The sequence below is a fragment of the Micromonospora sp. URMC 103 genome (assembly GCF_051386435.1).
Lineage (GTDB): Bacteria > Actinomycetota > Actinomycetes > Mycobacteriales > Micromonosporaceae > Micromonospora.
Map to the genome: position 1 here is coordinate 1,247,608 of NZ_JBPQTR010000004.1, position 55,986 is coordinate 1,303,593.

A 55,986-nucleotide genomic window follows, 5' to 3' on the forward strand; every position below is an offset into this window, starting at 1 on the left:
GTACCGCTCGAGCTGCGGCGGGCTGGCCGGCGAGCCGGACTTGCCGAGCGTGCCGTCGTAGATCTTCTGCCAGGTGCCGTCGGTGAACGCCGCCTCAATCTGGTCGTTCACGTAGTCACGCAGCGCCTTGTCGTCCTTCGGCAGGCCGATGCCGTACTTCTCGGTGCTGAACGGCTGGCCGACGACCTTGAGCTCGTCGGGGTTCTGCGCCGCGTAGCCCTTGAGGATGGCGTCGTCGGTGGTCACCGCGTCGACCTTCTTGTCGAGCAGCTGCGAGACGCACTCCGAGTAGGTCTTGAACTCGACGATGTTCTCCGGCTCGGTGAGCCCCTCGTCGCGGACCTTCTGGATCGGGGTCGAACCGGTGGCCGAGCAGACCTTCTTGCCCTTGATGGTGTCCTTGCCGGTGATCGACGAGTCGTCCTTGCGGACCATGAGGTCCTGACCGGCCACGAAGTACGGGCCGGCGAAGGAGATGTCGTTCTTGCGCTTGTCGGTGATCGAGTAGGTGCCGACGTAGTAGTCGACCTCACCACCCTTGATCGCGGTCTCGCGGTTCGCGGACGCGATCTCCTTGTACTCGATCTTCGCCGGGTCGACGCCGAGCTTGCTCGCCACGTACTGGGCGATTTCGATGTCGAAGCCGCACCGGGTGCCCTGGGCGTCCTTGTAGCCGAGGTTGGGCTGGTCGAACTTGACGCCCACGACCACCTTGCCGGCGGACTTGATCTTGTCGAAGGTCGGGCTGCCCGTGACGGCCGCGTCCGTCTTCGGGGTGAAGGTCACGCCCGAGGTCTTGCAGGTGTCGGACTGGGCCCCGCCGGAGGCGTTGCCCCCGCTGCTGGGGGTGGGGTTCCCCTCCTTGCCGCAGGCCGCGGCCGAGAGGGCGAGCGAGGCCATCATGGCGACCGCCGCCACGTGCTTCAAACGCATACCTTTCTCCTTCTTCGACGAAGCCCGCCGGGGGATGGCGCGCTCCAGGTGGACGTCAGTGCGTGAGGATCTTGGAGAGGAAGTCCTTGGCCCGTTCGCTGCGGGGGTTGGCGAAGAACTCGTTCGGCGGCGCGTCCTCGACCAGCTGACCGTCGGCCATGAAGATGACCCGGTTGGCGGCGTGCCGGGCGAAGCCCATCTCGTGCGTGACCACGACCATGGTCATGCCGTCGCGCGCCAGCGAGGTCATGACCTCGAGCACCTCGCCGACCATCTCCGGGTCGAGCGCGCTCGTGGGCTCGTCGAAGAGCATGGCCTTGGGCTGCATGGCCAGCGCGCGGGCGATCGCGGCCCGCTGCTGCTGGCCGCCGGAGAGCTGCGCCGGGAACTTGTCGGCCTGGTTGGCGATGCCCACCCGGTCGAGCAGGCCCATGGCCCGCTCGCGGGCGACCGCCGGCTTCTCCTTGCGGACCTTCACCGGGCCGAGGGTCACGTTCTCGAGGATGGTCTTGTGCGCGAAGAGGTTGAACGACTGGAAGACCATGCCGACCTCGCTGCGCAGCTTCGCGAGCGCCTTGCCCTCGGCCGGCAGCGCCTGCCCGTCGAAGGTGATGGTGCCGGAGTTGATCGGCTCCAGCCGGTTGATCGCACGGCACAGCGTCGACTTGCCGGAGCCCGACGGGCCGATCACGACGACCACCTCGCCGCGGCCGACCGACAGCGAGACGTCGTCCAGCACGTGCAGCGGCCCGAACCACTTGTTGACCGAGTCCAGCACGATGAGCGGTTCGCCCGTCGTCACGTCGTCCACCGTCCCTGTCGTCTCCCACATCCGGGTCCGATGACCCCTGGTTGGGCAACTGTAGGCGGCCACTTGTGGCGGAACGCAACTCAGTTGGTCACGGAGCGGTAACACCCTCGAAGATCCGCGCGGGGAGTCCGATTTCGACCGGGAATCGGCCGCCGCGGTGGCGGCGCGCACGCGCCGGGGAGATCATGTGGGGATGACCGAACCGGTACGGCTGACCCGGTACGCGCGGGGCGGTGGGTGCGCCTGCAAGATTCCGCCCGGAGAGCTGGAGGCCATGGTGGCCGGTCTCGGCCCCGCGACCGGCAGCGCCGACCTGCTGGTCGGGCTGGACCACGGTGACGACGCCGCGGTCGTCCGGCTGGACGAGCGGACCGGCCTGGTGAGCACCGCCGACTTCTTCACCCCGGTCGTCGACGACGCCTACGACTGGGGCCGCATCGCCGCGGCCAACGCGCTCTCCGACGTGTACGCCATGGGCGGCACCCCGCTGGTCGCGCTCAACCTGCTCTGCTGGCCGCGCGACGTCCTGCCGTTGGAGCTGGCCCGGGAGGTGCTGCGCGGTGGGCAGGACGTGGCCCGCGACGCCGCTTGTCACCTGGCCGGCGGGCACAGCGTCGACGACGACGGCCCCAAGTACGGGCTGGCCGTCACGGGGGTGGTCCGGCCCGAGGAGCTCATCACCCTCGACACGGGCCGGCCGGGGTTGCCGCTGTCGCTCACCAAGCCGCTCGGCGTGGGCGTGCTGAACACCCGTCACAAGGCCACCGGCGAGACCTTTCCCGAGGCGGTGGCCTCGATGAGCGCGCTGAACCGGGACGCCGCCCGGGCGGCCGTCGCCGCGGGGATCCGCTGCGGCACCGACGTGACCGGATTCGGTCTGCTCGGTCACGCCTCGAAGCTGGCCCGGGCGAGCGGCCTGACCGTCGCCGTCGACGCGGCGCGGGTGCCGTACCTCGCCGGCGCCCGCGAGGCCGTGCGGGACGGGTACGTGAGCGGCGGCAGCCGCCGCAACCTGGACTGGGTCACGCCGTGGACCGACTTCGGCGGCGCCGGGGAGGAGGAGCGGCTGCTGCTGGCCGACGCGCAGACGTCGGGCGGGCTGCTGCTGGCCGGGGAGATCCCGGGCGCGCCGGTGGTCGGCGAGCTGTTGCCCCGGGGCGAGCACATGGTGCTCGTCCGGTGACGACACGTCCCGCGTCGATCCGCGGAACGGGCCACCATACCCGATAAACTGTCATCTTTCGGCTGGTCGCCGCAGCACCACTCCAGGAAATTTTGCCCGGAATGGTCACAGAGCGGTAACTTGCCCACGGCTGAGGTCAAATGCACCGCACCATCGTCAGTAAGGCCCGATCCGGAGGCCGGTGGGACGAACGCAGCGAGGAGGCGGCATGACCGAGCTGTGGAACTGGAGAATCGACCGGGTACGACCCGAGGAGGTCTACCCGGCGCTGGCCGAGGCGCTCGGTCGGGTGGTGATGCCACTGGCGATCGCCGACCCGGCGCGGCTGCCGTCGTACGCGGTGATCTGCGACGTCTGGCAGGCGCCCGGCGAGTTCGCCACGATCGTGGACTGCTACGGAGTGCCGGACCGGCTCCCCGAGCACGCCTCCATCGCCGCGCTGGCCCGGCTGCTCGACCGCAACTGCCTGCTGCGCGACGACACCCTCGACGCCGGCCGGCACCTGCTCGTCGCCCCCGACGGCACGATCCGCCCGGTGCACTTCGACGTCCGCGAGACCGACGACGGCGAGGTGCTCAGCAACCAGCGCCTCTGCACCGAGGCCGACCCCGGCTGCCGCGGCTGGTCGCAGTGTCACCGCTCCCGCTGGGCTCCCGACACGGTCGCGCCGGCGCTCGCGGCGGCCTGACCGGCCCGCGGCCCACCCGCGCCGCCCCGCACCACGAGCTGGTCGAGCAGGGTGCGGGTGGCCTCGGCCACGGTGGCCACCGCGGCCTCGAACGCGGCCGCGTTGTGGGCGGCGGGCGCGCGGAAGCCGGAGATCTTCCGGACGTACTGCAACGCCGCCGCGTGGACGTCGTCGTCGGTCACCTCCGGGGTGTACGGCTCACGCAGGGTCTTGATGCTCCGGCACACGGCTCCTCCTCGGTTCCGGTCGATCCGGTCGGCCCGGATACGCTGTCCTCGTCATGACTACCGCAGCGGCGGGCAGCCCGCGTACCTACCAGGTGCGGACGTACGGCTGCCAGATGAACGTGCACGACTCGGAGCGCATCTCCGGGCTGCTGGAGCAGGCCGGCTACGTCCGCGCCCCCGAGGCCGACGAGCACCCGGACGTGGTGGTGTTCAACACCTGCGCGGTCCGGGAGAACGCCGACAACCGGCTCTACGGCAACCTGGGTCATCTGCGCCCGGTCAAGGACAAACACCCCGGGATGCAGATCGCGGTGGGCGGCTGCCTGGCCCAGAAGGACCGCGGCGAGATCGTCCGCCGGGCGCCCTGGGTGGACGTGGTCTTCGGCACGCACAACATCGGCTCGCTGCCGGTGCTGCTGGAACGGTCCCGGCACAACACCGCCGCCGAGGTCGAGATCCTCGAGTCCCTCGACGTCTTCCCCTCGACGCTGCCCACCCGCCGCGAGTCGACGTACGCCGGGTGGGTGTCGATCTCGGTGGGCTGCAACAACACCTGCACGTTCTGCATCGTGCCCTCTCTGCGCGGCAAGGAGAAGGACCGCCGCCCAGGCGACATCCTCTCCGAGGTGCGCGCGCTGGTCGACGAGGGCGTGCTCGAGGTGACCCTGCTCGGGCAGAACGTCAACTCCTACGGCGTCGAGTTCGGCGACCGGCTGGCCTTCGGCAAGCTCCTGCGGGCCTGCGGCGACATCGACGGCCTGGAGCGGGTCCGGTTCACGAGCCCGCACCCGAAGGACTTCACCGACGACGTGATCGCCGCGATGGCCGAGACGCCGAACGTCTGCCACTCGCTGCACATGCCGCTGCAGTCCGGCTCCGACACCGTGCTGCGGGCCATGCGCCGGTCGTACCGGGCCGAGCGCTACCTCGGCATCATCGAGAAGGTCCGCGCAGCGATGCCGGACGCGGCCATCACCACCGACATCATCGTCGGGTTCCCCGGTGAGACCGAGGCCGACTTCGCGCGCACCCTCGACGTGGTCCGCGAGGCCCGCTTCTCCTCGGCGTTCACCTTCCAGTACTCGAAGCGCCCCGGCACGCCCGCCGCCACCATGGACGGCCAACTGCCGAAGCAGGTGGTCCAGGAGCGCTACGAGCGGCTCATCGCGACCGTCGAGGAGATCACCTGGGCGGAGAACCGGAAGCTCGTGGGGGAGACCGTCGAGGTGCTGGTCGCCGTCGGCGAGGGCCGCAAGGACGAACGCACCGGGCGGATGTCCGGCCGGGCCCGGGACGGCCGCCTCGTGCACTTCGAGGCCGGCTCCCTCGCGGGACAGATCCGCCCCGGCGACATCGTCCACACCACCGTCACGTACGCGGCCCCGCACCACCTCAACGCCGACGGCGAGCCGCTGTCGCACCGCCGTACGCGGGCCGGCGACGCCGCCGAGGCGGGCCGCACGCGGCGTACGCCCGCGGTGCTGCTCGGGCTGCCCACGATCGGCGCCCCGGCCGTAACCCCCGCGCCCACGTCGGGCTGCGCCGCGCACTGACGGGTCCCGGCACGCCCAAGATCCGCACTTTCCCGGAAACTGCTGTCTCGGCGGCGTCCGAGGCAGCAGCTTCCCCGTAGTTGCGCGGATCTTGGGGCCGCGCGCCGGTGGTCCCCGGACGCGCGGGAGCCCCGGTCCCGCGTGGGGGACCGGGGCTCCCGGCGTCGTTCAGGTCAGCTGGACTGCTCCGCGAGCTGCAGGAACTGCCGCTTCGAGGCGAGCGCCTGCTCGGCCTCGCGGATGCGGCGGGCGTCGCCGGCGGCCTGCGCCCGGGCCAGTCGCTCCTCCGCCTCGGCGACCTGCGCCCGCATCTGGGCCAGCAGCGGGCTGTCCTCCTTGGAGGTACGCCGCCACGCCGAGTCCATCACCTCGCGGACCTTCTCGTCGACGGCCCGCAGGCGACGCTCCAGCCCGGCGGCCGCCTCGCGGGGCACCCGACCGGCCTCGTGCCACTGCGCCTGGATGTCCCGCAGCTTCGCCTGGGCGCCCTTGGGGTCACCCTCGACGTCCAGCGCCTCCGCCTCGGCGAGCAGCGCCTGCTTGCGCTCCAGGTTGGCGCGCTGCTCGTTGTCCCGTGCCGAGAAGACCTCGCTGCGGCGGGTGAAGAACTCGTCCTGCGCAGCCCGGAACCGTTCCCAGAGCCGCTGCTCGGCCTCCTTGGACGCCCGGGGCGCGGCCTTCCACCGCGTCATGAGGTCCTTGAGCTGGTTGGCGGTGACCGCCCAGTCGCTCGAGTCCTTGAGCTTCTCGGCCTCGGTGACCAGCTCCTCCTTCACGGCCTGCGCCTGCTTGCGCTGGGCGTCGAGGGAGGCGAAGTGGGCCCCACGACGGCGGGTGAAGCCGTCCCGGGCGGCCGCGAACCGCTTCCACAGCTCGCCGTCGGTCTTCTTGTCGACGCCCCGGATCGTCTTCCACTCGTCGAGGATCTCCTTGAGCCGGTCACCGGCGGTCTTCCAGCCCGTCGACTCGGCGGCCAGCTTCTCGGCCTCCTCGACCAGCGCCGTCTTGCGGGCCAGGGCCTCGCCGCGGGCCGCGTCCCGTGCCGCGCGGGCCTCGCCGGCCTTCTCCTCGGCCGTCGTGGCGAGCCGGTCCAGCCGTGCGGCCAGCGCGTCGATGTCGCCGACGACGTGCGCCTCCGCGAGCGAGGCCCGGATCCGGCGGATCGTGCTCAGCGAGTGCCCGGCGTCGGCCGCACCCGAGTTGAGCCGGGCCTCGGTCAGGTCCACTTCGGTGACCAGGTCCGCGAAGCGCCGCGCGAAGTGGGCCAGCCCCTCCTCCGGCGCTCCTGCCTGCCAGGATCCGACCACCCGCTCGCCCTCGGCGGTCTTGACGTACACGGTGCCGTCCGCGTCCACCCGTCCGAAGGCAGTCCAGTCGCTCATGTGCCCATCCTCGTTCTCCCGGCGTCGGGAGAGCAGTATCCCGATCGCCGCCACGGCGCAGCCAAGTTTCTCCCCGGCATTGTCACAGGTACGACCCCGTCCCCGTCGAGCGCCTATCGCCGACCGTGACCATACGGTGTCCTAGCGCCCGGATGACCGGATCGGCGGACAGAGGCGTCGGTGCGTCCCGCTACCGTGAACGGGTGCCACTGGTCGCCGCCGCCGTCTGCCCACACCCGCCCCTGCTCGTGCCCGAGGTGGCCGGCGCCGCCGCACCGGAGCTGGACGACCTCCGTACCGCCTGCGACACGGCCGTGGCCCGGCTGCTCGCCGCGGATCCGGAGGCCGTCGTGCTGGTCGGCGACGGGCCGGCGACGGGCTGGATCCGGCCGCCGGCGACCGGGTCGCTGCAACCGTGGGGCGTCGACCTCGCCGTGCCGCTCGAGCCGGGGCAGGCCGACCGGGGCGCCGTCCTGCCGCTGAGCCTCACCGTGGGCGCCTGGCTGCTGGCCCGGCACGACGTGCGCGTGCCGGTGGCCGCCGTGCAGGTGACGCCGGACGCGGGCGACGAGCGGCTGCGCGGGCTCGCGGCGCAGGTCGTGGAGCGGCGGGTCGGGCTGCTCGCGCTGGGGGACGGGTCGGCGTGCCGGGGGGAGAAGTCGCCCGGCTACCAGGACCCGCGCGCCGAGCCGTACGACGAGATGGTCGCCACGGCCCTGGCCGCCGCGGACGCCGAGGCCCTGCTCGGCCTCGACCCGGCGCTCTCGGCGGAGCTGAGGGTCGCCGGCCGGGCGCCGTGGCAGGTGCTCGCCGCCGCGGCCCTCGCGAGCGGCGGCGACTGGCGCGGCGAGCTGCACTACGACGACGCCCCGTACGGCGTCGCCTACCTCGTGGCCACCTGGGCGCCGGCGTGACCGGCACCGCCGACCCGGGCCGCGCCACCCCCGCCGAGGCCGGCGGCCGTCCACCGGTGGGGACGGTCGTGGCCGTGGTGGGGCCGACGGCGGCGGGCAAGTCCGCGCTGAGCATCGCGCTCGCCCACGCCCTCGACGGGGAGGTGGTCAACGCCGACTCCATGCAGCTGTACCGGGGGATGGACATCGGCACCGCCAAGCTCACCCCGGCCGAGCGCGCCGGCGTGCCGCACCACCTGCTGGACATCTGGGACGTCACCGAGCCCGCGAGCGTCGCCGAGTACCAGCGCCTCGCCCGCGCGGTCGTCGACGACATCCTGACCCGGGGGCGGGTGCCGCTGCTGGTCGGCGGGTCCGGGCTCTACGTGCGGGCGGTGCTGGAACGGTTCGAGTTCCCCGGCACCGACCCCGCCCTCCGCGACCGGCTGGAACGGGAGCTGGCGGAGGTCGGCCCCGCACCCCTGTACGCGCGTCTGCGCGCCGCCGACCCGTCCGCCGCCGCGGGGATCCTGCCCGGCAACGGCCGGCGGATCGTCCGGGCGCTCGAGGTGATCGAGCTGACCGGCGCCCCGTTCACCGCGTCGCTGCCGGCGCCCACGCCGTACTACCCGTCCGTGCAGGTCGGCGTCGACCTCGACACCGCGCTGCTGGACGAGCGGATCGCGCAACGGGTGGAGCGGATGTGGGCGGACGGCCTGGTCGCCGAGACCCGCGAGCTGGTCGGCCGCGGCCTGCCGGACGGGCGTACGGCGAGCCGGGCCCTCGGCTACCAGCAGGTGCTGCGCTTCCTCGCGGGCGAGCTCACCGAGACCGAGGCGTACGAGGAGACCATCCGCGCCACGCGGCGGTTCGTCCGCCGGCAGCGCTCCTGGTTCCGGCGTGACCCGCGGATCCACTGGCTGGACTCGGCCGATCCGGGCCGCCTGGTCGCGGACGCCCTGCGGCTGGTCGCGGCGCCTGCGGGATGATGGAGGCGTGGAGTTCACCAAGGGGCACGGCACCGGCAACGACTTCGTGATCCTGCCCGACCCGGACGGGGCGCTGGACCTCACGCCGGGCCTGGTCGCCGCGCTGTGCGACCGGCGGCGGGGGATCGGCGCGGACGGGGTGTTGCGGGTCGTACGGGCCGCGAAGCACCCGGACAGCGCGGCCCTCGCGGGCGAGGCCGAATGGTTCATGGACTACTGGAACGCCGACGGCTCCTACGCCGAGATGTGCGGCAACGGCGCCCGCGTCTTCGTCCGCTACCTCGTCGACACGGGGCTGGCCACGCCCACCGGCACGGCGCTGCCGCTGGCCACGCGGGCCGGCGTCGCGCGGGCACGCATCGACGGCGACATCATCGCCGTCGAGATGCGCCGTCCCCGGCTGTACGACGGCTCCACAGCGGCCCTGGGCGGGCTCACCCTGGCCGGCACCGCCGTCGACGTGGGCAACCCGCACCTCGTCTGCCCGATCCCGGCGGGCCTTGATCTGGCCGGGCTCGACCTCACCCGGGCGCCCGAGGTCGACCCGGCGGTCTTCCCGGCCGGCGTGAACGTGGAGTTCACCGCCCCGGGCGCACCGGTCGACGGCGTCGACGCCCCCGTGCGGATGCGGGTCTACGAGCGGGGGTCGGCCGAGACGCTCTCCTGCGGCACGGGCACCTGCGCGGTGGCCGCCGTGGCCCTGCGCGACGAGGGCCGGGACACCGGGGTGGTCGCGGTCGACGTGCCGGGCGGCCGCCTCACGGTGACGGTCACGGAGGACAGTTCCTGGCTGGCGGGCCCGGCGGTCCTCGTGGCCACCGGCACGGTAACCCCCACCGCCCTGCCCACAAGCTCCGCCTGACCCGCCGCGCCCGACCCGTTGCCCCGCGCCCCGCGCTGCCCGGGCTGCCCCCTGGCTCGCCGATCATGCACTTGTGGTGGTTGATAAAAGCGCTTTTGTCCCCCTTATCCGGCACCACAACTACATGATCGGCGGGGCGGGCCGGGGCCGGGGCGGGGCTGGGGCGGGCCGGGGCTGGGGCGGGTCGGGGCCGGGGCTGGGGGCGGGCCGGGACCAGGGCGGGTCGGGGCCGGGGCTGGGGTGTGCTGTCGCGATGGGCGGCGCCACCGCACCCGTCACGGGACCCGCGTCGATCAGCTCGGCCGCCGAGGGGTTGATCGACACCAGCTCGCCGATGAGGTGGTATCCGGACGCGCCGGATACCACCTCATCGCCGAAACGGAGTGGATCAACCTGACCGGCCTGGCCGTCGAGCCCCGCCGTCGAGCCTCGCTGCTGAACCTCGCCGCCGAGCAGCCTCGCTGCTGAGCCTGGTCGCCGAGCCTCGCCGTCGAGCCTGGTCGTCGAGCCTCGCTACCCGCGATCTTGCACTTTCGGCCCTCAGACTGCGGTAAACGCACCCTTTGTCCGGGCACAAAGTGCAAGATCGCGGGGCACCGGCACCGGCGCCGGTGCACCCGGCGGCGGCGCGGGGCACCGGCACCGGCACCGGCCCCGGCACCGGGGCGCCCGGCGGCGCGCCGGGCGCGGCGCGACGCGTCGGGTGGGCGGGTCAGGGGGTGGCGGAGGCTTCGGCTGCGATCTCGGGCAGGTCGGCCGGGCCGGGGTCGGCCGCGGGCGCGGGCGCGGGGTTCTGCGCGGCGGCGCGTACGGCGGCGGCGACCGCCGGGGCGACCCGGGCGTCGAACACGCTCGGCACGATCACCGTCGGGTTGATCTTGTCCTCGCCCACGACGTCCGCGATGGCCCGCGCCGCCGCGATCGCCATCTCCTCGGTGAACTCCTCGGCGTGCGCGTCGAGCATGCCCCGGAACACGCCGGGGAAGGCCAGCACGTTGTTGATCTGGTTGGGCTGGTCCGACCGGCCGGTGGCCACCACGGCGGCGTGCTTGCGGGCCTCCCGCGGGTCGACCTCCGGGTCGGGGTTGGCCAGCGCGAACACGATGGCGTCCTTGGCCATCGTGGCGATGTCGTCTCCGGTGAGCAGGTTCGGCGCGCTCACGCCGATGAAGACGTCGGCGCCCTGGATCGCCCCCGCCAGGTCGCCCGAGTAGTTGTCCTTGTTCGTGTTGTCGGCGAGCCACTGCCAGGCCGAGTTGAGCCCGGTCTGGCCGCGGTGCAGGGCGCCCTGCCGGTCGTACGCGATGATGTCGCCCACACCCTGGCGCAGCAGCAGCTTCATGATCGCGGTGCCGGCCGCGCCGGCGCCGGAGACGACCACCCGGACGTCCGGGAGGCGCTTGCCGACCACCCGCAGCGCGTTGGTGAGGGCGGCCAGCACGCAGATGGCGGTGCCGTGCTGGTCGTCGTGGAACACCGGGATGTCCAGCGCCTCGCGCAGCCGGGCCTCGATCTCGAAGCAGCGCGGCGCCGCGATGTCCTCGAGGTTGATCCCGCCGTACGCCGGGGCGATCGCCTTGACGATCGACACGATCTCGTCGGTGTCCTGGGTGTCGAGCACCACGGGCCACGCGTCGACACCGCCGAACCGCTTGAACAGCGCGGCCTTGCCCTCCATGACGGGCAGCGCGGCGGCCGGCCCGAGGTTGCCCAGGCCGAGGACGGCCGAGCCGTCGCTCACCACGGCGACCGTGTTGCGCTTGATGGTGAGGCGGCGGGCGTCCGCAGGGTTCTCGGCGATCGCCTGGCAGACCCGGGCCACACCCGGGGTGTACGCCCGGGACAGCTCGTCACGGGTCCGCAGCGCGACCTTCGAGCTCACCTCGATCTTGCCGCCGAGGTGGAGCAGGAAGGTCCGGTCGGAGACCTTGCGCACGTCCACGCCGTCCAACGCGCTGAGCGCCTGGACGACCTGGTCGGCGTGGCTGGCGTCGGCGGTGTCGCAGGTGAGGTCGACCAGCACGTGGGTGGGGTCGGAGTCGACCACGTCCAGCGCGGTGACGATCGCGCCGGCTTCCCCGACGGAGGTGGTCAGCCGCCCGATCGACGAGGCGTCCGCCGGTACGGCGATCCGGATCGTGATCGAGAATCCGGCACTCGGGAGTCGGGTGATGGCCACAGGTTCCCTCCGTCAACGCTGAGCGGCTCGACTCGCATTTCTACTCGCCTGTCGAGGTCGGCCGGCATCCGGCCCCGCTACCGACGGGTACGGACGGCGGGCATATCACAGGTGCGGCGGGCGTTGTCACATGACAGGATTGCTCGGTACCCGACAGAACGGACAGGAGATCGGCTTGCGCGACCAGGACACCGTCGTCTTTCCCTTCGAGAACGAGGAGCTCGACGCCACCACCGGTGAGCTCGAGCTGTCGGAGCGGCAGGCGCTGCGGCGGGTCCCCGGTCTCTCCACCGAACTCACGGACATCACCGAGGTCGAGTACCGCCAGCTCCGCCTGGAGCGGGTGGTGCTGGTCGGGGTCTGGACCGAGGGCACGCAGAGCGACGCGGAGAACTCGCTCGTCGAGCTGGCGGCGCTGGCCGAGACGGCCGGTTCGCAGGTGCTCGAGGGCCTCATCCAGCGGCGCAACCGGCCCGACCCGGCGACGTACATCGGTCGGGGCAAGGTCGACGACCTCGGTTCGGTGGTGCTCGCCACCGGCGCCGACACCGTGATCTGCGACGGGGAGCTGTCGCCGTCCCAGCTGCGCAACCTCGAGCAGCGCACCAAGGTCAAGGTCGTCGACCGGACGGCGCTGATCCTCGACATCTTCGCTCAGCACGCCAAGAGCAAGGAAGGTAAGGCGCAGGTCGAGCTGGCCCAGCTGGAATACCTGCTGCCGCGCCTGCGCGGTTGGGGTGACACGCTGTCCCGGCAGACCGGTGGTAGCGCGCGCGCCGGCGGCGCCGGCGGTGTGGGTCTGCGCGGTCCCGGTGAGACCAAGCTGGAGACCGACCGGCGCCGGATCCGCACCCGCATCGCGCGGCTTCGCCGCGAGATCAAGGGCATGCGGACGGTACGCCAGACGAAGCGCGCCCGCCGCACCCGCAACGCGGTGCCCGCCGTCGCCATCGCCGGCTACACCAACGCCGGCAAGTCGAGCCTGCTCAACCGGCTGACCGGAGCGGGTGTGCTGGTGGAGAACGCGCTGTTCGCCACCCTCGACCCGACCACCCGCCGGGCCGTCACCGACGACGGGCGGGTCTACACCCTCTCCGACACGGTCGGTTTCGTCCGGCACCTGCCGCACCAGATCGTCGAAGCGTTCCGCTCGACGCTGGAGGAGGTCGCCGACTCCGACCTGGTGGTGCACGTCGTCGACGGCACCCACCCGGATCCGGAGGAGCAGGTCCGGGCGGTGCGCGAGGTGCTCGCCGAGGTGGGCGCCGACCGGCTTCCCGAGCTGCTGGTGGTCAACAAGACCGACGCGACGGACGAGGAGACCCTGCTGCGGCTCAAGCGGCTCTGGCCGGACGCCGTCTTCGTCTCGGCGCACTCGGGCCGGGGTGTCGACGAGCTGCGGGCCACCATCGAGTCGCGGTTGCCGCGGCCGGCCGTGGAGGTGCGGGCCGTCGTGCCGTACGACCGGGGTGAGCTGGTGGCCCGGGTGCACCGCATCGGCGAGGTGCTGAGCATGGCGCACCTACCGGAGGGCACCCGGCTGCACGTCCGGGTGAACGAGGCGCTCGCCGCCGAGCTGGCCCCGTACGACGAGGGGCGGGCGCTCACCCAGTCGTGAGCCGAACCGGCGTCACCCGGTGGAAACCGGTGGCATGCGACACTTGCGCAATGCGCCGCGCTGTTTCTTCGGTCACGGTCGCCCTTGGACTCGTCGGGGCGACCGTGGCGCTCACCGGGGCCGCCCTCGCGGCTCCCGTCCCGGCCGCCCCCGCCGAGCCCACGCCGGGTAAAAAGCGGTGCACCATCGCCGACGAGAACCTGACCGAGCTCTCCGGCCTGGTGGCGACGAAGAGCGGCTACGTCGTGATCAACGACGGCACCGAAGTCGCCCAGCGTAAGCGTGTCTTCTTCCTCGACACGAAGTGCAAGGTCAGCAAGAGCGTGGGCTACTCCGGCGCCGGCCCGTTCGACACGGAGGACCTCGCTCTCTCGCCCGACGGCAAGAACCTCTGGATCGCCGACACGGGCGACAACACCAGCTCGAAGACGCGCCGTGAGCGGGTGGCCGTCTGGACCATGCCGCTGACCGGCGCCAAGCAGCCGGTGCTGCACCGCCTCTCCTACCCGGAGAAGAAGCCGCACGACGCCGAGGCGCTGCTCGTCGGTGACGACAACAAGCCTCTGATCATCACGAAGGTGACGTCGGGCAAGGCCGAGATCTACCGCCCGGCGGGGGCGCTCAAGAACGGCGACACCGATCCGGTGCCGATGGAGAAGGTCGGCGAGATCAGCCTGCCGAGGACCGAGACGGAGAACCCGCTCAACACCTTCGGGCGGGTCGCCATCACCGGCGCCGCGCGTTCGCCCGACGGCGGCCGGGTGGTGCTGCGCACGTACGCAGACGCCTTCGAGTTCGACGTCACGGGCGGGGACATCGTCGGGGCGCTGACCACCGGCAAGCCCCGGGTGACCCCGCTCGCCGACCCGTTCGGCGAGGGGATCGCCTACACCCCGGACGGCAAGACGTTCCTCACCGTGTCCGACGCCCAGTCCGTCGGCGGTGAGGAGCCCGTCGACATCCTCAGCTACACCCCGTCCACGAGCGGGGCAGCACCGATCGCCGAGGACCCGGCGGCCAAGCCGGCGGCGGAGACTTCCTGGTTCGCGAGCCTCGACCTCCAGGACATCACCTACATGATCGGGGCGGTCGGCGTGGTCGGCGCCCTGTTGGTCGGTGCGGGCATCGTCGGCATCCTCCGGGCCCGACGCCGGCCGGCCACCGACGACGACGAGTCCGACGGGCCGGACCGGAAGGACGACCTGGCCGGCGGCCGTGCGGACGAGGGCTACCCGGGCGGCGACCGCGCTCGGGGCGGCGTCTACGGCGGCGCTCCGGCCGGTGGCGGCGTGTACGGCGGCGGCCCGGCGGGCGGTGTCTACGGTGGCGGCTCGGGCCGTGGCGGCGCGGCGCCGGCCGGTGGCGGTGTCTACGGCGGCGGCCGGCCGGCGGGCGGCTCGGGCCGCGGCGGTGCGGCCCCGGCCGGCGGCGGTGTACCCCCGGCCGGCGGCGGCGTCTACGGCGGTGGCGGCGGCCGGCCCGCCGGCGGTGGCGGTGGTGGCCGGCCCGCCGGCGGTGGCGGTGGCCGCGGTACGGGTGGCCGGCCGGGCGGTGGCGGCGTCTACGGCGGTGGCGGCCGCCCGTCGGGCGGTGGGCGGCCTTCGGGTGGTGGACGCCCGGTCGACGGTCCCCACGGTGGCGGGCAGCCCGGTGGTGGCGGCGTCTACGGCGGTGGGCGTGCCGAACCTCCGCGACGGGGCGGCCCGGAACCCGACTACCGCGGGCAGCGCGCCGGTCGCCGGCGCGAAGAGGACGTCGACCCGTACGGCCAGTACCCGGGGGGCGGCCGCGCCTACCGGGGCGACCGCTACTGACGGCCGCCCCGAGGCGCCGCCTCAGATCCGGCGCAGCACCGCCACGACCCGGCCCATGATGGTCGCGTCGTCGCCGGGGATCGGATCGAACGCCGGGTTCTGCGGCATCAGCCAGACGTGCCCGTCCCGGCGGCGGTAGGTCTTGACGGTGGCCTCGCCGTCGAGCATGGCGGCCACGATGTCGCCGGACTCGGCGTTGGGCTGCTGCCGGACCACGACCCAGTCGCCGTCGCAGATCGCCGCGTCGAGCATCGAGTCGCCCTTGACCTGGAGCATGAACACCTCGCCCTCGCCCACCAGCTCGCGGGGGAGGGGGAACACGTCCTCCACCGCCTGCTCGGCGAGGATCGGGCCACCGGCGGCGATCCGGCCCAGCATCGGCACGTACGCCGGCGTGGGGCGCTGCGCGCGGCTCACCTCGTCGTCGACGACGTCGCTGGGGGCGCGGACGTCGACGGCGCGCGGGCGGTTGGGGTCGCGGCGCAGGAAGCCCTTCTTCTCCAACTCCTTGAGCTGGTAGGCGACGCTCGACGGCGACACGAGGCCGACGGCCTCGCCGATCTCGCGGACGCTCGGCGGGTAGCCGTGCCGTTCGACCCAGGTGCGGATGAACTCGAGGATCCGTCGTTGCCGGGCGGTCAGGTCGACCGTCGCCGGGTCGGGAAAGGCGCTGACCACCGGGGTGACCGGGCGCACGGCGGGCTGCCCCGTCCGGCTGCGCGCGGCGCCACGGCGCCGAGCGGCCGGCGGACCCGCCTCGGCGATCTGCTGCGGGTTCTTCGGCCGGCTGGCCCGGTCCTCGGTCACGTCCGTCCTCCCTGTCGGCGCTGGGTGCCCCCGGCGGCCCGTGGTGCGGGCGGTGTTGCCGGTGTGCGTGGTGGTGCGGCGGGTTCCGCCGCGACCGGTTGTTCCTGACCGTATAGGTGAGATCGGTCATTTTCAAACATCTGTACGACCTGCCACCGGCGTGTCGCGCGGAAAAGCCGTTCTTTCGTACTCCCGTTCTGATAAATGGTACGTCGGTTGGCACGCGTGTTCGAACACTCGGCTGTCCGACCGGCCGTCGGGGGACCTCGACCGGTCGACCGATAACCCGGTCCGAGCCCACCCGTTGGGCTCACCGGCGGTCCGGTCGCCGGCCGCCGTGGGCCGGTCGGGCGGGCGCGATCGACGGGGTCGATGGCGTGACACGCGGGACACGCCGTCAACTTGACCGGGGTCCGCTGGCGACATACGGTCGACCCCTAGATGTAGTAGTCACATGGGCGTAAGTTGCCTACAGGTTGGGTCCGACTACCGACCGCACTCCCGTACGGCGACACGGCGGGCGGCCATCGCACGATGGCGCCGCCGTGTCCGACCGTGCCCGGGGTGCGCCGGTGCGGCCCGCGGTCGATCGAGGAGGTCAGTGATGCGGTGTCCCTACTGCCGGCATGCGGACTCCAGGGTGGTCGACTCACGGGAGGCCGACGACGGCCAGCTCATCCGGCGGCGCCGGTCCTGCCCGGAGTGCGGCAAGCGGTTCACCACGGTGGAGGAGGCCGTCCTCGCGGTGGTCAAGCGCAGCGGGGTGACGGAGCCGTTCAGCCGGACGAAGATCATCGGCGGGGTGCGCAAGGCGTGCCAGGGCCGGCCGGTCGACGAGGACTCGATCGCGCTGCTCGCCCAGCGGGTGGAGGAGACGGTCCGCGCCAAGGGCGCCGCCGAGATCCCGAGCCACGACGTGGGGCTGGCCATTCTGGGGCCGCTGCGGGACCTGGACGAGGTGGCGTACCTGCGGTTCGCCAGCGTCTACCGGTCCTTCGACTCCCTCGCCGACTTCGAGCGCGAGATCGAGTCGTTGCGGGACGCGGCACGCGCCCGGGGCAACGGCGGGGCCGGCGCGGTCGAGGCCGCCGGCCGTACCCATTGATCTTTTCGGTTTTTGACAGTTTGTTTTGGGACGCGCGGTGGGTGACCGCGCAGACGAGGGGGGCGACGGCGTGACAACGAGCAGGTCGCGGAGCAAGGCAGGCGCGGGCCTGAAGGTCGAGCGGGTCTGGACGACGGAGGGGGTCCACCCGTACGACGAGGTCAGCTGGGAGCGCCGGGACGTCGTGATGACGAACTGGCGGGACGGCTCGATCAACTTCGAGCAGCGCGGGGTGGAGTTCCCCGAGTCGTGGAGCGTCAACGCGGCGAACATCGTGACCACCAAGTACTTCCGGGGCGCGGTGGGGACCCCGGAGCGGGAGTGGTCGCTCCGGCAGTTGATCGACCGGGTGGTCACCACCTACCGGACCGCCGGTGAGGAGTACGGCTACTTCGCGAGCCCGGCAGACGCCGAGGTCTTCGCCCACGAGCTGACCTGGATGCTGCTGCACCAGGTGTTCAGCTTCAACTCCCCGGTGTGGTTCAACGTGGGTACGCCGTCGCCGCAGCAGGTCAGCGCGTGCTTCATCCTCGCCGTCGACGACTCGATGGACTCGATCCTCGACTGGTACAAGGAGGAGGGGCTGATCTTCAAGGGCGGCTCCGGGTCCGGGGTGAACCTCTCCCGCATCCGCTCCTCCAAGGAGCTGCTTTCCTCCGGCGGCACCGCGTCCGGCCCGGTGAGCTTCATGCGCGGCGCGGACGCGTCGGCCGGCACCATCAAGTCGGGCGGCGCCACCCGCCGGGCCGCCAAGATGGTGATCCTCGACGTGGACCACCCCGACATCGAGGAGTTCGTGGTCACGAAGGCGCGCGAGGAGGACAAGATCCGCGCGCTGCGGGACGCCGGCTTCGACATGGACCTCGGCGGCGCCGACATCGTGAGCGTCCAGTACCAGAACGCCAACAACTCGGTCCGGGTCTCCGACGAGTTCATGAACGCGGTGGAGAACGGCGGCAGCTTCGACCTGCGCGGCCGCCTTGACGGCGCGGTGATCGAGTCGATCGACGCCAAGAAGCTCTTCCGCACCATCTCCCAGGCCGCCTGGGAGTGCGCCGACCCCGGCCTCCAGTACGACGACACGATCAACGACTGGCACACCTGCCCGGAGACCGGGCGGATCACCGCGTCGAACCCGTGCTCGGAGTACCTGCACCTGGACAACTCCTCGTGCAACCTGGCCTCGCTCAACCTCATGAAGTTCCTCCGCGCCGACGGCGGCTTCGAGGTGGAGAAGTTCGTCAAGTCGGTCGAGTTGGTCATCACCGCGATGGACATCTCGATCTGCTTCGCCGACTTCCCCACCGAGAAGATCGGTGAGACGACCCGGGCCTACCGGCAGCTCGGCATCGGCTACGCCAACCTGGGCGCGCTGCTGATGGCCTCCGGCCTGCCGTACGACTCGGAGCAGGGCCGGTCGGTCGCCGCGGCCATCACCTCGCTGATGACCGGCACCGCCTACCGCCGCTCCGCCGAGCTGGCCGGCATCGTCGGCGCGTACGACGGCTACGCCCGCAACGCGGAGCCGCACAAGCGGGTCATGCGCAAGCACGCCGCCGCCAACGACGCGATCAAGCCGGCCGGCACCGTGGCCACCGCCATCCAGCGGGAGGCCACGAAGCAGTGGAGCCTCGGCAACAAGATCGGTGACAAGGCCGGCTGGCGGAACTCGCAGGCCAGCGTGCTCGCGCCGACCGGCACCATCGGCCTCATGATGGACTGCGACACCACCGGCGTCGAGCCGGACCTGGCGCTCGTCAAGTTCAAGAAGCTGGTCGGCGGCGGCTCCATGCAGATCGTCAACCAGACCGTTCCGCGGGCCCTGCGCAGCCTCGGCTACCCGGAGGAGCAGGTCGAGGCGATCGTCGAGCACATCGCCGACCACGGCCACGTCGTGGACGCCCCCGGCCTCAAGCCGGAGCACTACGCGGTGTTCGACTGCGCGATGGGCGAGCGGTCCATCGCCCCGATGGGCCACGTGCGGATGATGGCGGCCGTCCAGCCGTTCATCTCCGGCGCCATCTCCAAGACGGTCAACATGCCGGAGCAGGCCACCGTCGAGGACGTCGAGAAGATCTACTTCGAGGGCTGGAAGCTCGGCCTCAAGGCGCTCGCCATCTACCGCGACAACTGCAAGGTCGGCCAGCCGCTGTCGGCGGCGAAGCCGAACAAGGCGACCGCCGAGACGTCGGCCACGACGCCCGCCCAGGCCGCCCCGGCCGAGGTGGAGCGGGTCGTCGAGAAGGTCGTCGAGTACCGGCCGGTGCGCAAGCGGCTGCCGAAGAAGCGCCCGTCGCAGACGATTTCCTTCTCGGTCGGCGGCGCCGAGGGCTACCTCACCGCGTCGTCCTACCCGGACGACGGCCTCGGCGAGGTCTTCCTCAAGATGTCGAAGCAGGGTTCGACCCTCGCCGGCGTGATGGACGCCTTCTCGGTGGCCATCTCCATCGGTCTCCAGTACGGCGTCCCGCTGGAGACGTACGTCAGCAAGTTCACCAACATGCGCTTCGAGCCGGCCGGCATGACCGACGACCCGGACGTGCGGATGGCCGCCTCGGTGATGGACTACATCTTCCGTCGCCTGGCGCTGGACTTCCTGCCGTACGAGCGCCGCGCGGAGCTGGGCATCTTCACCGCCAAGGAGCGGGCCGCCCAGCTCCAGGCCGAGGCGGAGGCGGAGGCGAGCGGTGCGGACCTCACCGCGATGGCCGCCTCCGCCCCGGTCGAGACCCGGCCGGAGGAGCCGAAGACCGGCCCGGTCGCCCAGCCGGCCGAGGAGACCGCCGACATCGCGGCCGCCAAGGCGGCGCCGTCGGTCGGTTCCAGCACGGAGCTGCTGGAGGCCGTCATGGGCAAGGCCGCGGACGCGCCGCTCTGCTTCACCTGCGGTACGAAAATGCGCCCCGCCGGTAGCTGCTACGTCTGCGAGGGCTGCGGCTCCACCAGCGGCTGCAGCTGACGTACGCGGAACACCCAAGCTGCCCCGGTCTCCCCATCGGAGGCCGGGGCAGCGGTGTCCCGGTGCTCAACGCGGCGTGGCTGCCCGTCCCAGTGAAGCCCAGGCGACGGCGGCGACCGCCGCCGTCACGACTGCGGCCAGCCAGAACGGTGTGGTGACGGTTCCGGCGCCGGCGAGCAGACCGCCGAGCAGGGAGCCGCAAGCGGCGCCGCCGAGGTCGAGCAGCACGTACACGCTGCCCACACGGCCCCGCAGGTGCGCCGGTACGACACGCTGGCGGATGTCGACACGGTGACGCCCCACACCATGGTGTGGACCCCGAAGACGACCAGGACGGCCGCCGCGACGAGCGGGGTCGTGGTGACCGCCAGCGTGAGGTGGGTGACGACCTCGACGACGAGGCCGGCACGCAGCACCGTGCTGGCGCCGAGGGTGGATGCCAGCCGAGCGGCCACGGTCGTGCCGACGAGCCCGCCGACGGCGAACGTGGTCAGCAGGAAGCCGTAGCCGACGTCGGACAAGCCCAGCCGCTGCCGGGCGTACAGCACGAACACGGCGAACGCCGCGCAGAACGCCACGTTCGCCAATCCCATCGTGACGGCGAGGGTGCGCAGCAGGTGGTGCCGCCACAGCCAGCGCACCCCCTCGACGATGTCGTCGCGGAGGGTGGTCCGTGGGCGTGGTTCCGGCGGCGGTACCGGCCGGATCCTCGCCACGAGCAGGGCCGCCACCGCGAAGGTGAGCGCGTCGAAGCCGAACGGCGCGGCCGCCGACAGGACGAACAGCCACGCGCCCAGTGGTTTGGCCGCGAACTGGTTGGCCACGGTGAAGGTGGCGCTCAACCTCGCGTTGGCTCGGGCCAGGTTCCCGGGCGCGACGACAGCCGGCAGGAGTGCGCCGGCGGCCGTGTCGGCGAGCGTCTCGCCCGTACCCAGGAGGAAGAAGACCGCGTAGATCACCGCGACGGTGGCGGTCCCCGTGACGGCGGCGGCGGCCAGTGCCGCCAGTGCCGTGGCGCGCAGCACGTTCACCGCCACGACGAGCCGACGCCGGTCGAGCCGGTCGACGTAGGCGCCGCTGATCAGTGCGAACAGCAGCCAGGGCAGTTGCTGGACGAAGACGGCGCCGGCCACGAGCGCCGGCTCGTCGGTGACGGAGGCGACCAGCAGCGGACCGGCGGCCATGGTGACGCCGTCGCCGAGGTTGGACACCGCCGTGGCGGTCCACAGCTTGGTGAAGTCCGCGCCCAGACGCGCGGATACACGGGCACGCAAAGGAAGCTCCTCGAGCCAGGGAGAAGGGAACGGTCGTCGCTGGAGCGACCGCTCCGCGGCGAGGAGCACGCACCGCCGGGACACCGTCCGGCGGCGGCCGGCCTATCGCGCGGTGTGCTCTCGCGGCGAAGCGGCGACCGTGGCCTTGTCGAGACGCATCTCAGCTCCCATCCGTCGATCGAGGTCCGGCACAGGATAGGCAGCGGTCACATCGGACGGTGAACCGTATTCGGGATAGCGGCCCCGTCGCCTCACGGTGAGCGCGATGCCTCAGAGGCATAAATATGACTCTGAGGCATCACGCTCGTCGGGCACCTCGCTCGCCGCCGCGACACGCCCGTGGCGCGACACCCCCGTGGCGCGACACGCGCCCGTGTCGCCGACCGGCGCCGGCCGCGACCGCAGGCGAGCTCAGGGGCGCGCGAACAGGGGTCCGTAGTTCGACCGGAAGAGCTTCTCGCCGAGGTGGCGCATCACGGCGTCGCGCAGCACCGGCGGAAGGCCCGCGGCCTTGTCCCGGCGGTGCGTCTGGCTGAGCACCCAGTCGGTACGCGGCCGCCGCCGTGCCTCGTACGCCCGCAGCGCCTCGGCGACCGTTCCGGCCGTCGTGAGCGACTCGGCCAGCACGACGGCGTCCTCCAGGGCCATGGCGGCCCCCTGGGCCATGTTCGGCGACGTGGCGTGGGCGGCGTCGCCGATGAGCAGCACCGGGCCGCGCGCCCAGGAGTCGAGCACGACCTCCTGGTTCGGGCCGGCGTGCAGCGTGCTGTCGTCGGCGTCGAGCGCCTCGAGCATCGTGGTGACCGGCTCGGCGTACGTGGCCCGCAGGTCGTCGCGCCAGCCCGGTCGGTCGGCCACCGCGCCGTCGTTGTAGTAGCAGTACGTCTGCTCGGCGCTCACGGGGATCGTGAGGAACTGCGTGCCGCGCCCCAGCAGCACCGACCAGACCGGCTCGTCGTCGACCCGCGGGGCGATCCAGCGGTACGCGTACTGGCCGAGGGGACGCGCGGCGTGGCCGTCGAAGGCGAGCCGCCGCACCGTCGAGTTCACGCCGTCCGCGCCGATCACCAGGTCGTACCGCTCGGCGCCGCCGTCGTCGAACTCCACCGCCACGCGCTCGCCCTCCCGGGCGACGGCGACCGGCCGGGCGCCCCACCGGATCGGGAAGTGCTCCACACCGGCCAGCAGCGCCCGGTGCAGCTCGGCCCGGGGGAGTGACACGCACGGCCCGACGCCGTCCCACAGCGTGGCCACGTCGATGTCGAACAGGCGGCGACCGTGCTGGTTGCCGCTGCGCTGCCGCGTGATCTCCACGGCGACGTCGGCGATCGGCTCCCACAGCCCCAGCGTGCCCAGGGCGCGCGTGGCGTTGCCGGTCAGGTAGATGCCGGTGCCCGAGTCCGCGGGCCCGTTGGTCCGCTCGACCAGGTCGATCGTCGCGCCCCAGTCCCGCAGCGCGCGCAGCGTCGCCAGCCCGGCGACACCGCCACCGACGACCAGTACCCGGATGCCCTCGCCCCGCACGTTGTTCCTTCCCGCTCGTCCCGGCCGACGGAGCACTCTACGAGCCGGCGCAGGCCGGTCACGGCGTCGGGGTGACCGCCAGGGAAACGCGGCGCGAACGTCATGTCCGTCACGTCGTGCCGTCCGTCACGTCGGGCAGGCGGCGGATCGACGACCATCGGGGGCATGACGATCGCCGCCACCTATGCCGACTTCGCCGCCCGCGAGCTGCGCGGGGTCTCACCCGCGTACGAGCGGCTCGCGCTCGCCGTGGCCGACGACGACGAACTGCTCGCCCTGATCGGCGCGCTGCCGCCCGCCAAGCGGCAGCCGAACCTGCTGTTCGGGGTCGTACGGCTGCTGGGCGGCCCGGTCGAGGACCCGGCGGCGTTCCACGACTTCGCGGTGGCGAACTGGCCGGCGGTCGAGGCGCAGGTGCGGGTGCGGGCCACGCAGACGAACGAGGCCGGTCGGTGCGCCGTCCTGCTGCCGGTGCTGGCCCGGCTGCCGCAGCCGCTCGCGCTGCTGGAGGTCGGGGCGTCCGCCGGTCTGTGCCTCTACCCGGACCGGTACGCCTACCGGTACGGCGACCACCGGCTCGGCGCCGGTGCGCCGGTGCTCGAGTGCGCGGCTGAGGGGCTGACGCCGCCGGACCGCCTGCCGGAGGTGGTCTGGCGCGCCGGCCTGGACCTGAACCCGCTCGACGTGACCGACAGCGCCGACCTCGCGTGGCTGGACGCGCTCATCTGGCCGGAGCACGCCCACCGTCGCGAGCGCCTGCGGGCCGCGGCGGCCGTCGCCGCCGCCGAGCCGCCGCTGCTGGTGCGCGGCGACCTCGTGGACGACCTGCCGGCGCTGGCCGCGCGGGCACCGGCCGGCGCGACGCTCGTGGTGTTCCACACCTCGGTGCTCTACCAGGTGCCGCCGCCACGGCGGGAGGCGTTCGTCGACGTCGTGCGGAGCCTTCCCGGCCACTGGATCGCCAACGAGGACCCGGACGTGCTGCGCCACGACGGGCTGCCCCAGCCGCCGAGCGTCGGCGGGCACAACGTGCTCGCTCTCGACGGAACGCCGCTGGCCTGGACCCGCGGGCACGGCCAGGCGATGGTCTGGTTCGGCTGACGCCGGCAACCCCGGCGGCTCAGCGCTGGTGGCGGAGCAGGACCACGCCGTTGCCGAAGACGCGGCTCTCGACCAGCCGCAGGTCGGTGCGCACGTCGCGCTCGGGAAAGAGCCGGCGGCCCCGGCCGATGAGCACCGGGTGCACGTAGGTGCGCCACTCGTCGACCAGGTCGTGCCGGAGGAAGGCGGCCATCAGCTCGGCCCCGCCGAGGACGAGGTCGCCGCCCGGCTCGGCCTTGAGCCGGCGAACCTCGTCGGGGTCGACCTCGCGGACGATCGTGGCGTTCCAGTCGGCCTTTTCGAGCGTGCGCGAGTAGACGATCTTCGGCGTGTCGCGCCAGATGCCCGCGTATTCCTTCGTCGCCGCGCTGGCGGCCGGATCCTGGTCGGCAGTCGGCCAGAACGCGGCCATGAGCTCGTAGGTGACCCGCCCGTCGAGATAGCCGCCCATCGTGCGCAGCTCGTCGTTGAAGTGCTGGTGCAGCTCCTCGTCGACCCGGTGCCAGCTGAGGTCGCCGCCGGGGCCCTCGAAGTAGCCGTCCAGCGACACGCTCATGTGTACGACGATCTTCCGCATCCCGATTCCTTCGACGCTCGTCCGTCCAACCGGGTCGAGTCTGCCCGGACCCTACGACGAAACCGCCGACTCCGGCGTGTCGCGCAGAGTCCGCAGTGGCGAGCAGACGACGAACAGGCAGGAGCTCCACGTGCCGAGTACGCAGATCCAGAGCGCCGCGCGCAGGCCGAGCGCCGTGCCGAGCGAGCCGCCGAGCAGCGCGCCGAGCGGGATCACGCCGAAGCAGACCCACAGGTACGCCGCGTTGACCCGGCCGAGGATCGCCGGCGGGGTGACCCGCTGGCGGTAGGTCGTCGACGCCACGTTGAACAGCACCGCGTTCGCGGAGAACGCGGCGAGCCCCACGCCGTAGAGCAGCACGCCCCAGCCCGGCCGGGCCAGCGGCATGAGCAGGTAGAGCGGGCCGGGCACGGCCATGGCCACCCAGATCACCCGCGCCGAGCCGAGCCAGGCCGACAGCCGCCCCGCCAACGCGCCGACGACCAGGCCGCCGATCGCGCTCACCGAGAAGACCAGGCCGACCTGCACCGACGAGGCGTGCAGCTCCCGCAGCAGAAAGGTCACCTCGATCGAGCTGGTCGCCATCACCCAGAAGTTCGAGCTGGTCGTGCAGAGCAGGATCCTCAGCAGGATCGGCTCGCGGCGGACGAACCGCAGCCCGTCGGTCATCTCGACGCGCAGCGGCACCCGCTCCCGCGGCACCCGGGGGCGGGGAGCCTCCCGGACCAGCAGCAGGGTGACCGCGCTCACGAGGAAGGCGAGCCCGTTGGCGAGGAACGTCCGGGCGGCGCCGACCAGCCCGACCAGTACGCCGCCGACGCTCGGGCCGACCAGCTCCGCCGCGTCCTGGCTCATGGTGAGCTTCGCGTTGCCGTCGACCAGCTGCGCCGCCGGGACCAGGCGCGGCAGCATGCTCTTGTACGCCACCGTGAACAGCACCGTGAGGACGCCGGAGAACCCGACCGCCGCGTACAGGTATCCGAGCGTGAGCCGCCCGACCAGCGCGGCCACCGGCAGCGACAGCATCAGCGCGGCCCGACCGAGGTCGCAGAGCACCATGAGCCGGCGCTGGTCCATCCGGTCCGCGAGGATGCCCGCCGGCAGCGACACGAGCAGGTACGGCAGCCAGGCCAGAACGGTGAGCAGGGAGACCTGGAAGACGCTGGCGTGCAGGGTGTCCGCGGCGAGCAGCGGGACGGCCACGCCGGCGATGCGCGTGCCCAGCTCGCTGGCCGTCTGCCCGCCCCAGACCAGCAGGAAGTTCCGGCTCCGCAGTAGCGACGGCGGTCGGGTGGACGGCGGCGCCGGGGAATCGGCGACGTGCTGGCTCACGTGCTGGCCTGTCTGTGCGGACGAACGCGGTGGCGGGCCGCCGCCGGGGAGGGCGAGCGACCCCGGGGACCCTATCCGCGGCGCCGCCGGGCGGTCGCGGCAATTAGGGCCGTTCGGCGTCGGTGCTCGGGACCGCCGCGTCCGGCCGTCGTGGCGCTCGGACCCGGCCGGTGGGCCGGGCGGACCTCGGCGCCGGTACCGTCCGCAAGGGCCCCGCCCGGCGCGCCGGGCGGCAGAAAGGAGTCTCGCCGTGTCCATCGTGCTCATCACCCTCGGCGGCACCATCGCGATGGGCGGTGTGGACGCGGGACGACCGGGCGTGGTCACCCGGCTCACCGGCGCCGACCTGACGGCGGCCGTGCCGGGCCTCGCCGACCTCGGCGTGCCCCTGGACGTCCGGGACGTCCGGGCGGTGCCCAGCGCCAGCCTCACGTACCGGCAGGTGCTCGACGTCGTCGACGTCGCCTCGGCCGCGGTGGCCGACGGCGCGACCGGTGTCGTCGTCACGCAGGGCACCGACACGCTGGAGGAGTCGGCGTACCTGGCCGACCTGGTCTGGCGGCACCCCGCGCCGCTGGTCTTCACCGGCGCGATGCGCAACCCCACCCTCGCGGGGCCGGACGGCCCCGCGAACCTGCTGGCGGCGGTCCGGGTCGCCGCCGCTCCCGCGGCCTGCGACCTGGGCGTGCTGGCGGTGATGAACGACGAGGTGCACGCGGCGCGCTGGGTACGCAAGACGCACAGCACCAGCACGGCCACCTTCGCCTCCCCGAACGCCGGCCCGGTCGGGCATGTGATCGAGGGTGCGGTGCGGGTGCTGGCCCGACCGGAGCGGCGCGAACCCCTGCCACGGGTGGACCCGAACCGGCTCGACGCGACCCGGGTCGCGCTGTACACGGTCACGCTCGACGACGACGGCCTGCTCCTCGGCGGGATCACCGAGGGGCACCACGGGCTGGTGGTCGCCGGCTTCGGTGTCGGTCACGTGCCAGCCGACCTGGCCCCGCTGCTGGGGGACCTGGCGGCCCGGATGCCGGTGCTGCTCACCTCCCGTTCGGGCGCGGGGTCGGTGCTGCGCCGGACGTACGGGGCGGTCGGGTCGGAGGCCGACCTGCGACGGCGCGGCCTCCTCGACGGCGGGCTGCTCGACCCGTACAAGGGGCGGATCCTGCTGCGGCTGCTGCTCGCGGCCGGCCTGGGCGGTGAGGCGCTGGACACGGCGCTGGCCCGGTTCCGCTGACCACGGCCCGCGATCCCTAGACTGCGGCGATGACCGGGGAGCGACGACCGCTGGCGGCCCGCCCGCTGACCGAGCCGCACGCGTCCCGGCTGCCGCTCGACCACCCCGACCGCGAGCGGATCCTCGCCGCGCACACCGCCGCGCTGGCGGCCGGGGAGGCCGGCTACCTCGACCCGGGCACCGGACTGTTCGTCCTCACCGCGGGCTTCCTGGCCCGCCGCGGCACCTGTTGCGGTCGCGGCTGTCGCCACTGCCCGTACGTCGGTGGACCGCCGGGTGACGCGGACGCGGCGCCGCAGCGAAGCGACGGATGAGGGCTTCCGCCCGGGGCGGACATTCCGTACGGTGTGCCACGAACCTCCGGCGGGCGACGCCCCGCCACCGACGACGGGGAGGATGGGGCGTGCGCGGGCGGATCATGGTCGCCGGGCTGACGGTGCTGGCCGTCTCCGGCTGCGGCGCGGAACGCGAGCCGGTGACGGTGCCGCCCCCGGCGCCGGTGGCCGTGGACGTGGCCGCCGCGTCCTCCGGCGGCGCCTGCCGGCTGCTCGACTTCCGCCTGATCCAACAGCACGTCAAGGTCGAGTTCGACGTGGCCGCGGCCAGCGAGCGGGGCGACACGCACACCTGTGTGGTGCGGGCCGGTGACGCGTCGACGCCGGAGCTGGCCCTGACCGTCACCGAGACCTCGATGGACAAGGCCACGTTCGACGCCGACGTGGTGCCGGGTTCCGCAGGCAAGGTCTCCGGGCTCGGTCAGCAGGCGTACCGGCGGACCGCCGGCGCGGCGAGCGGGCACGGCCCGGTCGCCGAGGTGGGCTGGCTCTCGACGGAGGGACGGCTGGTCACGCTGGTGTGGACGACTCCGCGTGGCACGAGCAAGGCCGCGGCGGACAAGATCGCGGCCGAACTGGCCGCGCTGGCCAAGAAGATCAACACCCGCGCCCTGTGACGCCCCGAAGGGCGGACGGTCAGGCGGCGGCCACGAAGACCCGGGAGGCGACCTCGCGGGGCAGCCGGACCCGGTCGCCGGACCGGTCGATCGACACCCCGTCACGCTCCTGGGCCACGGTGACCGTGGCGCCCGGGTCGACGCCCGCGGCGTGCAGCTGGCGCAGCACGTCCGCGTTGGTCTGCACGCTCTCGCAGATCCGCCGGACCACCACCGTGCCGGAGAGGCCCGGGAACGCCAGGTTGCGCTCACCGTCGGCCACCTCGGTGTGCTCCGCCCCCGGCGAGCCGAGTTCCTCCAGGCCCGGGATCGGGTTGCCGTACGGCGAGCGCGTCGGCCGGTTCAGCAGGTCGTAGACCCGCTTCTCGACGGCGTCGCTCATCACGTGCTCCCAGCGGCAGGCCTCGTCGTGGGCCTCCTCGTAGGGCATCCCGATGACGTTGACCAGCAGCAGCTCGGCGAGCCGGTGCTTACGCATCACGGAGACCGCGGTGGTGCGCCCCCGCGGGGTGAGCACCAGGTGCCGGTCGCCCTCGACCGTGAGCAGACCGTCGCGCTCCATCCGGGCGACCGTCTGGCTCACCGTGGGGCCGCTCTGCTTCAGTCGCTCGGCGATCCGGGCGCGCAGGGGCGGCACTCCCTCCTCCTCCAGCTCGAGGATGGTGCGCAGATACATTTCGGTCGTGTCAACGAGATCGTGCTTCACGTCAGCGGCCCTCCGGTGATCGATGTTACCGCGCCCAAGGTGTAACGACCGAAGCCGAAACGCGAGCCCCCTCCCGGCATGGTGTTGACTGGACGCCATGTCCGGTACCGACGATCTCCTGGTCGAGCCCGACCGGCTCGCCGCCGAGCTCGACTCCGCCGACCCGCCCACCCTGCTCGACGTCCGCTGGCGGCTCACCGGCCCGCCCGGCCGGGACGACTATGTCGTGGGTCACCTGCCCGGCGCGGTCTTCGTCGACCTGGACACCGCGCTCTGTGGGCCGCCCGGCGCCGCCGGCCGGCACCCGCTGCCCGACCCCGCGGCGCTCCAGGACGCGCTGCGGGCCGCGGGCGTCCGGGCCGGTCACCCCGTCGTCGTGTACGACGGCGGCGACGGCATGGCCGCGGCCCGCGCCTGGTGGACGCTGCGCTGGGCGGGGCACCGGGACGTCCGCCTGCTCCACGGCGGGTACCCGGCCTGGGTGGCGGCCGGGCTGCCCACCACCGCCGAGGTGCCCGACCCGGAGCCGGGTGACGTGTCCGTGGAGCCGGGCGCGCTGCCGGTGCTCGACGCGGGGGAGGCCGCCCGGCTGGCGGCCGCGGAGGGTGGCGTGCTGCTCGACGTGCGGGCCGCGCCGCGCTACCGGGGCGAGACCGAGCCCATCGACCCCGTCGCCGGGCACGTGCCGGGCGCCGTCAACCTGCCCGCCACCGCGTACGTGACCGACGGGCGCTTCCCGGCGGCCGAGGCGCTGCGGGAGCGGTTCGCCGCGGCCGGGGTGGCCGACGGCGCGGCGGTCGGGGCGTACTGCGGCTCCGGCGTGACGGCCGCCCAGGCGGTGCTGGCCCTGCACCTCGCCGGCCGTCCGGACGCCGCGCTCTACGTCGGCTCGTGGAGCAACTGGGTGGCCGACCCCGACCGGCCGGTGGCCACCGGGGCGACACCCGGGGCCTGACCAGCGGCTGCGCTGCCGCGCGGCGGTCCACGTGCGACGATGGGCGCATGTCCGACGACACGGTGGTGGTGTGGGACGAGTCCCTGCTCGCCTACGACATGGGTGACCATCCGCTCGACCCGGTACGGGTGGAGCTGACCGTCGCGCTGGCCCGCGAGCTCGGCGTCCTGGACCGGCCGGGCGTACGCCTCGTGAAGCCGGAGCCGGCCGACGACGCGCTGCTCACCCGGGTGCACGACCCGCGCTATCTCGCGGCCGTGCGCGCCGCGCCGTCCGATCCGCTCTTCGCCGGCTTCGGGCTGGGCACGTCGGACAATCCGGTCTTCGACGGGATGCACGAGGCGAGCGCGTTGATCACCGGGGCGAGCGTGGCCGCCGCGGAGGCGGTCTGGCGGGGCGAGGCCCGCCGGGCGGTCAACGTGGCCGGCGGCCTGCACCACGCGATGCCGGCGCGGGCCAGCGGGTTCTGCGTCTACAACGACCCCGCCGTGGCCATCGCCCGCCTGCTCGACCTGGGCGCCGAGCGGATCGCGTACGTGGACGTGGACGTGCACCACGGCGACGGGGTGCAGCAGGTCTTCTGGGACGACCCGCGGGTGCTGACGGTCAGCCTGCACGAGACTCCGCTCGCGCTGTTCCCGGGCACCGGTTTTCCCGACGAGACCGGGGGCCCGGGCGCCGAGGGCAGCGCCGTCAACATGCCGCTTCCGCCCGGCGTCGACGACGCGGGTTGGCAGCGCGCGTTCCACGCGATCGTCCCGTCGGTGCTGCGCGCGTTCCGGCCGCAGGTGCTGGTCACCCAGTGCGGCGCGGACGGGCACCGGCTCGACCCCCTCGCCGACCTGCACCTCTCCGTCGACGGGCAGCGGGCCACCTACCTGGCCCTGCGGGCGCTCGCCGACGAGCTGTGCGAGGGCCGCTGGGTGGCCACCGGCGGCGGCGGGTACGCGCTGGTCGAGGCGGTGCCGCGGGCGTGGACGCACCTGCTGGCGGTCGCCACGGGCGCGCCGCTCGACCCGGCGACGCTCACGCCGCCGGCCTGGCGGGACCTGGCCGCCAAGCGCCGGCCCGGCGCGCAGGTGCCGCTGCGGATGACCGACGACGTCGACCCGGCGTACGAGCCGTGGCAGCCGACCGGCGAGCCCACAGCGGTGGACCGGGCGATCGCGGCCACCCGCAGGACGGTCTTCCCGCTGCTCGGGCTCGACCCGCACGACCCGCGCGACTGACCCGGCCACGGAGGGCCGGCTGGTGACGACCGTGGACCAACCGGTGGACGTGCTGCTCAGCGACGGCACCACCGTCCAGTTGCGACAGATCCGCCCGGAGGACGCGCCGGGCATCGTGGCCATGCACGCGCGGTTCTCCGAACGCACCCGCTACCTGCGCTACTTCTCGCCGTACCCCCGGATTCCGGAACGGGACCTGCGGCGTTTCGTCACGGTCGACCACCGCGACCGGGAGGCGCTCGTGGTGATCGCCGCCGGGCAGATCGTCGCCGTGGGCCGGTACGAGCGGCTCGGGCCGGAGGCGCCCGAGGCCGAGGTGGCCTTCGTGGTGGAGGACGCCTACCAGGGCCGGGGCATCGGCTCGGTGCTGCTGGAGCACCTGGCCGACGCGGCCCGCCGCGTCGGGATCGTGCACTTCGTGGCCGAGGTGCTGCCGGCCAACGGGGCCATGCTGCGCGTCTTCTCCGACTTCGGGTACCAGGTGCAGCGGCAGTTCGCCGACGGCGTCGTGCACCTGACCTTCCCGATCGCGCCCACCGAGGCGACCCTCGCCGTGCAGCGCGGCCGGGAGCACCGCACCGAGGCCCGCTCGATCGCCCGGCTGCTCGCCCCGCGGGGTGTGGCCGTGTACGGCGCGAGCGCCACCGGCCAGGGCGTGGGCGCTGCGGTGCTCGGGCACCTGCGCGACGGCGGCTTTCCCGGCGCGGTCGTGCCGGTGCATCCGGCCGCCACGACGGTGGCCGGGCTGCCGGCGTACCCCCGGGCGGCCGACGCCGGCGTGCCCGTCGACCTCGCGGTGGTCGCCGTTCCGCCGGATGCCGCGCCGGCCGTGGTGGCCGACGCTGCGGCCGCCGGGGTGCACGGGCTCGCGGTCATCTCGGCGGGCTTCGCCGAGGCCGGCTCGGCGGGTGCGGCGGCCCAGCGGGCCCTGGTCCGGGCCGCGCACGCCGCCGGGATGCGGGTGATCGGCCCGAACTGCCTGGGCGTGGCGAACACCGACCCCGCGGTACGCCTCAACGCGACGCTCGCGCCCGCGCTGCCGCCACCCGGCCGGGTCGGCATCTTCAGCCAGTCCGGCGCGTTCGGGGTGGCGTTGCTGGCCGAGGCGGACCGGCGGGGCCTCGGGCTGTCCAGCTTCGTCTCGGCGGGCAACCGGGCCGACGTGTCCGGCAACGACCTGCTCCAGTACTGGCAGGACGACCCCGGCACCGACGTGATCATGCTGCACCTGGAGACGTTCGGGAATCCTCGCAAGTTCGCCCGGCTGGTCCGGCGGATCGGGCGCGCGAAACCGGTGGTGGCGCTCGCGTCACCGGCCCGCCCGTCCGGCGTCACCGTTCTCGCCGGCCCGGACGAGGTCGCGGTGGCCGCCCTCTTCGCCCAGTCCGGCGTCATCCGGGTGGACACGGTGGCCGAGTTGCTCGACGTCGGGGTGCTGCTCGCCAAGCAGCCGCTGCCGGCCGGCCCGCGGGTCGCCGTGGTGGGCAACTCCTCGGCGCTCACCGGGCTGGCCGCCCGGGCCTGCGCGGCGCAGGGGCTCACGCTGGTCGACGGGTACCCCCACGACGTCGGGCCGAACGCCACGGCGGCCGAGTTCGCGGCGGCGCTCGCCGGGGCCGTCGAGGACGACCGGGTCGACGCGCTCGCGGTGCTGCTGGCCCCGCCGCTGCCCGGTCAACCGGCCGACGCCGACCTCACCGTGGCGCTGCCCGCCGCCGTGGGCACCGGCAAGCCGGCCGTGGCCACCGTCCTCGCCGGACGCTCACCGGTCGGGCTGCCGACCTACGGCGGCGTGGAGGAGGCGATCCGGGCCCTGGCCCGGGTGCACCGGTACGCCGACTGGCTGCGCCGCCCGCCCGGCGACCTGCCGGAGCTGGCCGGCCTCGACCGAGCGGCCGGGCAGGCGGCGCTGCGTCACGACGGTGCGGACGTGGCCGCCCTGCTCGCCGCGTACGGGATCGACCTGGTCGAGTCGGTGCCGGCCGACTCGGCGCGGGAGGCGGCCGACGCCGCGGCCCGGCTCGGGTTCCCGGTGGCGATGAAGGCGGCCGCCGCCGGGCTGCGTCACCGGCTGGACCTGGGCGCCGTCCGGCTCGACCTGCCCGACCCCGAGGCGGTCCATCGCGCGTACGACGAGATGTCGGCGGTGTTCGGCGCGGACGTCCTGGTCCAGCCGATGGTCCCGCCCGGGGTGGCCTGTGTCGTGGAGCTGGTCGAGGATCCGGCGTTCGGCCCGGTGGTCGGCTTCGGCCTCGGCGGCGTGGCCACCGAGCTGCTGGGCGACCGGGCGTGGCGGGCCGTGCCACTGACCGACCGGGACGCCGCCGAGTTGGTCGACGAGCCGCGGGCCGCTCCGCTGCTGCGCGGGCACCGGGGCGCCGCGCCGGTCGACCGCGCGGCTCTCGCGGACCTGCTGCTGCGGGTCGGGCGGCTCGCCGACGAGCAGCCGCGCGTGCGCGCGCTCACGCTGAACCCGGTGCTCGCCCGGCCGGACGGCCTCTCGGTGCTGCACGCCACCGTCCGTCTCGGTGCGGCCGCCGAGCGGCCGGACACCGGGCCGCGCCGCCTCTGACCCCCGGCCGCCGTTGCGGCGCGCATCGGCTGACCGGCCGGAGCGGGTCAGGCCCGGCTGGAGATCTGCTGGACCGCCCAGGAGTTGCCGTCCGGGTCGGAGAAGAAGACGAAGCCGACGTTGTCGAGCGGGTGCCCGCTGGCGCTGGGATTGCTGCCCAGCACCTGGATGTCGCTGACCGCCACGCCCCGGTCGACCAGCTCGGCGTGGGCCCGTTCCAGGTCGGGCACCACGAGTTGCAGACCCTTGAGCGACCCGGGCGGCATCTCCGGGACGACACCCGTGCCGAACACGATCGAGCAGCCGGACCCCGGCGGCGTGAGCTGCACGACCCGGCCGAGGCCGCCGGCGGAGGTGTCGTGGTCGACGGTGAACCCGAGCTGGTCGGCGTAGAACGCCTTGGCCCGGTCCACGTCGGACACGGGAACCACGATGACTTCCAACGTCCAGTTCATGCTGCGTTCCCTTCGGTCGGGTCCAGGACCGGTCACGCATTGGTAGCGGAACCTGTGCGGCGAGTCAACGACCGCCCGGCGGGTCGCCGCCGTTGTCGGTGGGGTCGCGCGGCGCGGGTCGCGGTCCGGGCCGTCCGGGTCGCGCGGAAGGCCCCGGCGAACCGCCGGGGCCTTCCGTCCACACGCCCACTCAGCAGGCGTACGCCTCGAGGCGCTGTGCCCGCTCCGGAGCGCGCAGCTTCAGGAGCGTCACCTTCTCGATCTGCCGGATCCGCTCCCGGGAGAGGCCGAACTCGCGACCGACCTCGTCGAGCGTGCGCTGGCGGCCGTCGTCCAGGCCGAACCGGAGCCGGATCACCGCCTGCTCCCGCTGGGAGAGGGTGGCCAGCACGATCCGCACCTCGTTGCGCAGCTCGCCCTGTGCCGTGGCGTCGCCCGGCTCGTCCCGCGGGTCGACCGCGGCCACGAAGTCGCCGAGCGCGCTCTCGCCGTCCTCGCCGACCGCCTGGTCGAGGCTGACCGGCTCCCGGTCGTACGAGATCAGCTCGATGACCTGGAACTCCGGGACCTCGAGCGCCCGGGCGACCTCCGCGACGGTGGGCTCCCGACCCAGCGCCACCGACAGCTCGCGACGGGCGCGGACCATGCGGTTGACCTGCTCGACCATGTGGACGGGGATGCGGATGGTGCGGGCCTGGTCGGCCATGGCGCGGGTGATGGCCTGGCGGATCCACCAGGTGGCGTACGTGGAGAACTTGTAGCCCTTGGTGTAGTCGAACTTCTCGACCGCGCGGATGAGGCCGAGGTTGCCCTCCTGGATCAGGTCGAGGAAGGCCATGCCGCGCCCCGTGTAGCGCTTGGCGATGCTCACCACGAGCCGCAGGTTGGCCTCGAGGAGGTGGTCCTTGGCGGCCCGGCCCTCCGTGACGATCAGCTCCAGGTCGGCCCGCAGCTCCGGCGAGACGGGGGTGCAGGTGGCCAGCTTCTCCTCGGCGAAGAGGCCCGCCTCGATCCGCTTGGAGAGCTCGACCTCCTGGGCCGCCGTGAGCAGCTTCGTCCGGCCAATCCCGTTGAGGTAGGCCCGGACCAGGTCCGTGGAGACGCCACGCTCGTCGGTGGCGTCCAGGTCGGTGAGGACCTCCGCGCCCGGGTCGCTGTCCGTGCCCGCGGCCGGGCGCATGCTGTGCTCCGTCATCTGCAGGGCCATCTTCGTCTCTCCCCGTGTCCGTGTGGTGCGTTCCCGGCCCAGTGCCGCCGGTGAGAACCAGCTTGGCGGGCGGGGCGTAAAACGGGAGTGAGGCGATCGGGGACCCGACAGCAATCCGGTCGGACGGCGACCGGAACGCCGCGCGGAGCCAGGGCGTTTCGGCCGGGTGGGCTTGCCGCACCCAGTTACCGTGCCAGCGACCGGCCGGGCGGCCGGCCCCGCAGAGGCGACGGAGGGTGCACGTGGTCTTCAAACGGCTCATGCAGGCGATGGGCGTCGGCGGCCCGTCCGTGGAAACCGTGCTGGCCAACCCGAACTGCCGCCCGGGCGGGCAGTTGGAGGGCCGGATCCAGGTGGTGGGCGGCGACCACCAGGTCGACGTCGAGTACGTGGCGCTCGGGCTGACGACCCGGGTCGAGGTGGAGAGCGGCGACAACGAGTACGACACCAACCAGGAGTTCCACCGGCAACGGGTGACCGGCGCGTTCCGGCTCGAGCGGGGGCAGCGCCACGACATCCCGTTCCGCTTCGACGTGCCCTGGGAGACCCCGGTCACCGAGCTGTACGGGCAGCACCTGCACGGGATGACCATGGGGCTGCGTACGGAGCTGGAGGTGGCGCGGGCCGTCGACAAGGGTGACCTGGACGCCGTCGCGGTGCACCCGCTGCCGGCCCAGGAGCGCCTGCTCGACGCGCTGCTGCGGCTCGGCTTCCGGTTCAGCCGGGCCGACGTGGAGCGCGACCACATCTACGGCGTACGGCAGACGCTGCCGTTCTACCAGGAGATCGAGTTCCACCCGGCGCCGCAGTACGCGCGCGCGATCAACCAGTTGGAGGTCACCTTCATCGCCGATTCGCGGCAGATGCAGGTGGTGCTGGAGATGGACAAGCGGGGTGGCCTGTTCACCGAGGGCCGGGACGCGTTCGGCCGGTTCACCGTCGACCACGCCACCGCCGACCGCGTCGACTGGACGGCGCAGCTGGACGGCTGGCTGCGCCAGTCCCTGGAGCGCCGCGGCCTGTTCTTCTGACCCGCCGACCGGCGGTGATCAAGAGGTTTGCGTCGGATCCGCGGGTATTCCTGACGCAAACCTCTTGATCACCGAGGTGAGGCGCGGGTCAGAGATTGAGCAGGATGGTGCGCGGGCCCACGTTGACGCTGTCGACCAGCATGTGGGCGCGGAAGCGCCCCGTCTCGACCTTGGCGCCGCGCTCGCGCAGCGCCTCGACCACGGCCGTCACGAGCGGCTCGGCGACCTCCGCGGGCGCCGCCGCCGTCCAGCTCGGGCGGCGGCCCTTGCGGGCGTCGCCGTAGAGGGTGAACTGGCTCACCACCAGGATCGGCGCGCCCACGTCCGCGGCGGAGCGCTCCTCGTCGAGGATGCGCAGCTCGTGCACCTTGCGTGCCATCGTCCGGGCCGTCTCGACCGTGTCGTCGTGGGTCACTCCGAGCAGCACGAGCAGCCCGTCGTCGATCGCGCCGACCACCTCGCCGTCGACCGTGACGCTGGCCCGGCCGACCGTCTGCACCACCGCCCGCATCAGGCGGCAACCGGCTCGATGATGCCGCGCTCCACGAGGTGCGCCACGATCGGGCCGGCCGCCTCGGCCAGCTCGTCGACCGCCACGTCGTGCGCCGCCGCGAGCAGGCTGAGCTGGTCGCGCAGCGGCAGCCGCCCGTCGCACCCGCTGACCAGCGCGAGCACCAGCGGGTCGACCTCCTCGGTCCAGCGCAGCCCGCGCGGCATGGCGAGCACCTGACGGTCCACCGCCCAACCCTCCTCACCCATGGTCGCCTCCTGGCGCAGCTGGAGCCCCTCGGCCGCCCGGTAGCGCTCGGCGAGCAGCCCCTCCGTGTCGCGTACGCGGAGGAAGTCCTGGCGGTCGAACCAGGCGGCGATCCGCTCGCCCATCGGCGGCTCGACCCGCTGCCGCAGGTCCTCGACCCGTACCACCGGATCGGCGTGGCCGCCCCGGCGCAGCGAGACGATGCCGAACCCGATCGCCTCCACCTTGTGCGCGTCGAACCAGTCCAGCCAGGCGGCCATCCGCCGCGGGTCGGCGGTCTCGCCCACGTCGGTCAGCCACAGGTTCACGTACGCCATCGGGTCGGCCACCTCGCGCTGGATCACCCAGGCGTCCAGCCCGGTGCCCGCGAACCAGCCGGCCACCCGCTCGTCCCACTCCTCGCCGGCGACGTGCACCCAGTTGGCGAGGTACTGCATCGTGCCGCCCTCGGTGAGCAGCTCGGGCGCGGCGGCGGCCAGCTCGGAGCCCATCGTGTCGCCCACCCGCCCGGAGTCCCGGTAGACGTGCGTGGTGGTGCCCGGCCCCACCACGAACGGCGGGTTGCTCACCACCAGGTCGAACCGGCGGCCGGCGACCGGCGCCACCATGTCGCCGCGCAGCAGCTCCCAGTCCTGGCCGTTGAGCGCGGCCGTGGTCGCCGCGAACCGCAGCGCACGGGCGGAGACGTCGGTGGCGGTGACCGTACGGGCGTGGGTCGACAGGTGCAGGGCCTGTACGCCCGAGCCGGTGCCCAGGTCCAGCGCCGCGTCGACCGGGTGCCGGACCGTGGCGCCGATCAGCGTCTGCGTCGCGCCGCCGATGCCGAGCACGTGCTCGGCGTGCAGCGGCCGCCCCGGACGGGCGCTGCCCGGCACGTCGGCGAGCACCCACCAGTCGTCGCCGTACGGCTCCAGGTCCACGCCGGCGCGCAGCCCGTCGCCGTGCCGCTCGACCAGCCCGCCGGCGAGCGCCTCTGTCACGGACAGCGGCGCGAGGGCGGCCGCCACGACCTCCTCGGCCTCGGTCTGGTCACAGATGAACACCCGGATCAGCGTGCCGAGCGGGTCGCGGTCCTCGGTGGCCAGCAGCGCGGCCCGGTAGTCGTTGCGGGCCACCCCGCCGGTCGCCTGGGAGCCGAGCCGGCCGGCGATGCCGTTGGACGTGAACCCGGCCCGGGTCAGCGCGGTCCGCAGCGCCTCGACCCCGGCGGGGGAGAGCAGCATGTCGTGTTCAGCCACCCCGCCATCCTGCCTCGTGCCGCCGGGCCGGGCGGGCCCACCCGGAACATCCATAGCGGGAACAGTATGTATAGAGCGGCATCTCTTTCATGCTCATCAATGTCGTGGTTACCATCTGGGCCAACATCCGTCGAGGGCACGACCCGTGCGGTTCGGGGGCCGGACCGGCGTGCCGACAGGGAGGCACACGATGCCAGCAGGGTCCGTTCCGCGGCGGCGTCTTCTCCGGACGCTCGCCGTCGCCGCCGGCGTGGCCGCCATCGCCACGGCCACCACCACCCCCGCCACGGCGGCGCCCACCGGAGAGGTCCGGGGCGCCTCCGCCCCGAACGCGATCAGCGGAAGCTACCTGGTCGTCCTCCGGGGCGACGCGGTCGGCGCCGCGGGCACCCCGGCCGCCCGCACGGGCGTGCCGCAGCGGGCCGACGCGCTGGCCAAGCGGTACGGCGGCAGCGTCGCCGACGTCTTCAGCGCCGCGCTGACCGGCTTCAGCGCCCGGATGAGCGCCGCGCAGGCCCGCCGCCTCGCCGCCGACCCGGCCGTGGCCTACGTGGAGCAGGACCAGGTGCTCACGACGCAGGCCACGCAGACCAACCCGCCCTGGGGCCTGGACCGCATCGACCAGCGGAACCTGCCCCTGAGCAGCAGCTTCACCTACCCGAACACGGCCTCGAACGTGCGGGCGTACATCATCGACACCGGTATCCGGACTACGCACACGCAGTTCGGCGGCCGCGCCACCTGGGGCACGAACACCGTGGACACCAACAACACCGACTGCAACGGGCACGGCACGCACGTCGCCGGCACGGTCGGCGGCTCCACGTACGGGGTGGCCAAGCAGGTGCGGCTCGTCGCCGTGAAGGTGCTCAACTGCGCCGGCAGCGGCAGCACGACCGCCGTGGTGAACGGCATCAACTGGGTCACCGCCAACGCGGTCAAGCCGGCCGTGGCCAACATGAGCCTCGGCGGCGGGGCCAGCAGCTCCATCGACAACGCGGTGGCCAACTCGATCAACTCGGGGATCACGTACGCGGTGGCGGCCGGCAACGCCAGCGCCAACGCCTGCAACTACTCGCCGGCGCGCACCCCGGCGGCCATCACCGTCGGCTCCACCACGAGCACCGACGCCCGCTCGTCGTTCTCCAACTACGGCTCCTGCGTCGACGTGTTCGCGCCCGGCTCGAGCATCCTGTCGGCGTACCGGACCAGCGACACCGCGACCAGCACGTTGAGCGGCACCTCGATGGCCTCACCGCACGTGGCCGGCGCCGCCGCCCTCGTGCTGTCGGCCAACCCGGGCTGGACGCCGGCGCAGGTCAGCAGCTACCTGACCAGCAACGCCACCACCGGGAAGGTGACCAACCCCGGTTCGGGCTCGCCGAACCGGCTGCTGTTCGTGGTCAACTGACGCCCGCCGGCCCGGCGGTACGGCATGCCCGTACCGCCGGGCGTGGCGAGGGCATCAGCGGGATCGTGGGCGTGGGCCCCTCCGGCTCCATCGGGTCGAGTTCGACCGGCGACGGCCGCGACACGTCGGGCAATCGTCGGTGGCCGCGTCCCATGAGGGAGCATGACGTCATGACGCTCACGTTGCCCATCGACTCCGAGGCGAACTACCTGATCAACCGGGATCCGCTCGCCCTGCTGATCGGCATGGTTCTTGATCAACAAGTGCCCATGGAGAAGGCGTTCTCCTCGCCGTGGGTGCTCTCCCAGCGGCTCGGTCACGACCTGGACGCCCGCGAGTTGGCCGCCTACGACCCCGAGCAGCTGCTCGCCCTCTTCGCCCGTCCGCCCGCGCTGCACCGGTTTCCGAAGGCGATGGCCGCCCGGGTGCAGGAGGTGTGCCGCGTGCTGGTGGACCGCTACGACGGCGACCCGGCCCGGCTCTGGGCGGACGTGACCGACGGGCGGGAACTGCTGGGCCGGATCGCCGAGCTGCCCGGCTTCGGCAAGCAGAAGGCGCAGATCTTCCTCGCCCTGCTCGGCAAGCGGTTCGACGTCCGGCCGGAGGGCTGGCGCGAGGCGGCCGGCGGGTACGGCGACGCGGACGCGTACCGCTCGGTGGCCGACGTGGTGGACGACGAGTCGCTGCGCCGCGTGCGGGAGTACAAGCAGCAGGCGAAGGTGGCGGCCAAGGCGAAGGCCGCCGGCTGACCGACCGCCGCGGTCCGGGGCCGGACCGCCGGCCCCGCGGCGACCGGCGCTGCGGCGACCGGCGCGCCGGTACGCGCCGCGACGGCCGTGACCGCCCAAACCGCGGGCGGCGGGTCAGGCGGCGGTGGGGTGGGCCAGCGAGGCGAGCGCCCGCCGGACGTCGGCGAGGGACACGGTGGCTGAGTCGTCCAGGTCGGCGAGCCCGGCCTCGATCCACTGCCGCATCAGGGTGGTGACCCCGATGCCGCGCGCCTCGGCGGCGGAACGCACCCGTTCGTACGTCTCCAGCGGCAGCCGCACCGACCGGCTCACCATCGGCACGTCGGTGTCGGGGGTGGGCAGGTCCACGGGCTGGCTCTCGTCGATCAGCTCCGCGAGCCGGTCGTCGCCGCTGTGGAACTGCTTGGTCGCGTCGTCACGGTGCATCGTCACCGCCTCCTCATCGGCGATCTCTCCGCACGGCCTCGTCGTAGCGCTTGGACTCGGTGTCGCTGAGCTCACGGGCGGAGAGGATGTCCCAGTCGTTGCCGGTGCCGTCGGCCTCGGCGAGCAGCACGGCCAGCCGGCGGCCCCGCCGGGCGGCGGCGTAGACGACCATCACGTCGTCGCCCAGGTGGCGGATGACCCGCCGGGCGCTGTGCAGCGCCTCCCAGACTTCCCCCGGCGTGACGTCGTAGACCTTCAGGTTGGCCAGCGCCTCGTCGGTGAAGCTGAACCTGCTGCCCACGGCGCGAGCGTACCACGGACGTAACACGAACGTTCGCGTGCCGCGAAGTTCGCTGATCACGGTCGGTGAGTGACAGGATGGGGCGTAACCCCTCGAGGAGGTCCGTGGTGAAGCGCCAGGCGTACCAACCGATCCTTATCACCGACGCCGCACGCAGCCAGGACGACCAGCTCACCAGTCGCCAGCGGCGGTACGTGCTCATGATGGGCATTCGCGTCGCCTGCATCGTGGCGGGCGCGATCCTGGTCGGCGCCCAAGCCCCCATGCTGTGGCTCTGGCTGCCGCTGTGCGCCCTCGGCATGGTGCTCATCCCGTGGCTGGCCGTGCTGCTCGCCAACGACCGGCCGCCCAAGGACGAGCACCGGCTGGCCAACAAGTTCCACCACCAGCAGCGGGACGAGACACCGCCCATGAGCATCACGGCCGAGGAGCGCCCCCACCGGGTGATCGACGCCGACCTCTGACCGGCCCCGTTCCCTCAGGGCCGGGGGCGGGCGCCGAGCGTGCTCACCGCGACGGCGCCGAGGTCGCCGGCCCGCGCCAGCGCGGCTCGCGGCTCGGCGCCGGCCAGCCAGGCCGTGAGCAGGCCGGCCGCGAAGGCGTCCCCGGCGCCCGTGACGTCCACCACCGCCACCCGGCGGGCCGGCGCCACGCAGAGTGTCGCGTTCCGGTCCGCCCAGACCGCGCCCGCCGCGCCCCGCTTGACCACCACCCGGCGGGCCGCCGCCGACAGCGCTCGCGCCTGGGCCGCCGGGTCCAGCCCGCCGGCCAGCACCGTCGCCTCGTCCGCGTTGACGAGCAGCAGGTCCACGTCGCGTACCCAGGTCAGGAAGGCCGCCGAGCCCGCCCGCCGCAGCGGCGCCGCGGAGGCCGCGTCCACGCTGGTGGTGAGCCCGCGTTCGCGGGCGACGGCCAGCGCCCGCAGCCCGGCGCCGCGCGACGCGTCGTCCAGCAGGGTGTACGCGGACAGGTGCAGATGCCCGGGGTCGGGCGCCTCGGCGAGGGACCGCTCGACGTGCCCGGCGGTCAGCCGTAGGTTCGCCCCCCGCTGGCTCACCATGGTGCGCTCCCGGTCGTCGGCCAGCACCACCACCGTGCCCGTCGCGGCGTCCTCGACACGCTCGACCGCGCAGGTGACCCCCGTGGCCTCCAGCTCGGCCACCCGCTCCCGGCCCGCCGTGTCGTCGCCGACGGCGGCGACCAGCGTCACGGGCGTCCCCTGCGCGGCGATCCAGGCGGCCGTGTTGGCGGCCTGCCCGCCGCCGCTGAACCGGATCTCGGCGGCGGTGTCCGAGCCGGTCGCCAGTGGGCCGGACAGCACCGCCACCACGTCGGTGATCACGTCGCCGACGACGACGATCCGGGGCGCCGGGGTCATGCGTGCGCCGCGGCCCGGTGGGCCGAGGCCACCGCGATCCGTGCGGCCAGGTCGGCGTTGCGCAGGATGATCCGCACGTTCACGTCCAGGCTCGCGCCCTCGGTGGCCGAGTGGAAGTGGGCGAGCAGGTACGGCGTCACCGCCTTGCCCGTCACGCCGTCACGCTCGAGCCGGGCCAGGCCCTCGGCGAGCGTACGGTCGTGCAGCGCCGGGTCGAGCTGCTCCTCGGCGGGCAGCGGGTTGGCCACGACGAGGGCGCCGCGGTGCACGCCGTGCTGGGCGCGGGCGGCGAGCACGTCGGCGACCTGCTCGGGGGAGTCCACCGACCAGTCGAGGTCGAAGCCGCCGTCGGTGAGGTAGAAGCCCGGGAACCGTCGGGTGCGGTAACCCACCACACCCACCCCGAGGGTCTCGAGCCGTTCCAGCGTGGCGCCCACGTCGAGGATCGACTTGACCCCGGCGCAGACCACCGCGATGGGGGTACGCGCCAGGGTCACGAGGTCGGCCGACTCGTCGAAGGTCTGCGACGCCTCCCGGTGGACCCCGCCCAGGCCACCGGTGGCGAACACGCCGATGCCGGCCCCGGCGGCCACGGCGCTGGTCGCGGCCACGGTCGTGGCGCCGTCGGCGCCGGCGGCGGCCGCCACGGCGAGATCCCGTACGGAGAGCTTCGCCACGCCGTCGACGGTCGCCAACCGGGTCAGCTGCGCGTCGTCGAGGCCGACCACCAGCTCGCCGCCCACCATCCCGATGGTGGCCGGTACGGCGCCCGCGTCCCGGACCGCGCCCTCGATCTGCCGGGCCACCCGGAGGTTCTGCGGTCGGGGCAGACCGTGGGAGACGATGGTGCTCTCCAGGGCGACGACGGGACGCCCGTCGCGCAGGGCGTCGGCCACCTCGGCGCCGTAACGGATGTGAAAGTTGGTCACGGTGCTCACCGTACGACCTCGGGCCGGAACGGGGTGAAGTGGACCGGACCGCGGTGAGCTGCCAAACTTGTGGGTTGGAGGTGCAGACGTGAGCACACAGGTTCTCGAGCGTCCGGAGCTGAAGGACGCCGATACCGGTCCCGAGATGTTCCACTACGTCCGTAAGGACAAGATCGCCGAAAGTGCCGTGATGGGCACGTTCGTCGTCGCACTGTGCGGGGAGACGTTTCCGGTGACCAAGGCGGCCAAGCCGGGTTCGCCGGTCTGCCCGAAGTGCAAGGAGATCTACGACTCCTGGGGGGAGTGAACCGGGTCGGCCCCTCGGGCCGCCCGCGTAGCCTGCGGCGGTGACCACCTCCACCGCCCTCCTCCTCGCCGACCTGGTCGGTGTCGCGGTCTTCGCCGCCTCCGGCGCCTCCGCGGCGGTGGCCAAAACGGCTCGACCTCTTCGGCGTCGTCTTCGTCGGCTTCGTGGCCGCCCTCGGTGGCGGGATCTTCCGCGACCTGGTCATCGACGAGGTGCCGCCGCTCGCCTTCGCCGACTGGCGGTACGCCACGGCGGCCGCGGTCACCGCGGCCGCGGTGTTCTGGCTGCATCCGCAGCTGGCCCGGCTGCGGACCACCGTGCTGCTGCTGGACGCGGCTGGGCTCGCGCTGTTCACCGTCACCGGCACGCTCAAGGCGCTCGACGCTGGGGTTCCCCCCGTGGGCGCCTGCCTCATCGGCATGTTGAGCGGGATCGGCGGTGGTCTGGGCCGCGACCTGCTCACCGGCGAGATCCCGGTGGTGTTGCGGCGGGAGATCTACGCGGTGGCCGCGCTCGCCGGCGCGATCCTCGTGGCGGCCCTCAACGGCCTGGGGCAGGCCGGCACGCTGCCGCTCTCGGCGGCGGCCGTGCTGGTCTTCGGGCTGCGGGTGGTCGCGTTGCGCCGGCGTTGGACGGTGCCGGTGGCGCCGATGCGTCCGCCGCGCACCCGCGATCCCGGCCCGGGCCCGCGGTGGTGACGCGGGGCGGCCGCCGGCCCACCCCGGGTTCCGGCCGCCGGTGGTGACGCCGGGACACCGGCGGCGGGTGTGACCCGCGTGGCGTCGCCTGGGACGGACGCGGCCTCCTGGTTATGCTGAACCGGCCTTCGCGGCATTCTCGGCGCGGAGGCGTTTTCATGGGCGGTGCGGACGCCGGCCCCCGTACCGGGTCCGCCTTCGTGCGGTCGGAGAGGAGCCTTCGCGTGGCAGCCCGGTTGCCGGCGATCGAGACGTTTCCGGCACTACGCGCCTGGCAGCGCAAGGCGCTGGTCGAGTACCTGCGCCGGCGCTCCGAGGACTTCATGGCGGTCGCCACGCCGGGCGCCGGCAAGACCACCTTCGCCCTGCGCATCGCCGCCGAGCTGCTCGCCGACGGCACCGTGGAGGCCGTCACGGTGGTCGCCCCGACCGAGCACCTGAAGCTGCAGTGGGCGGAGTCCGCGGCCCGGGTGGGCATCCAGCTCGACGCCGCCTTCCGCAACGCCGACCTGCACTCGGCGGCCGACTTCCACGGGGCCGTGGTCACGTACGCCCAGGTCGGCATGGCGCCGCAGGTGCACCGGCGGCGCACCATGACCCGGCGCACGCTGGTCATCCTCGACGAGATCCACCACGCGGGCGACTCCCGGTCGTGGGGCGACGGGGTGAAGGCCGCCTTCGAGCCCGCCGTACGCCGGCTGATGCTCACCGGCACGCCGTTCCGCTCCGACGACAACCCGATCCCGTTCGTGACGTACGAGCGCGGCGGGGACGGCCTTATGCGCTCGCGGGCCGACTCGGTCTACGGCTACTCCGACGCGCTCCGCGACGGCGTGGTCCGGCCCGTGCTGTTCCTCGCGTACTCCGGGGAGACCCGCTGGCGGACCAATGCGGGGGAGGAGCTGGCGGCGCGGCTCGGCGAGCCGATGACGCAGGACCTCATCGCGCAGGCCTGGCGGACGGCCCTCGACCCGGCGGGCGACTGGATGCCGCAGGTGCTACGCGCCGCCGACGCCCGGCTCACCGTGCTACGCAACGCGGGCATGCCCGACGCCGGCGGCCTGGTGATCGCCACCGACCAGCAGACGGCCCGCTCGTACGCCAAGCTGCTGGAGCAGGTGACCGGCGAGAAGGCGGCCGTGGTGCTCTCGGACGACGCCGGCGCGTCCGCGCGGATCGCGACGTTCGCGGCGTCCCAGCAGCGGTGGCTGGTCGCCGTGCGGATGGTCTCGGAGGGCGTCGACATCCCGCGCCTCGCCGTCGGGGTGTACGCCACCAGCGCGAGCACGCCGCTCTACTTCGCCCAGGCGATCGGCCGGTTCGTGCGGGCCCGCCGCGAGGGGGAGACCGCCTCGGTCTTCCTGCCCAGCGTGCCGCACCTGCTCGGGCTGGCCAGCGAGATGGAGGCCGAGCGCGACCACGTGCTGGGCAAGCCCAAGGACCGCGAGGGCTTCGACGACGACCTGCTCGAACGGGCCCAGCGCGACGACCAGGCCAGCGGCGAGCTGGAGAAGAAGTTCGCGGCGCTCTCCGCCACCGCGGAGCTGGATCAGGTGATCTTCGACGGGGCGTCGTTCGGCACCGCGGCCCAGGCCGGCACACCGGAGGAGGAGGAGTACCTCGGCCTGCCCGGGCTGCTCACCGCCGACCAGGTCGCCGTGCTCCTGTCCAAGCGGCAGGCGGAGCAACTGGCCGCGCAGCGGCGTAGGGCGGCCGCCAGGACGGCTGAGCCGGCCGCTGACGCGCCGGCGGCACCACCCGCACCGATGAGCGCGGCCCAGCGCCGGGTGGCGCTGCGCCGCCAGCTCAACGCCCTCGTGGCAGCCCGGCACCACCGCACCGGCCAACCCCACGGCAAGATCCATGCCGAGCTGCGACGCCTGTGCGGCGGCCCGCCCAGCGCCCAGGCCACGATCGAGCAGCTCGAGGAACGCATCGCCACGGTCCAGACCCTCTGACCGTGCGGGGCGGCTCCGTCCCTGCCGCTACCGCCGTTGGTCGACTCGCCTTCCTGGACGGCCCTTGATCGACACCATTTCGCCGAACTGGCGGTGTCCGGCACACCGGGATACCGCCACTTCGGCGAACCGGAGTTGATCAACCCGCCGGGGCCGGGGGCAGGAGAGGGGTGGGGTCGGGTGCGAAAAAAGACCGACCGGAGGCCCTTACGGGACCTCCGGTCGGCTATATGTCGGGTTTCGGATTCAGTTCGCCATCAGATCGGCGCCACGCCAGCTGAACTCCGGGTCCGTCGCGTACCGCACCGTGATCTTCACGAGATCCTCGGCGTACTTGTTCGCGTGGTGCCCACAGAACACCAGCTCGCTCCCACCAGCCAGAGTGATGCGGAGCTTGCCGGCAGCATTGCAGCGGTCGCACCGTTCATCGGCGGCCGGGGGGCTCACCGTCTCGGGCGGCGGCGTGAGGGTCGGGGTCATCGCCTTCCTCCTCTGGTCGTCACCGATGAACAATCTCTTCGGTCGTTGCTCACCTATCCTGCAACATCCTCGTCGCGCCTGGCCTTCCCTGTGTGCCCGCGGGGGACCGAGGTCACACATGGCAGGGAACCAGTGTGCCGTGCACCAAGGGTGCCACGTCAACGATCACAATCGTGCATCCGGTGGATCACCTTCCGGCGATGCACACCAAGTGATCAAAACGACACACCGGGCTGACGGTTTCGGCTCAGTCCAGGTAATCCCGCAGGACCTGGGACCGCGACGGGTGGCGCAGCTTGGACATGGTCTTGGACTCGATCTGCCGGATCCGCTCCCGGGTCACCCCGTAGACCTGGCCGATCTCGTCCAGCGTGCGCGGCTGGCCGTCGGTCAGGCCGAAGCGCAGGCGTACCACACCCGCCTCACGCTCGGAGAGCGTCTGCAGCACCTGCTGGAGCTGGTCCTGCAGCAGGGAGAACGAGACCGCGTCGACCGCGACCACGGCCTCCGAGTCCTCGATGAAGTCACCGAGCTGGCTGTCGCCCTCGTCGCCGATGGTCTGGTCCAGCGAGATGGGCTCCCGGGCGTACTGCTGGATCTCCAGCACCTTCTCCGGTGTGATGTCCATCTCCTTGGCCAGCTCCTCCGGGGTGGGCTCGCGACCCAGGTCCTGGAGCAGCTCGCGCTGGATGCGGCCCAGCTTGTTGATCACCTCGACCATGTGGACGGGGATGCGGATGGTGCGGGCCTGGTCGGCCATGGCGCGGGTGATGGCCTGGCGGATCCACCAGGTGGCGTACGTGGAAAACTTGTAGCCCTTGGTGTAGTCGAACTTCTCGACCGCGCGGATGAGGCCGAGGTTGCCCTCCTGGATCAGGTCGAGGAAGGCCATGCCGCGCCCCGTGTAGCGCTTGGCCAGCGAGACGACCAGCCGCAGGTTGGCTTCGAGCAGGTGGTTCTTGGCCCGCTCGCCGTCCCGGGAGATCCACATCAGGTCGCGCTGCATCTCGCGGCTGAGCTTCTCCTCGCCCTCGTCGGCGGCCCGCAGCCGCTCGGCGGCGTAGAGCCCGGCCTCGATGCGCTTGGCCAGCTCCACCTCCTGCTCGGCGTTGAGCAGCGGGACCTTGCCGATCTGCTTGAGGTAGGCGCGGACCGAGTCGGCGGACGCGGTCAGCTCGGCGTCACGCCGGGCCTGCTTGAGCGCCTCGGACTCCTCGTCGTCCCACTCGAAGTCGTTGTCGCTGGCGGAGTTCGCGGCGTCGGCCTCGGCGGCCTGCGTGAGCTCGGCCGGCTCGTCGACGACGACGTCCTCGATCTCGGCGGCGAGCTCCTCCGGGTCGATGTCGCCGTCGGCGCCTGCCTCGTCGCCCTTGCCCTTCGCCGGCGCGGCCTTGGTCGCCTTGCCGGCGGCCGCGACGGTCGCCTTGGTGGCGCGGGTGGACTTGGCGGCCTTGGCCGGAGCCGCCGCCTTGGCGGCCACCTCGGCGGTGGTGCCGGCCGTCTTGCGCGGGGCGGCGGCCTTGCGCGGGGCCGGCGCCGGCGACTCCTCGGAGGCGGGCGCCTGCTTGGGGGCGGGCGGCGCGGCCTTCTTGGTCGTCTTGGCGGTGGTGGCCCGGGAGGCGGGGGTGGCGGACCGGGCGGCGGCGACCCGTCGCCGGGTGCTGGCCGACCCGTCCACGACCACGGTCACTCCCGCCTCGGAGAGCGCCCGCAGGATCTTCTTGGCCTGGGCCGGAGTCACCTCGGCGGACTCGACGGTGCGCGCGAGCTGGGCCGACGTGAGCTGGCCGCCGGCGCTCTGCGCGTGGGCGATCAGGGTGTCGGTGAGCGAGCGAACGTCGGCGCCGGTCTGGCGGGGTTCTGTCACGAATGACCTTCCGGAGGCGAAGAGCGAGCACGGCCGGGTCGTCTGGCGCAGCAGGGGCCACCGCGCCGGGCGATGTGGTTGAGGAACCCCCGTGTCCCGGGCCGGCCGGTCGTCGGCCGTCCGTGGCGCGTGGGCAGGGGTGAATTGTAACGCCGTCTGCGGCGATCATCCTGCGCCGCACGGCGTATCGGGTGCGGGGACCGCCGATTCGGCACACATGTGGACTTTGTAAGGATGATACCCGCGCGTGAGCCGGAACGCCCCGGTCGTGCGGGAAGGGGACGAGGGATGGAGCGAACGACGCCGTCGCCGCGCGAACTGCTGGACATCGCGGTCGAGGTGGCGCGCGACGCCGCCGCGACGGCGTACCGGATGCGGGCCGAGGGCGTCTCGGTGGCCGCCACCAAGAGCACGGTGACCGACGTGGTGACCGCCGCCGACCGGGCCGTCGAACGACAGGTTCTCGACGCGCTGCGCGGGCTGCGGCCGGGCGACGCGGTGCTCGGCGAGGAGTACGGCTCGGGCGACACCGGGCCGGTGGGCCCCGGGGGCGTGCGGTGGATCGTCGACCCGATCGACGGCACCGTCAACTACCTCTACGGACTGCCGCACTCCGCCGTGTCGCTCGCCGCCGAGGTCGACGGCCGTGTCGTCGCGGGAGTCGTACGCAACGTGACCACCGGCGAGGAGTGGACGGCGACGGCCGGCGGGGGCGCGTGGCGCGACGGCGAGCGGCTGGGCGGCTCCACCGAGCGCGACCTCGGGCAGGCGCTCGTCGCCACCGGCTTCGGCTACGACCCGAAACGCCGGGCGCACCAGGCCCGGGTGGTCGCCGAGCTGATCCCGCACATCCGCGACATCCGGCGGCTCGGCGCCGCGGCGCTGGACCTCTGCCTGGCCGCCGAGGGACGGGTGGACGCCTACTACGAGAAGGGGCTCGCCGCCTGGGACCAGGCGGCCGGGGCGCTGGTGGCGACCGAGGCCGGCCTCCGGGTGGCGGGGCTGAACGGCCGTCCGCCCGGGCCGGACCTGGTGATCGCCGCCCCGCCGGCGCTCTTCGCGCCCCTGCACGACCGGCTCGCCGACCTCGACGCCTCCGGCGGGCCCTGACGCCGAGCGGCACGCGACCGCCTACCGAGCCGGGCGTGTGCCCCTCGACTGGGCGCACCGGCGGCGGGCCGAGCCGGCCCGGGATCGCGTCGCAGCGTCGGTGGGCCGGGACCGGTGCCCGGGCACGCCGGCTCGGGGCCGGCGTGCCCGGGGCGGTCACTTGTCGACGGGCGCCGGGCAGGAGCCGCGCGGCGCCACGGGCGAGCCGAGGTCGCCCAGGGACTGGTTCACCTCGGTCGTGGTGGCCAGCTGCTGGAAACTGTCGCCGAGCACCACGTCGACGGTGTCGTCGGTGCGCTTCGGGTCGTACTCCTGGACGGCGTTGTCGAGGAAGTACGCGCGCAGCAGGTGCGCCGAGCCGACGCCCTTCGGGCCGAACCGCAGCACCGCCACGTCCTCGACCTTCTGCTTCTCGTTGCCCACCTTCTTGACCTGGAACTTGCGGTTGCGGAAGTCGTCCGCGACGCTGGTGGCCCGCCCCGCCTCGTCGGTGGCGTTGAAGACGTTGATCTTGACGTCCTTGGTCTCGCGGAGGGTCACGTCGGCGAGCGGCCAGCCGTCCGGACAGCCCTTGGCGGTGCCGGCGTTGCTCTGGGTGTCGCGCACCAGCGCGACCACGACGAAGACCAGGGCGAGGACCGCCAGCAGGCCGACGACAACGAGTGCCCGCACTCGCGCAAAACTCATCTGGGCGCTCCCCGGACTTCAGATGGGTGACGGCGGCCGCCGGGGGCCGCGCCGCCCGCCGGCCGTCGGGTACGCCGCTGAGGTTAACGGTTGTCCGACGGTCGCGTGGAAACAGCCGGACATGCCGGCGCGCCACCCGGGAACCAGGTACTACTACCCCTATCTTCGTGTCGCCTGAGTCACATTGGGAACAACTTGCCGTGCGGGGGCGTACATCTCTCCCACAAGGGCGGTATACATGCCTCGCCCAAAGGGGGGGTAAGGTACCGCGCTCGCTGGGATAGTTTCCTGGCGGCCTCGAGCCGACAGGATGTCGGGTCGGGTGACCGACACAACGGGTGGCCGGCCAGCGGAACCGAAACAGCGTCGTCCGGCGTTACAACCGGAAGCGACAACATCGATATGGGAGAGTGAAACCGATGGCCACCGACTACGACGCCCCGCGTCGCGACGAGGTCGACCTCGGCGAGGACAGCCTGGAAGAGCTCAAGGCCCGGCGCGTCGACTCACAGTCGGGCGCCGTGGACGTCGACGAGGCCGAGGTGGCCGAGAGCTTCGAGTTGCCCGGAGCCGATCTGGCCGACGAGGAGCTCACGGTCAAGGTGCTGCCGATGCAGCAGGACGAGTTCCGCTGCGCCCGCTGCTTCCTGGTGCACCACCGCAGCCAGCTGGCGGTCGAGCGCAACGGCGAGCTGATCTGCCGCGAGTGCGTCTGACCTTTGTCCAACCCGGCGGCGGCCTCCTGCCGAGGCCGCCGCTGCCGACGGCGCCCCCGACGAGGGCGGCACCCGGGCTGACCAGTGCCGCCGCTGTCGGCGTCGCCGTGCGGCGCTGATGGAGAACTGCTTGACTCGGAACGGGTAGGGGCACCGGCGATCCGGGAGGGCGGGAGCGATGAGCGAGCGAGGCGACGTCCCCGGGAAGGACCCGGCGGAGATGGGCGCCACCGTGGCGGCGTTGACCGCCGACGACATCGCCCCGGCCCGGCGCCGGCAGTTGCTCACTCGGCTCGTCGGGCAGGCGCGCGCCCGTGGGCTGGGCGACCTGTTCAAGCCGCGCGCCGCCGTCCGCTGGATGGTGGACACCGTCACCGAGGTCGCCCCGCACGTGCCGATCCGCGACCTGGCGACCCTGCGCCGGCACTTCCCCGACCTGGACGACGAGGCACTCGCCGACCGGCTGGTCCGCAACGCCGCGCGGGCGACGGCCGGGGTGGGCGCGGCCGGCGGTGGGGTGGCCGCCGTGGAGTGGGCCGTCACGCCCACCCTGCTCTCCGCTCCGGTGCTGCTGGCCGCCGAGACGGTCGCCGTGGTGGCGATCGAACTCAAGCTGATCGGCGAGCTCAACGAGATCTACGGCGTCACCCTGCCCGAGGGCCGCGGGCAACGTGCCGTCGCCCTGGTGCACGCGTGGGCGACCCAGCGGGGGGTCAACCCGATGACGCCCGGCGCGGGCGTCGGTGCCGTGCTCGGCACGGCGGCCCGCCGTGAGCTGCGGGACACCCTGCTGCGCCGCTTCGGGCGCAACCTCACCACGCTGGGACCGTTCCTGACCGGGGCGGCCGTCGCCGGCTACCTGAACCGTCGGGCCACCCGGTCCCTCGGCGACCAGGTCCGCGACGACCTGCGACGCAAGCGGCGGGCCCTGCCGACGCCGCCGCGCTCCCTTCCCGACGCGTCCTGACGGGCGGCGTCTCCGCACGCCCGGCACCCCGGGCCGCCGATGCGGCGGTGCCGGCTCCTGCCGGGCCGGAGTGGACCGGAAAGCGGTCAGCGGGCGTCGCGCGCGGCCAGGATCGCCTCGGCCAGCTCCACGGGACGGCGGGTGCTCACCACCCAGAACGGGGTCGGGTCGGCCGGGTCGTCCAGCACCACCTGGACGGCGCCGCCGACCCACGGCCGCTGCACCACGAACGCCAGCGGGTCGGCGCCCACGCCGAGCACCTCGCGCCGGCCGGCGGCGTCCAGCGGGACGACGTCGGTGACGTACCGCACGGGCAGGTGGGCGTCGTCGACCCACAGCTCGCCGTCGCGCACCGCGACGCGGATCCGGCCCAGCCACCAGAGCATGGCCACCGTGCCGGGCAGCAGCACGACGAACGGCAGCCACGCCCGCAGCCCCGGCGCGCCCATCCAGATCTCGGCCGCGAGCAGGCCGGCGACCACCAGCCCGGCCAGCCAGAGCCACCAGGGCAGGCCGAGCCGCTCGGAGTGGTCCGCGCGGGCCGGAACGGTCGGCGCGGAGGACGGCGAGGACGGCGACAGGCTCACAGTCCGAGGGTACGGCGGACGGCGGCCCGGGTACCCGGCAGGATGGCAGGGTCACCGCCGCACCGGACGGAAGAGGGGAACCGTGACCGACGTCGTACCCGTGCCCGTACGGCAGCTCGACCCGGAGCTGCCGCTGCCGGCGTACGCCCATCCCGGCGACGCGGGCGCCGACCTGGTGGCCGCCGCGGACGTGGAGCTGCCACCCGGCGGGCGCGCCCTGGTCCCGACGGGGGTCGCGATCGCCCTCCCGGAGGGGTACGTGGGGCTCGTCCACCCCCGGTCCGGCCTCGCGGCCAGGCTCGGTGTGACGGTGCTCAACGCGCCCGGTACGGTCGACGCCGGCTACCGGGGGGAGATCCTGGTGAACCTGATCAACCACGATCGGGTCGCTCCGGCGAAGATCTCCCGTGGCGACCGGATCGCCCAGCTCGTTGTCCAGCGGGTGGCGCGGGCGGAGTTCCAGCCGGTGGCCGAGCTGCCCACGTCGCGGCGCGGGACGGGCGGGCACGGCTCCACCGGCGGGCACGCCGGTCTGGTGCCGCCGCCGGCAGACCCGCGGCGGGCCGACGGAACGGGCGTTGAGGTGACAGGGTGAGTGCGAACAGCGGAGGGTGGACGCAGTGATCTTCTCCCGGAAGCGGGCCGGTGCGGGGCGGCACGACCGTGACGAGCGGGCCACCGAGGTCCTCGACGACTACCCGGCCGAGGAGGCCGGCGCGCCGTCCATCGCCCGTGGCCCGTACGACATCTCCGAGGCCCCGTCCGGTGTGGCGCGGCTCGACCTCGGCAGCCTGCACATTCCCGCGGTGCCCGAGGTGGAGGTCCGCGTCCAGGCCGACCAGCAGGGCGTGATCCAGCAGGTGGTGCTCGTGCACGGGGCGAACGCGCTCCAGCTCGGCGTCTTCGCGGCACCCCGGTCCGAGGGGATCTGGGACGAGGTGCGGGCGGAGATCCGCCAGTCGCTGGTGGCCGACGGCGCCACGGCCCGGGAGGTCCCCGGCGACTACGGCACCGAGCTGCGGGCCACGGTGAACACCCAGGACGGGCCGACCGACCTGCGCTTCGTGGGCGTCGACGGGCCCCGGTGGATGGTGCGTGCCGTCTTCCAGGGGGCGGCGGCGGTGGACCCGGCGGCCGCCGGGCCGCTGGCCGAGTGCCTGGAGGGGTTGGTGGTCGACCGGGGGCAGGAGGCCAAGCCGGTACGCGAGCCGCTGCCGCTGCGGTTGCCACGGGAGGCCGAGCAGGAGGCGGAGTCGACGCCGGACGGCGACCGCCCGGCGGACGCGCCCCGGCAGGTCTGAGCGAGGGGTCACGGGCCCGCCGGGATCGACCGGATCGGCGTACGCTGGCGGGACGGTCCCGGCGATTCCGGGGCCTGTGCCAGTGCCGGCGCGGCCGGCCAGCGTGGAGAGGGTGACGCGGAGGTCATGACGACCGACGAGAGCCGGGTGTCCCTGCGGGGCATCCTGCGACGGCTCACCGCGAGCGAGGCCGAGATCGAGGCGCAGGAGCTGCAGCGGGAGAGCGCCGAGTGCGGCGGCGTGCCGGCCCGGCAGTGCTCCCGAGGTCAGGTGGTCTCGGTGACCGGCCGGCTGCGCACGGTGGTCTACACGCCGCGCACCAACCTGCCGACCCTGGAGGCCGACCTCTATGACGGCAGCGACGTGGTGACGCTGGTCTGGCTGGGCCGGCGGCACATCGCCGGCATCGAGCCGGGCCGGCACGTGACCGCCCGCGGCCGGGTGGCCCTGCGGGACGACCGCAAGGTCATCTTCAACCCCTACTACGAGTTGGACACGCCGAAGTGACCGGCGCGGACGGGCGGGTGCCCGTGACGACCGGGCAGCAGGCCGCCCAGGCCGAGGCCGAGCCGCAGGACGAGGAGCGGCTGCCCACGATCGCCGAGCAGATGGCCGACCAGCTCGGCGGCTGGCGGGGGCTCGTGGAGTCGAGCATCCCCGTGGTGGTCTTCGTGATCGCCAACATCGTCGGCGACCTCCGCCCCGCGGTGATCGCGTCGGTGGCCGTGGCGCTGCTCATCGCCGTGTTGCGGTTGGCGCAGCGCCGCCCGGTCCGGCACGCGGTGAACGGGTTGTTCGGCATCGCCGTCGGCGCCGCCATCGCCTGGCGGACGGGCGACGAACGCGACTTCTACCTCCCCGGCATCCTCTACGGCGTCGGCTACGGGGTGGTCCTGCTGCTCTCTGCCGCGATCCGCCAGCCGCTCGTCGGATGGATCTGGTCGGTGCTGGTCGCCAAGGGGCGGTCGGAGTGGCGCGACGACCCGCGCCTCGTGCGGACGTTCACCCAGCTGACGGTGCTCTGGGGCGTGGTCTGGCTGGCCAAGGTGGGCGTGCAGGCGGCGCTCTACCTGGCCCACCAGGACACCGCGCTGGGCGTGGCCCGGCTGGCGCTGGGCTACCCGCCGTACGCGCTGCTGCTGCTCATCACCGTCTGGACGGTGCGCCGGGTGACCCGGGAGTCGCAGCCGGAGCCGCTGCCCGGCAGTTGACGCCGCGTCGTCGCCCGGCAGTCGACGCCCGCGTCGTCGCCGCCCGCGGGCGGCGACGACGTAGCTGCGTCAGCCCGCCTCGCGGGTGCGTTCCACGCTGTCCGGGCCGAGGATGACCGCCCGTACCTCGTCCTCCACCTCCGCGGTGCAGACGAAGATCAGCTCGTCGCCCGCCTCGATCGGGTCGTCCGGGCTCGGCACCAGCACCCGCTTGCCCCGCAGGATGGCCACCAGCGCGGAGTCGCGGGGCAGCGGCACGGAGTGGATCGGCTGGCCGACGTAGGGGGCGCTCGGCGGGAGAGTGATCTCCACGAGGTTCGCCTCGCCCTGCCGGAACGTCATGAGGCGGACCAGGTCGCCGACGGTCACGGCCTCCTCGACGAGCGCGGCCATCACCCGCGGCTTGCTCACGGCGACGTCCACGCCCCACTGCTCGGTGAACAGCCACTCGTTCTCCGCCCGGTTGACCCGGGCCACCACCCGGGGCACGGCGAACTCGGTCTTGGCCAGCAGCGACACCACCAGGTTGACCTTGTCGTCGCCGGTGGCGGCCACGACCACGTCGCAGGCGGCGACGTCCGCCTCCTCCAGGCTGGCCAGCTCGCACGCGTCGGCCAGCACCCAGTCGGCGGCGGGCACCCGGTCCGGCCGGAGCATCTTGGGCTGCCGCTCGATCAACATCACCTGGTGGCCGTTGTCGATCAGCTCCTGGGCGATCGAGCGGCCCACGTTGCCGGCGCCGGCGATGGC

At 73.4% G+C, this 55,986-nt stretch carries 53 protein-coding genes and 2 pseudogenes (2 of these 55 cut by a window edge); 31 read left to right on the forward strand and 24 right to left on the reverse strand.

The features are described 5' to 3' along the window. Together ACSNOA_RS09450 and ACSNOA_RS09455 are read right to left on the reverse strand one after the other, a co-directional pair. Positions 1-933, reverse strand: the 5' portion of a protein-coding gene (locus tag ACSNOA_RS09450) for a glutamate ABC transporter substrate-binding protein (protein WP_436657575.1). The gene continues 3 nt to the left of window position 1, outside the view; 933 of the gene's 936 nt are visible here — the first part of the coding sequence; it begins with the start codon at positions 931-933; the stop codon falls past the left edge of the window. A gap of 55 nt (positions 934-988) precedes the next feature. After that, complete coding sequence (locus tag ACSNOA_RS09455; RefSeq protein WP_436658359.1) at positions 989-1,744, reverse strand: amino acid ABC transporter ATP-binding protein; 756 nt, start codon at positions 1,742-1,744, stop codon at positions 989-991. 193 nt (positions 1,745-1,937) lie between these two features. Between ACSNOA_RS09455 and selD the strand changes: the two genes are divergently transcribed. Both selD and ACSNOA_RS09465 read left to right on the forward strand, forming a co-directional pair. Further along, positions 1,938-2,927 carry a selenide, water dikinase SelD gene (selD, locus tag ACSNOA_RS09460; RefSeq protein WP_436657576.1) on the forward strand — a complete coding sequence of 330 codons (990 nt, stop codon included), beginning with the start codon at positions 1,938-1,940 and terminating at the stop codon, positions 2,925-2,927. Positions 2,928-3,135: 208 nt separating this feature from the next. Beyond that, the gene (locus tag ACSNOA_RS09465) at positions 3,136-3,615 is read left to right on the forward strand and encodes a hypothetical protein (RefSeq protein WP_436657577.1); all 480 of its coding nucleotides are present in this window, start codon (positions 3,136-3,138) and stop codon (positions 3,613-3,615) included. Here ACSNOA_RS09465 and ACSNOA_RS09470 read toward each other — a convergent pair. Beyond that, on the reverse strand, positions 3,561-3,842 hold the full coding sequence (locus ACSNOA_RS09470; RefSeq protein WP_436657578.1) for a DUF2277 family protein: 282 nt from the start codon (positions 3,840-3,842) through the stop codon (positions 3,561-3,563). The genes ACSNOA_RS09465 and ACSNOA_RS09470 overlap by 55 nt on opposite strands. Before the next feature lie 53 nt (positions 3,843-3,895). Here ACSNOA_RS09470 and miaB point away from each other — a divergent pair, with 53 nt between their 5' ends. After that, positions 3,896-5,395 carry a tRNA (N6-isopentenyl adenosine(37)-C2)-methylthiotransferase MiaB gene (gene miaB / locus ACSNOA_RS09475; protein ID WP_436657579.1) on the forward strand — a complete coding sequence of 500 codons (1,500 nt, stop codon included), beginning with the start codon at positions 3,896-3,898 and terminating at the stop codon, positions 5,393-5,395. 173 nt (positions 5,396-5,568) lie between these two features. On the opposite strand, the gene ACSNOA_RS09480 is transcribed toward miaB, so the two are convergent. Then, a complete protein-coding gene (locus ACSNOA_RS09480; RefSeq protein WP_436657580.1) occupies positions 5,569-6,777 on the reverse strand; it encodes a DUF349 domain-containing protein in 1,209 nt (402 codons plus the stop codon). 152 nt (positions 6,778-6,929) lie between these two features. Between ACSNOA_RS09480 and ACSNOA_RS09485 the strand changes: the two genes are divergently transcribed. From ACSNOA_RS09485 to dapF, 3 genes are read left to right on the forward strand one after another with little or no spacing between them, the layout of a single operon-like run. Beyond that, positions 6,930-7,691, forward strand: coding sequence for a hypothetical protein (locus ACSNOA_RS09485; protein WP_436657581.1), 762 nt, complete (start codon positions 6,930-6,932; stop codon positions 7,689-7,691). Continuing rightward, the gene (miaA, locus tag ACSNOA_RS09490) at positions 7,688-8,659 is read left to right on the forward strand and encodes a tRNA (adenosine(37)-N6)-dimethylallyltransferase MiaA (protein ID WP_436657582.1); all 972 of its coding nucleotides are present in this window, start codon (positions 7,688-7,690) and stop codon (positions 8,657-8,659) included. Before ACSNOA_RS09485 ends, miaA begins: the two co-directional genes overlap by 4 nt. A 7-nt stretch (positions 8,660-8,666) precedes the next feature. Then, complete coding sequence (gene dapF / locus ACSNOA_RS09495) at positions 8,667-9,521, forward strand: diaminopimelate epimerase (protein ID WP_436657583.1); 855 nt, start codon at positions 8,667-8,669, stop codon at positions 9,519-9,521. A gap of 712 nt (positions 9,522-10,233) precedes the next feature. On the opposite strand, the gene ACSNOA_RS09500 is transcribed toward dapF, so the two are convergent. Beyond that, on the reverse strand, positions 10,234-11,700 hold the full coding sequence (locus ACSNOA_RS09500) for an NAD-dependent malic enzyme (protein WP_436657584.1): 1,467 nt from the start codon (positions 11,698-11,700) through the stop codon (positions 10,234-10,236). Between the two features lie 130 nt (positions 11,701-11,830). On the opposite strand from ACSNOA_RS09500, the gene hflX reads away from it, so the two are divergent. Beyond that, the gene (gene hflX / locus ACSNOA_RS09505) at positions 11,831-13,318 is read left to right on the forward strand and encodes a GTPase HflX (RefSeq protein ID WP_436657585.1); all 1,488 of its coding nucleotides are present in this window, start codon (positions 11,831-11,833) and stop codon (positions 13,316-13,318) included. Positions 13,319-13,368: 50 nt separating this feature from the next. After that, positions 13,369-15,132, forward strand: coding sequence for a hypothetical protein (locus ACSNOA_RS09510; protein ID WP_436657586.1), 1,764 nt, complete (start codon positions 13,369-13,371; stop codon positions 15,130-15,132). Positions 15,133-15,153: 21 nt separating this feature from the next. Here the strand turns inward: ACSNOA_RS09510 and lexA are convergent, their stop codons facing one another. Beyond that, entirely contained in the window at positions 15,154-15,939 is a 786-nt protein-coding gene (gene lexA / locus ACSNOA_RS09515) for a transcriptional repressor LexA (RefSeq protein WP_436657587.1), read from the reverse strand. 604 nt (positions 15,940-16,543) lie between these two features. Between lexA and nrdR the strand changes: the two genes are divergently transcribed. Continuing rightward, positions 16,544-17,044: a transcriptional regulator NrdR gene (nrdR, locus tag ACSNOA_RS09520; protein WP_436657588.1), complete on the forward strand. Its 501-nt coding sequence runs from the start codon at positions 16,544-16,546 to the stop codon at positions 17,042-17,044. A 37-nt stretch (positions 17,045-17,081) separates the two neighbouring features. Next, entirely contained in the window at positions 17,082-20,003 is a 2,922-nt protein-coding gene (locus tag ACSNOA_RS09525) for a vitamin B12-dependent ribonucleotide reductase (protein ID WP_436657589.1), read from the forward strand. A 66-nt stretch (positions 20,004-20,069) separates the two neighbouring features. Here ACSNOA_RS09525 and ACSNOA_RS09530 read toward each other — a convergent pair. Continuing rightward, a pseudogene (locus ACSNOA_RS09530) lies at positions 20,070-21,277 on the reverse strand (MFS transporter). Between the two features lie 411 nt (positions 21,278-21,688). Next, positions 21,689-22,801 carry an FAD-dependent monooxygenase gene (locus tag ACSNOA_RS09535; protein ID WP_436657590.1) on the reverse strand — a complete coding sequence of 371 codons (1,113 nt, stop codon included), beginning with the start codon at positions 22,799-22,801 and terminating at the stop codon, positions 21,689-21,691. 165 nt (positions 22,802-22,966) lie between these two features. On the opposite strand from ACSNOA_RS09535, the gene ACSNOA_RS09540 reads away from it, so the two are divergent. Next, positions 22,967-23,902 carry a DUF2332 domain-containing protein gene (locus tag ACSNOA_RS09540; RefSeq protein ID WP_436657591.1) on the forward strand — a complete coding sequence of 312 codons (936 nt, stop codon included), beginning with the start codon at positions 22,967-22,969 and terminating at the stop codon, positions 23,900-23,902. Positions 23,903-23,921: 19 nt separating this feature from the next. On the opposite strand, the gene ACSNOA_RS09545 is transcribed toward ACSNOA_RS09540, so the two are convergent. Together ACSNOA_RS09545 and ACSNOA_RS09550 are read right to left on the reverse strand one after the other, a co-directional pair. After that, complete coding sequence (locus tag ACSNOA_RS09545) at positions 23,922-24,479, reverse strand: dihydrofolate reductase family protein (protein WP_436657592.1); 558 nt, start codon at positions 24,477-24,479, stop codon at positions 23,922-23,924. A 51-nt stretch (positions 24,480-24,530) separates the two neighbouring features. Next, the gene (locus ACSNOA_RS09550) at positions 24,531-25,811 is read right to left on the reverse strand and encodes an MFS transporter (protein WP_436657593.1); all 1,281 of its coding nucleotides are present in this window, start codon (positions 25,809-25,811) and stop codon (positions 24,531-24,533) included. Positions 25,812-26,061: 250 nt separating this feature from the next. Between ACSNOA_RS09550 and ACSNOA_RS09555 the strand changes: the two genes are divergently transcribed. The 3 genes from ACSNOA_RS09555 (at position 26,062) to ACSNOA_RS09565 (ending at position 28,003) form a co-directional block, all read left to right on the forward strand. Further along, on the forward strand, positions 26,062-27,051 hold the full coding sequence (locus tag ACSNOA_RS09555; protein WP_436657594.1) for an asparaginase: 990 nt from the start codon (positions 26,062-26,064) through the stop codon (positions 27,049-27,051). A gap of 29 nt (positions 27,052-27,080) precedes the next feature. Continuing rightward, a complete protein-coding gene (locus tag ACSNOA_RS09560) occupies positions 27,081-27,365 on the forward strand; it encodes a DUF5522 domain-containing protein (RefSeq protein WP_436657595.1) in 285 nt (94 codons plus the stop codon). A gap of 89 nt (positions 27,366-27,454) precedes the next feature. Next, a complete protein-coding gene (locus tag ACSNOA_RS09565) occupies positions 27,455-28,003 on the forward strand; it encodes a hypothetical protein (protein ID WP_436657596.1) in 549 nt (182 codons plus the stop codon). Positions 28,004-28,022: 19 nt separating this feature from the next. Here the strand turns inward: ACSNOA_RS09565 and ACSNOA_RS09570 are convergent, their stop codons facing one another. Further along, a complete protein-coding gene (locus ACSNOA_RS09570; protein WP_436657597.1) occupies positions 28,023-28,709 on the reverse strand; it encodes a metal-dependent transcriptional regulator in 687 nt (228 codons plus the stop codon). Positions 28,710-28,806: 97 nt separating this feature from the next. Here ACSNOA_RS09570 and ACSNOA_RS09575 point away from each other — a divergent pair, with 97 nt between their 5' ends. The 3 genes from ACSNOA_RS09575 to ACSNOA_RS09585 are packed head-to-tail and all read left to right on the forward strand — an operon-like array spanning position 28,807 to position 33,465. Further along, positions 28,807-29,664: a sulfurtransferase gene (locus ACSNOA_RS09575; protein ID WP_436657598.1), complete on the forward strand. Its 858-nt coding sequence runs from the start codon at positions 28,807-28,809 to the stop codon at positions 29,662-29,664. A 47-nt stretch (positions 29,665-29,711) separates the two neighbouring features. Then, positions 29,712-30,893 (forward strand): acetoin utilization protein AcuC, encoded by a 1,182-nt coding sequence (locus ACSNOA_RS09580; RefSeq protein WP_436657599.1) that lies wholly within the window; start codon positions 29,712-29,714, stop codon positions 30,891-30,893. 22 nt (positions 30,894-30,915) lie between these two features. Further along, positions 30,916-33,465 carry a bifunctional acetate--CoA ligase family protein/GNAT family N-acetyltransferase gene (locus ACSNOA_RS09585; RefSeq protein ID WP_436657600.1) on the forward strand — a complete coding sequence of 850 codons (2,550 nt, stop codon included), beginning with the start codon at positions 30,916-30,918 and terminating at the stop codon, positions 33,463-33,465. Between the two features lie 47 nt (positions 33,466-33,512). Here the strand turns inward: ACSNOA_RS09585 and ACSNOA_RS09590 are convergent, their stop codons facing one another. Further along, positions 33,513-33,920 (reverse strand): VOC family protein, encoded by a 408-nt coding sequence (locus ACSNOA_RS09590; RefSeq protein WP_436657601.1) that lies wholly within the window; start codon positions 33,918-33,920, stop codon positions 33,513-33,515. 190 nt (positions 33,921-34,110) lie between these two features. Beyond that, the gene (sigB, locus tag ACSNOA_RS09595) at positions 34,111-35,127 is read right to left on the reverse strand and encodes an RNA polymerase sigma factor SigB (RefSeq protein WP_436657602.1); all 1,017 of its coding nucleotides are present in this window, start codon (positions 35,125-35,127) and stop codon (positions 34,111-34,113) included. A gap of 242 nt (positions 35,128-35,369) precedes the next feature. Between sigB and ACSNOA_RS09600 the strand changes: the two genes are divergently transcribed. Continuing rightward, positions 35,370-36,158, forward strand: a complete 789-nt coding sequence (locus ACSNOA_RS09600) for a sporulation protein (RefSeq protein ID WP_436657603.1) — start codon at positions 35,370-35,372, stop codon at positions 36,156-36,158. Positions 36,159-36,246: 88 nt separating this feature from the next. Here ACSNOA_RS09600 and dtd read toward each other — a convergent pair whose 3' ends face one another. Both dtd and ACSNOA_RS09610 read right to left on the reverse strand, forming a co-directional pair. Further along, complete coding sequence (gene dtd, locus ACSNOA_RS09605; protein WP_436657604.1) at positions 36,247-36,669, reverse strand: D-aminoacyl-tRNA deacylase; 423 nt, start codon at positions 36,667-36,669, stop codon at positions 36,247-36,249. Continuing rightward, positions 36,669-38,138: a DUF7782 domain-containing protein gene (locus ACSNOA_RS09610; protein ID WP_436658360.1), complete on the reverse strand. Its 1,470-nt coding sequence runs from the start codon at positions 38,136-38,138 to the stop codon at positions 36,669-36,671. The genes dtd and ACSNOA_RS09610 overlap by 1 nt, the downstream gene beginning before the upstream one ends. Positions 38,139-38,343: 205 nt before the next feature. Between ACSNOA_RS09610 and ACSNOA_RS09615 the strand changes: the two genes are divergently transcribed. Beyond that, on the forward strand, positions 38,344-39,564 hold the full coding sequence (locus tag ACSNOA_RS09615) for a S8 family peptidase (protein ID WP_436657605.1): 1,221 nt from the start codon (positions 38,344-38,346) through the stop codon (positions 39,562-39,564). 170 nt (positions 39,565-39,734) lie between these two features. Beyond that, complete coding sequence (locus tag ACSNOA_RS09620; RefSeq protein ID WP_436657606.1) at positions 39,735-40,313, forward strand: HhH-GPD-type base excision DNA repair protein; 579 nt, start codon at positions 39,735-39,737, stop codon at positions 40,311-40,313. Between the two features lie 114 nt (positions 40,314-40,427). Here ACSNOA_RS09620 and ACSNOA_RS09625 read toward each other — a convergent pair whose 3' ends face one another. Then, on the reverse strand, positions 40,428-40,739 hold the full coding sequence (locus ACSNOA_RS09625) for a hypothetical protein (protein ID WP_358178488.1): 312 nt from the start codon (positions 40,737-40,739) through the stop codon (positions 40,428-40,430). A gap of 13 nt (positions 40,740-40,752) precedes the next feature. Further along, on the reverse strand, positions 40,753-41,040 hold the full coding sequence (locus tag ACSNOA_RS09630; protein WP_436657607.1) for a hypothetical protein: 288 nt from the start codon (positions 41,038-41,040) through the stop codon (positions 40,753-40,755). 104 nt (positions 41,041-41,144) lie between these two features. Here ACSNOA_RS09630 and ACSNOA_RS09635 point away from each other — a divergent pair, with 104 nt between their 5' ends. Further along, positions 41,145-41,504 (forward strand): DUF3099 domain-containing protein, encoded by a 360-nt coding sequence (locus tag ACSNOA_RS09635; RefSeq protein WP_436657608.1) that lies wholly within the window; start codon positions 41,145-41,147, stop codon positions 41,502-41,504. Between the two features lie 14 nt (positions 41,505-41,518). Here ACSNOA_RS09635 and ACSNOA_RS09640 read toward each other — a convergent pair whose 3' ends face one another. Together ACSNOA_RS09640 and ACSNOA_RS09645 are read right to left on the reverse strand one after the other, a co-directional pair. After that, positions 41,519-42,418 carry a carbohydrate kinase family protein gene (locus ACSNOA_RS09640; RefSeq protein WP_436657609.1) on the reverse strand — a complete coding sequence of 300 codons (900 nt, stop codon included), beginning with the start codon at positions 42,416-42,418 and terminating at the stop codon, positions 41,519-41,521. Continuing rightward, on the reverse strand, positions 42,415-43,347 hold the full coding sequence (locus ACSNOA_RS09645; RefSeq protein WP_436657610.1) for a pseudouridine-5'-phosphate glycosidase: 933 nt from the start codon (positions 43,345-43,347) through the stop codon (positions 42,415-42,417). Before ACSNOA_RS09645 ends, ACSNOA_RS09640 begins: the two co-directional genes overlap by 4 nt. A gap of 88 nt (positions 43,348-43,435) precedes the next feature. Between ACSNOA_RS09645 and ACSNOA_RS09650 the strand changes: the two genes are divergently transcribed. From ACSNOA_RS09650 to ACSNOA_RS09660, 3 genes and pseudogenes are all read left to right on the forward strand, one after another. Continuing rightward, positions 43,436-43,654, forward strand: coding sequence for a DUF3039 domain-containing protein (locus ACSNOA_RS09650; RefSeq protein WP_120777989.1), 219 nt, complete (start codon positions 43,436-43,438; stop codon positions 43,652-43,654). A gap of 40 nt (positions 43,655-43,694) precedes the next feature. Beyond that, positions 43,695-44,352: pseudogene (locus tag ACSNOA_RS09655) on the forward strand (trimeric intracellular cation channel family protein). 224 nt (positions 44,353-44,576) lie between these two features. Beyond that, positions 44,577-46,310 (forward strand): DEAD/DEAH box helicase, encoded by a 1,734-nt coding sequence (locus tag ACSNOA_RS09660; RefSeq protein WP_436657612.1) that lies wholly within the window; start codon positions 44,577-44,579, stop codon positions 46,308-46,310. A gap of 246 nt (positions 46,311-46,556) precedes the next feature. On the opposite strand, the gene ACSNOA_RS09665 is transcribed toward ACSNOA_RS09660, so the two are convergent. Together ACSNOA_RS09665 and ACSNOA_RS09670 are read right to left on the reverse strand one after the other, a co-directional pair. Next, complete coding sequence (locus ACSNOA_RS09665) at positions 46,557-46,790, reverse strand: DUF7455 domain-containing protein (protein ID WP_073835435.1); 234 nt, start codon at positions 46,788-46,790, stop codon at positions 46,557-46,559. 247 nt (positions 46,791-47,037) lie between these two features. Beyond that, the gene (locus tag ACSNOA_RS09670) at positions 47,038-48,657 is read right to left on the reverse strand and encodes an RNA polymerase sigma factor (protein WP_436657613.1); all 1,620 of its coding nucleotides are present in this window, start codon (positions 48,655-48,657) and stop codon (positions 47,038-47,040) included. Between the two features lie 288 nt (positions 48,658-48,945). Here ACSNOA_RS09670 and ACSNOA_RS09675 point away from each other — a divergent pair, with 288 nt between their 5' ends. Continuing rightward, positions 48,946-49,767: an inositol monophosphatase family protein gene (locus ACSNOA_RS09675; protein ID WP_436657614.1), complete on the forward strand. Its 822-nt coding sequence runs from the start codon at positions 48,946-48,948 to the stop codon at positions 49,765-49,767. A gap of 156 nt (positions 49,768-49,923) precedes the next feature. Here the strand turns inward: ACSNOA_RS09675 and ACSNOA_RS09680 are convergent, their stop codons facing one another. Then, positions 49,924-50,439 carry a LytR C-terminal domain-containing protein gene (locus ACSNOA_RS09680; RefSeq protein ID WP_436658361.1) on the reverse strand — a complete coding sequence of 172 codons (516 nt, stop codon included), beginning with the start codon at positions 50,437-50,439 and terminating at the stop codon, positions 49,924-49,926. Positions 50,440-50,873: 434 nt separating this feature from the next. Here ACSNOA_RS09680 and ACSNOA_RS09685 point away from each other — a divergent pair, with 434 nt between their 5' ends. Both ACSNOA_RS09685 and ACSNOA_RS09690 read left to right on the forward strand, forming a co-directional pair. Then, on the forward strand, positions 50,874-51,170 hold the full coding sequence (locus ACSNOA_RS09685; protein WP_007075406.1) for a DUF4193 domain-containing protein: 297 nt from the start codon (positions 50,874-50,876) through the stop codon (positions 51,168-51,170). Between the two features lie 178 nt (positions 51,171-51,348). Then, on the forward strand, positions 51,349-52,137 hold the full coding sequence (locus ACSNOA_RS09690) for a hypothetical protein (protein ID WP_436657615.1): 789 nt from the start codon (positions 51,349-51,351) through the stop codon (positions 52,135-52,137). An 86-nt stretch (positions 52,138-52,223) separates the two neighbouring features. Here the strand turns inward: ACSNOA_RS09690 and ACSNOA_RS09695 are convergent, their stop codons facing one another. Continuing rightward, positions 52,224-52,718: a DUF3093 domain-containing protein gene (locus tag ACSNOA_RS09695; RefSeq protein WP_436658362.1), complete on the reverse strand. Its 495-nt coding sequence runs from the start codon at positions 52,716-52,718 to the stop codon at positions 52,224-52,226. An 88-nt stretch (positions 52,719-52,806) separates the two neighbouring features. Between ACSNOA_RS09695 and dut the strand changes: the two genes are divergently transcribed. The 4 genes from dut to ACSNOA_RS09715 all read left to right on the forward strand — a co-directional run bounded on the left by dut (position 52,807) and on the right by ACSNOA_RS09715 (position 55,236). Then, positions 52,807-53,319, forward strand: a complete 513-nt coding sequence (gene dut, locus ACSNOA_RS09700; protein ID WP_436657616.1) for a dUTP diphosphatase — start codon at positions 52,807-52,809, stop codon at positions 53,317-53,319. Between the two features lie 25 nt (positions 53,320-53,344). Then, a complete protein-coding gene (locus ACSNOA_RS09705; RefSeq protein ID WP_436657617.1) occupies positions 53,345-54,025 on the forward strand; it encodes a DUF3710 domain-containing protein in 681 nt (226 codons plus the stop codon). 126 nt (positions 54,026-54,151) lie between these two features. Further along, on the forward strand, positions 54,152-54,532 hold the full coding sequence (locus ACSNOA_RS09710; protein WP_436657618.1) for an OB-fold nucleic acid binding domain-containing protein: 381 nt from the start codon (positions 54,152-54,154) through the stop codon (positions 54,530-54,532). A gap of 23 nt (positions 54,533-54,555) precedes the next feature. Further along, positions 54,556-55,236, forward strand: a complete 681-nt coding sequence (locus tag ACSNOA_RS09715) for a DUF3159 domain-containing protein (protein WP_436658363.1) — start codon at positions 54,556-54,558, stop codon at positions 55,234-55,236. A 69-nt stretch (positions 55,237-55,305) separates the two neighbouring features. Here the strand turns inward: ACSNOA_RS09715 and ACSNOA_RS09720 are convergent, their stop codons facing one another. Then, a protein-coding gene (locus tag ACSNOA_RS09720; RefSeq protein ID WP_436657619.1) for a potassium channel family protein crosses the window boundary here: on the reverse strand, positions 55,306-55,986 show its 3' portion. 9 nt of this gene lie beyond the right edge of the window; the window shows 681 of its 690 coding nt (coding positions 10-690); the start codon falls outside the window, past its right edge; its stop codon occupies positions 55,306-55,308.

Bases quoted from the DNA above. Each gene is read 5' to 3' on its own strand.
- ACSNOA_RS09560 (WP_436657595.1), top strand. From the start codon at position 27,081: ATGACCGGGGAGCGACGACCGCTGGCGGCCCGCCCGCTGACCGAGCCG.
- ACSNOA_RS09675 (WP_436657614.1), top strand. From the start codon at position 48,946: ATGGAGCGAACGACGCCGTCGCCGCGCGAACTGCTGGACATCGCGGTC.
- ACSNOA_RS09685 (WP_007075406.1), top strand. From the start codon at position 50,874: ATGGCCACCGACTACGACGCCCCGCGTCGCGACGAGGTCGACCTCGGC.
- ACSNOA_RS09590 (WP_436657601.1), bottom strand. From the start codon at position 33,920: ATGAACTGGACGTTGGAAGTCATCGTGGTTCCCGTGTCCGACGTGGAC.
- sigB (WP_436657602.1), bottom strand. From the start codon at position 35,127: ATGGCCCTGCAGATGACGGAGCACAGCATGCGCCCGGCCGCGGGCACG.
- ACSNOA_RS09480 (WP_436657580.1), bottom strand. From the start codon at position 6,777: ATGAGCGACTGGACTGCCTTCGGACGGGTGGACGCGGACGGCACCGTG.
- ACSNOA_RS09690 (WP_436657615.1), top strand. From the start codon at position 51,349: ATGAGCGAGCGAGGCGACGTCCCCGGGAAGGACCCGGCGGAGATGGGC.
- ACSNOA_RS09465 (WP_436657577.1), top strand. From the start codon at position 3,136: ATGACCGAGCTGTGGAACTGGAGAATCGACCGGGTACGACCCGAGGAG.
- ACSNOA_RS09640 (WP_436657609.1), bottom strand. From the start codon at position 42,418: ATGACCCCGGCGCCCCGGATCGTCGTCGTCGGCGACGTGATCACCGAC.
- dtd (WP_436657604.1), bottom strand. From the start codon at position 36,669: ATGCGGGCGGTGGTGCAGACGGTCGGCCGGGCCAGCGTCACGGTCGAC.
- ACSNOA_RS09615 (WP_436657605.1), top strand. From the start codon at position 38,344: ATGCCAGCAGGGTCCGTTCCGCGGCGGCGTCTTCTCCGGACGCTCGCC.
- ACSNOA_RS09710 (WP_436657618.1), top strand. From the start codon at position 54,152: ATGACGACCGACGAGAGCCGGGTGTCCCTGCGGGGCATCCTGCGACGG.
- selD (WP_436657576.1), top strand. From the start codon at position 1,938: ATGACCGAACCGGTACGGCTGACCCGGTACGCGCGGGGCGGTGGGTGC.
- ACSNOA_RS09540 (WP_436657591.1), top strand. From the start codon at position 22,967: ATGACGATCGCCGCCACCTATGCCGACTTCGCCGCCCGCGAGCTGCGC.
- ACSNOA_RS09575 (WP_436657598.1), top strand. From the start codon at position 28,807: ATGTCCGGTACCGACGATCTCCTGGTCGAGCCCGACCGGCTCGCCGCC.
- ACSNOA_RS09580 (WP_436657599.1), top strand. From the start codon at position 29,712: ATGTCCGACGACACGGTGGTGGTGTGGGACGAGTCCCTGCTCGCCTAC.
- hflX (WP_436657585.1), top strand. From the start codon at position 11,831: ATGACAGGATTGCTCGGTACCCGACAGAACGGACAGGAGATCGGCTTG.
- nrdR (WP_436657588.1), top strand. From the start codon at position 16,544: ATGCGGTGTCCCTACTGCCGGCATGCGGACTCCAGGGTGGTCGACTCA.
- ACSNOA_RS09625 (WP_358178488.1), bottom strand. From the start codon at position 40,739: ATGCACCGTGACGACGCGACCAAGCAGTTCCACAGCGGCGACGACCGG.
- ACSNOA_RS09665 (WP_073835435.1), bottom strand. From the start codon at position 46,790: ATGACCCCGACCCTCACGCCGCCGCCCGAGACGGTGAGCCCCCCGGCC.
- ACSNOA_RS09485 (WP_436657581.1), top strand. From the start codon at position 6,930: ATGACCGGATCGGCGGACAGAGGCGTCGGTGCGTCCCGCTACCGTGAA.
- miaB (WP_436657579.1), top strand. From the start codon at position 3,896: ATGACTACCGCAGCGGCGGGCAGCCCGCGTACCTACCAGGTGCGGACG.
- ACSNOA_RS09620 (WP_436657606.1), top strand. From the start codon at position 39,735: ATGACGCTCACGTTGCCCATCGACTCCGAGGCGAACTACCTGATCAAC.
- ACSNOA_RS09510 (WP_436657586.1), top strand. From the start codon at position 13,369: ATGCGCCGCGCTGTTTCTTCGGTCACGGTCGCCCTTGGACTCGTCGGG.
- ACSNOA_RS09610 (WP_436658360.1), bottom strand. From the start codon at position 38,138: ATGCTGCTCTCCCCCGCCGGGGTCGAGGCGCTGCGGACCGCGCTGACC.
- ACSNOA_RS09545 (WP_436657592.1), bottom strand. From the start codon at position 24,479: ATGCGGAAGATCGTCGTACACATGAGCGTGTCGCTGGACGGCTACTTC.